This window comes from Neoaquamicrobium microcysteis (assembly GCF_008180155.1).
Taxonomy (GTDB): domain Bacteria; phylum Pseudomonadota; class Alphaproteobacteria; order Rhizobiales; family Rhizobiaceae; genus Aerobium; species Aerobium microcysteis.
Genome location: NZ_VSZS01000052.1, coordinates 1 through 57671, shown reverse-complemented (window position 1 = coordinate 57671; position 57671 = coordinate 1). Strand labels below are relative to the sequence as shown.

The following is a 57671-nucleotide window of genomic DNA, read 5'->3' as shown; positions in this document are numbered from 1 at the left end:
TTTCAAGCTGGAGGCAAAGTGCATCGACCAGCTTGCCCGTGTAGCGAGCAATAGTCTCGGCTGCGCCGATCGGTTCGCCAAAGACACGCCTGACTTCGACAAGTTCGGGCGACCGGATTGGTTCGACGGGTTCGGCGACCAGCCCCACGGCCTGCTCGAGCCGCCTGCCGATCTCGGGGCCGAACCGCAAGACGAGGGGTGCGCGCGGCTGATCCATCAGATCCCCGACCGTCTCGAAGCCGAGGCTGCGAAGGCCGGTCACAATCTCGCCGTCCAAGCGCAGGGCCGCTAGCGGCATGGGTCGCAGCATGGCCGTTCCCCGTCCTGCCGGAACGACAGTCGTCTGCCGGCGCACAAAACGTGCCGCGGCATGGGCAGCACCCCAGGTATCGGCGACCGCCGCCCTTGCTTCAACGCCGGAAGCGGCAAGGCGCTGCACGATCGCCGTGAGCATCATTTCCTCGCCGCCATGGAGGTGATCGGTTCCGGTCGTGTCGATCACGAGGCCATCAGGCGGATCGGCCGCCACCACAGGCGAGATGCGCTGCAGCGCCCACAAGGCCAGCCTTTCGAGCCCTTGCCGATCGGCGGGAGGATCGGCGTCCATCACGACGAGACCGGGGACGAGTGCCTGCGCCTTGGCTACGGCCATGCCTCTCGTGAGACCAAGCGCCTGGGCATTGGTATCGAGGGCGGCAATGGTTCTGCGGCGGCCTGTGCGGCCGATCAGGACAAGTGGCGCCTCATGCGGAGGCGATGCGTCTCCCGACTTCCTTCTGAGGCGGTCTGTCGGCCACCTTGGAAGGAAAAGCGATACGACCCTGGGCATCGCAAGCCTCCACTTCAAAATCTGCACTTTCGCCGGCCCTGCATCGGATCAGCTCGACCAGCCAGCGGGCGCGGCCGATGCCGGCGACGGGCAAGCCCACTGAAGGCAACACCGAGACCCGCCAGCGAGAGACGCTGGCAGTTGGTTGCCCGAAATCTCCCGCTTCGGTCTGTCGCCGCCAACGACGAACTGCCAAGCCGATCGTGTTCGACCCTTCCGCCGCCAATTGCAGCCGGCGCGATGCAGTCATCGAAAGATGAGCGGTTTCGGCGACGGCTGCTCCCAGGCCGCCGTGGCGAAGTCCTTCCTCGAAACACGCAAGCAGCGCCTTTTCATCTCCGGCCTCAACATGGATGACCCGGTCGGGCTGAAGGCCCGCCTGGGCGATCGCCGGCGCAAACAGGTCAGGGCGCGTGACGATCCAGAGCACCTTGCCCTTGGTCCGCGCCGCGATCCCTGCGGCAAACATCGCTGCGGCCGCACCATCTACGGCGCCATTGCCGCCCCCGGCGATCTCATGCAGGCATCCAACGCCCAGCCCGCCTCCTGGAAGCCGCCTGTCGATTTCGGCCAGACCGAAGGGCAGGACCTGACGCAGGCGGCCAGTCCCGCCGCCGAGGTGCGCGATGCGCTCCTGAAGCTGGGCAATGACTGGGTTTGCCGGGCGATCGGCCATGAAAGTCCAGGTCTCCTGAAAGGCTTCGTAACGCTTGGTGCACCGATATGTTCGTTATTTGTTCTCTTTCACAAAGTGAGTCAATCGGGCTCGTCACCTCGACGTTTAGGTGGGGTGGGGTATGCTGTCGCAAGTAAGGGTTCGCCCAGGTACAATTGTCTTTGAATCTTAGGGCGAGGACCTCGTGCCTCGCTCCCACTACGGTGTGGAGGGAAGGCTGCCCTGGGTCGATTGCGGTCTTGGGTTGTCGGAAGAGGAAACCAAAGAAAGTTGGGGGACGACCGCCGGGTGAACATTGGCGGTTTCGTCCCCGCTCATACGGGTGGCGCTGTCCATCAAATCGCGATTTCTGCGCAAGTTACTGCATTGAAGGAAATGCGATCGTTGCGCACAAGGGATAATTTAGGTTCTGTGTGACAGTGTGCGGGCGTGTTCCATCGCGTTTAGTGCCTGCCCATGTTTCCGAGCCTCGACCATCCCGATCCCCGGCGGTTCATCTTGCGGACCGTCATCCCCTTTTTCGTTCTGGCTGTTCTCCTTAACGCGTTCGCCGGAGGGCTTCTTTACTGGTCGACCGCCGAAGCGGATCGCCTGACTATCCAGCGTCAAGAGGCACTGGCCGCGCTGGTGGTCTCGCAGCTACAGGCAAATGTCGCTCTCCAGCAGGAAAGCGTGACGGTCTGGGATGACGCTGTAAACGGTGTAAGTGCACGAGATTTGGATTGGGTGGACGTCAATCTTGGAAGCTGGATGAACAGCTATTTTGGGCATGACGCGGCCTATATCATCGGCGGGGACGACAGCCCCATATACGCGTCCGTTGGTGGAACGGTCGCCTCTCCCCAACGGCTGGCAGATATCTGGGAGCAGGCCGCTCCTCTTGCCGCCGGTCTCAGAAGCCGACTGCGCGCTGGCGATGAGACCGGCGTGTCAGACAGGGTTATGACAATTGGGGCTTCCGACCTTGTGGAGATAAATGGCAGGCCTGCAATTCTCAGCGTCAAGCCGATCGTGTCAGACAGCGGCGATATCGAGCAGGTTCCAGGTCAAGAGCACCTTCATCTGGCGATGCGCTATCTCGATGACAGCCTCGTTGAGGAATTGCAGCACAACTATCTGCTGGACGGTCTACGCTTTGATTGGTCTGCCGAGACGGGGCCCGACGAAGTCTCAAGCCCCCTTCGCACCGCTGGGCGGACGGTCTTGGGGTACTTTGTGTGGACGCCGTTCCGGCCCGGCTCGATTGTCTATGCTCATGTTTGGCCTGTCCTGATAAGCTTGTTTCTCGCAGGCATGACCGCGTTGGCAGGCCTGATCCTTGTTTTGCGACGCCGGTCGCTGGCACTGACGCGCACGCAGGCAGAAATTCAGCACCTTGCCTCACATGACGTGCTGACGGGGCTACCGAACCGGCGACAGTTCGAGCACCGCATGGCGCAAGCCCTGGAAACGGTCTCCGCTGGAGGGAGTACACTTGCCCTGCTCTATCTGGATCTTGATCGGTTCAAGGAAGTCAACGACACGCTGGGCCACGCGGCAGGGGATACTTTGCTGCGCGAGTTTTCGGAGCGACTGTTGGCCTGCGCTCGACCGACAGACATGGTGGCCAGACTTGGCGGTGATGAGTTCGTTATTGTCGTGGAGGGGCTCGAAGACCAACAGGAAATCGATCAGCTCTGCCTCAGAGTTGTAGAAAGCGCCCGCCATCCCTTCGAATTGGCTGGCACGCAAGTCTTTGTCGGTGTCAGCATCGGCGTGGCACTATGTCCTCGCGATGGGGTCAGCGCCAATGATCTGTCCCGCAAGGCCGATATCGCGCTTTACGCGGCGAAGGCCAATGGGCGCAGCGGGTATGCCATCTTTAAAGACGACATGGAGGCGCTAATCGTCGAACGCCGTGCATTGGAACGTGACCTTCGCAGCGCGCTGGACCAGCCGGGCCAGTTCGAAGTCCACTACCAGCCATTGTTCGAAGCGAAGGGTCGGACTCTGGTCGGGGTTGAATCCCTGTTGCGCTGGAACCATCCTACCCGGGGACGCGTAGGGCCGGATGCCTTTATTCCCTTGGCCGAAGAGTCGGGTCTGATAGAGGCTCTGGGGGAGTTCGTGCTTCGCCAAGCCTGCTCTACCGCCAAGGAGTGGCCGATACGCACGCTTGCGGTGAACGTGTCGGCAGCCGAATTGAAAAGTCCCGCTTACGCGATGCGTGTGGCCAACATCCTGATGTCCACGGGGTTCAGCCCTGGCCGACTTGAGCTGGAGGTAACCGAGACAGCAATGTCGGATACGGACGGACACTGTCAGGCGAACATTGCTGCATTGCGAGAGATGGGCGTCCATTTCGCTCTCGATGACTTTGGCACCGGCTTTTCTTCCCTGGGTCGGCTTCAGCAACTCGATGTCGACCGGATCAAGATCGATCGCAGCTTCATTCATGGTTTTGGAACCGACAACGGCGATGAAGCGATCGTTCGAGCCATCATCCACCTGGCGAAAGCAACGGGGCTCAAGACAACCGCCGAAGGTGTCGAGACCGAGGAGCAAAGCCGCATACTCGGGAAGATAGGATGCGATGAACTGCAGGGTTTCCTGCTGGGCAAGCCTTGCGAAGCGGCTGCGCTAGAGGAACGTTTTTTTGGCGCTGACCGGACCCCAACGTCGGCAAAAGTTGGAGGAATGCCAACCTAGGCGGCAGGTCGCTCTGGTAGTCGCCCGCTGTGCCTAGGCGTCGAGGTGAGTGCTCTTGGCGTCAGGAGAGGGGAAACGTGACGGTAATCTTGGTACCGCTGTCGGCTTCCACACGCACGTCCCCGTCGAGCTGACTTGCAAGGCCTCGGATCAGCCTGCTTCCCATCCCCTTGCGGGCATTGGCATCAAAGCCCGGACCGTTGTCCGCGACGATCAACTGCCCAACCGAACCCTCCTTCTTCAGCATGACGCTCAATTTGCCATCTTGTCTATGCGCGAAGGCATATTTGAAGGCGTTGGTAATCGCCTCGTTGAGTATCAGCCCTAGAGAAAGTGCCTGGTCCGGTTCAACGAGCAGCGCTTCGGCTTGGACCTTGATTGCGACAGTGTCGTCGAAGCCTGCCGCGACATCGCTGACCAGGCGCTCCGCGTAAGGCGCCATATTCAGCCGATCAAATTGATCGGCCTCATAAATCTGCTCATGGACAGCCACCATTGCCGAGATACGCCTGGCCATATCCTCCTTACTCTCCTTGGAAAGGGGCTGCATGCTCACAAGAGCGGCTACGGCCTGCAGGTTGTTCTTCACTCTGTGATGGATTTCCCTGAGTAGAAAACTGTTACGGTTGAGGGCCTGCTCAAGAGCCAGACGTCGTTCCGAATCGGCCCGAAGCAGGCTGAAGATCCAGATTGCTCCAGCCAGGAGAAGACCGATCAACGGAACTCCGATGGTCAGCCCTGCCCGCAGGCTCGTCCAGAAGGCTGCCAACGCCTCTCCGCGCTCTACGCCTGCGGTCGCGACAAGAGGCCACGACTGGACCACACGGAAGCCGACGATGCGCGAAATACCGTCCGCTGGTGACGCGGAACTGGAGTAGACACCGCTTGTCGCATCGCCCAGATGAACTTGGAACAGCTGACTCTGGCTCAGATCCATGGTGTGTTCGAGTTGAGGGTGGCGCGCCACCACCCACCCGTCATTGCGGACTATCGAGACGGTGGACAAAGGACCCAATTCCAGAAGGGCCCAAAATTCGTCCATGGCTTTGGTCGGGATGGCGATGCTGGCGGCACCTAGAAACGTGTCACCTCTGGCGATCCGTCGTGCCACGACGAAGACTTGCTCGCCGCTGAGCCGCTCCTCGAGTTGAGGGGAAATGACCAATGTCTCGCCGTTTGCCAGCCTCTTGAAATACTCGCGGTCCGAAACCTCGACCCCCACTGCCTCGGGTATGCTGGAAAACCGCAATCTTCCCGTTTCGTCGTAAACCGAATACTGAAAACCAGCCGGGAGGTTTCCGACAGCTTGGCGAATGTCTGCTATGGCCCCGGCAGACTGCACCACCGGACCCGCACCAACTGCTTCCTCAATGCGTTGCAAAGCTTGGTCGCTGGCTTCCATCATCCATTCGATATGCGCGGCCACAACCTGGGCTGCCGACATAGCGCGGGCCTCGCCCGCTTCGACAACCCCCCTGTAGTTCTGGATAACAAGGAGGGCCGCCACGACGACCAGCGCCAAAAGCGTGATGAGCGCAAGCCAAAGCGCAGCGAATGCTGCCGACAGGCTCCCTCTCATTCGCAGCCGTAAACCAGACCAGATAGACACCGCTGCCCTTTCGTCCTGGATGCCTCGCGGCGGTGACAATCGGACTGAAGGCGCAAGTGCGAAGTCCGACATCATCTTTTGAGCCCAAGAACTTGGAACTTCAAGTTCGGTGGCGAAGAAGGGGCAATCACCCACGCTTTTCCATTGGATGGCGGTGTTTCCGCCGAGACTTCGGATCCGTCGAGGGGGAGAACGCGCGTTGACCAAGCCCGACCGCGGCATGGGGGCACCCCCTGGGCTGAACGCCGCGATGGCACAAATCGACGAGCCGATTGTTTCTTGTTCCTCCCATTGCCGCTGCGTCACCCTGCACCATATGGCGGCGTGCAGTGCGTTGTTCTCCCATTCAGCGCCTGTTCCCCTCACGAAGGCTTTGCCTTCAAACTCTGACCAGGCGCATCTGTGCCTGGCCTTTTTTGGCTGGTAGCCGATCCCCTGTGATTGCACACCACGTCAACCTCAGAATCTGGCGCTGTGCCGTTTCCTTGGCCGCAGCTCATCTCGCCGAATTGGCTGCCAGAACCGTGTGAAACGTGCTAGCGCAGAGGTGGGACATCGCACGGGAGCCAAAATGGCCAAGCGTAAGACTTCTAAGCCGATCTCAACGGGGATCACTGGACTGGACGACATCCTCCGTGGCGGTCTGCCGCCCTCCAATCTATACATGCTGCAGGGAGCTCCCGGCGCGGGCAAGACGACTGCGGCACTGCAGTTTCTGCGTGCCGGCGTCGAGGCGGGTGAGCGTTGCATCTACGTAAGTCTGTCCCAGACCGCGGCAGAACTTGAATCGATTGCCATATCGCACGGATGGACAATGGAAGGGATCCGGGTTGAGGAACTGTCGGCCTCCGACGCCGTGAGCGGCGGTGCGGACCAGACGATTTTCCAGACGGCTGAGTTGCGTCTCGACGAGACCCGCCAAGCGATCGAGCGCGCTATCGATGAACATAAACCCAGCCGCCTGGTCTACGACTCTCTTCTGGAGATCCGGCTAATAACCGGTGACACCCCGCGCTTTCGTCGCGAACTGATCGGATTCAAGGCGTTTTTGGCCAAGCGCAACGTTGTCGCTCTTTTGCTGGATACGCAGGACCGCGAAGGAAACAACGGCGAGGAGGTTGAGGGTATCGCCCATGGAGTGATCCGGTTCGACAAGTCGCTTGAGGACTATGGCGCCGTGCGTCGGCGCATCGAGGTTTCCAAAATGCGTGGGGTGCCTATCGCGGATGGTTATCATGACATGGCGATACGTGAAGGGGAAGGTGTCGTCGTATTCCCGCGCATCGTAGCCGGCTCGGCTTCAGAAGATAACAGGCCGGAATTGATCAAGTCCGGCGTCGATACACTCGACGAGATGTTCGGCGGCGGTCAGGAATCAGGGACAATCACGCTCGTTATCGGTCAGTCCGGAACCGGCAAATCGACCATGGCGTCACTCTACTCTACTGCGGCGCTCGAACGTGGAGAATGCGTGGCGTTATTCTTGTTCGAGGAGAGGCTGGAGACCTTTTTCAGGCGGTCCGAGGGGCTGGGCATGAACCTGCGCCCGTTTTACGACTCCGGCCAACTCATCATCCGGGATTTCAATCCTAATGAAATTTCGCCTGGGGAGTTCGCGCAGATCGTCCAGACTATCGTCACCGAAGACAACACACGAGTTGTGGTGATTGACAGCTTCACGGGCTATCTCAATTCCCTGCCCCATCGAGACAAGGCTGTTCGCGACATCCAGTCACTTCTTAAGTATCTTGCGCGCGCCGGAGTTCTTACGATGTTGATTGTTGCCCAACATGGACTTTTGGGGCAAAACGTTGGGATAGATGTTGACGTCAGCTTCCTTGGTGACACTGTTCTACTTCTCAGGTTGACCGAGCATGATGGCCGGCTTCGCCGCAACATTACGGTCGTCAAGAAGCGGCACGGCCCCCATGATCTCGATGTCCACGAACTGTTCATCCAGAGCTCGGGCATTACCGTCGTGCCTTATAACCCCCTGCCGGAAGCGTGAGTCCCGCAGACGAAAATAGCCCTTCGGCGTTAGATCATGTGCTGATCCTGGCGCCATATCGCAAAGACGCCGATTACCTTGCCCGGCTTCTTGGCGATCATCAGGTCAACGTGGAAATCGGGCTTGCTGGCAACAATCTCGCCGAATTGCTTGCGGCATCGCCAGGGGTGCTGATTGGAACTCACGAGGCGTTGACGCCAGCAGCAATTGAAGCCGTCGCAGACCATTTGAACCGCCAGCCTTCGTGGGCCGAGATGCCCGTTGTGGTCCTTCTAGACCGCGCGTCACGTCCCGATCAGGTGCGCGCCGAACTGAGCCGTGTCTGGCCCCGGGCAAGGCTACTCTTCTACCAGCGTCCTGTGACCGCGGTTGAGCTTGTGAGCGGCGTCCAATCCGCCTTGCTCGTCAGACTGCGTCAGCGCGAAGTGCGTGACCACATCGCACGCGAGATCGAGCTACGCCGCGAACTCAATCATCGCGTGAAGAACATTCTCGCCAGTGTCACATCGATCTTCGAGATGACGCGGCGCGGCGCTACGTCAGTTGAAGTGCTGGCGAGAGATTTCCGTGGTCGGCTCGGAGCGTTGGATAAGGTTCACTCCGCAGTTTTTCATGCGGAAGACGACGCCGTATCGATAGCTGAAATAGCAGCACTGACTTTCGAACCCTACATGGTCGGCGACGACGAGAGGATAGTCGCGCAGGGTCCACCGGTAACACTGCATCGTGAAGCCGGCACCACCATGGCGCTTTGCCTTCACGAACTGACGACCAATGCAATCAAGTACGGTGCCATGTCTCGGCCTGAGGGTCGCGTCCGCTTTACGTGGGAGGTATCAAAAACCCAGGCGCCGGAGCTTGGGATTCGTTGGAAGGAATATGGGGGCCCGACGGTGGAGGAGCCAATGCGGATCGGCTACGGAACACGCTATGTGAGATCCGCGCTTACGAGTATGTTTGGTCGACCGCCTCAAATCTCTTTCGAGAGGGATGGCCTGCGATGCGAGGCACGGGGACTGTTTTCCCCATTATCGGCAACCTCTGACAGTCACGGGAGTTGAGGGAAACTCTTCCACTCAGGCCCGGGGGCAGCCGATGCGCATTTTCTATCTTGAGGACAACCCTCTGATCGCGATGCATGTTGAACAGTTAGTCGAGGATGGGGGCCACGTATTTGCCGGAACAGCAAGCAGCTTTGAGGAGCTGCGCGAACGGTTTGATACGCTGGTGATGGATTGTGCACTCGTCGATATCGATCTCGCCGACGGACACACGGGACCGCAGGCGGTGGTCTGGCTCAAAGAACGAGGTGTCCCGTCCATTTTCGTGACCGGGCAGAGCCAAGTAGCCGAGGAATATCGTGATGTAGCGGTGGGCGTCGTCCCCAAGCCAATCTCCGAAAGCCTGCTTTCGGAGAAACTCCGCCTGCTTGCCAGCGTGGTGAACAACAGCGATTAAGCCGCTCACTCCCGCTGCTTAGCCAAACGCACGCAAACCGGTCAAAAAGCTTTCCCGCTCCGGCTCGCGACGACAACACGGGCCGGCGTACTGTTCAGTTGCGCAAACTGACGACGGCGCTTGCCGCCCTCGATTGGTTGGCCGGCCGCGCGCCGGTACAGCGCAGCCGACTTCGCGACAATGTTCCGATGCCCGGCGGACGGAACATGCCCTCCTCAATGTCTTCTACAAATCGCTTGATTTAGAATGGCAGCAGGACAGGCACGAGCAGGATCGTGACGGCCAGGGCGACCAGCGTAAAGGGAACGCCGATCATGACGAAATCAAAGAAGCGGTAGTTGCCGGGGCCCACCACCAACGTATTCACGGGCGAGGACACCGGCGTCATAAAGGCTGCGGACGCAGCAAGCGCAACCGTCATGGCGAGCGGGTAAGGCGAGACATTGAGCGCACCGGCGAGTGCTAGTGCGACTGGCGCCATCAACACTGCTGTAGCGGTGTTCGATATGAACAGGCCAAGCACCGCCGTCAGGGCAAACAGGGTAGCCAGCACCACGCGTGGTGAGGAGCCCCCCAGTATGGCCAGCAGCCAATCGGCAACAATATCGATGCCGCCCGTCCGCTGGAGCGCAATCGAGAAAGGAAGCATCCCGACGATCAAGATGAGCGTCTGCCAGTGGATCGAGCGATAGGCTGCATTCATGTCGATGCAGCCAAAAAAGCCGAACATAAGGCATCCAAGCAAGGCGGCGATGACGTTTGGAACCACCCCGGAAGCCATCAGGGCAACGGTCACGAGCAAAATGAGAGCCGCATGGGGTGCGCGGTGCGAGGCCGGCGCCACATCCTCGATTTCCACGGGCGTGTTGAGCAGGATCAGTCTCTCTGGCCCCTGCGGCACACGCGTGATTGCCCGCCAGGGACCGATCACCAGTATCGGGTCCCCGGCGTGAAAGACAACCTCGGTCAACGGCCCACCGATGGCTTCGCGTCCACGCCGAATGCCGATTGCGACAAGATCAGTGGCGCTGCGCAGGCGTGCGTCGACAACTGTCTTTCCAACGAGGCGCGAGTCCGGCGACACGAGCAGTTCCGCAAGCCCAATCTCCTGGGAGCGGTCGCCGAAATAGATATTTCCGAGCGCAAGCCGGTCGAGGCCGTACCGTGCAGCCACCTCGTCCATATCCAGCTCTGGTGACTTTGCATCGATCAGCATCACGTCACCAGCTTCGATCCGGCTCTCAGCTCTTGGCCGCAAGAGTTGTCTCCCGAAGCGGGTGGCGCGTTCGATCGCTATGATATTGATGCCTACACTGCCGCGCAGGTCGAACGCGCTCAGGCTATTGCCGACGAGCGGCGAACCTGGACGTACGGAGAACCTGTGTTCCCTCCCGTCCAACCCATAAGCGGTTACGAAATGACCGAGCGTGGGGCGCTCCAGCACATCGGATGGCGCTGCGGACCGTCCCAGGAACTTCTTCGCTACCAGCATGTAAAGGATCGCAAGTGCCAGCAGCGGCAGGCCGAACGGCGTAAAGGCGAAGAAGCCGAATCCTTCCAAGCCGTTGCGCATGAGTTCGCCGTGGACCACGAGGTTCGGAGCGGTGGCGACGAGTGTCATCATGCCGCTCAGCAGCGCGGCCACCGACAAGGGCATCATCAGACGACCTGCGGGAATGGATGCATTGCGCGCGATCCGCAACACGATCGGAATGAAGATCGCCACCACGCCCGTCGAGCTCATGAACGAACCGATGCCGGCGACCACGACCATCAGAAGCACGATCAGGCGAGCCTCGCTTCGTCCCGCCTTGCGCACCAGCCAGTCACCCAGGCGCTGCGCGATCCCAGTTCGTACGAGTGCCTCTCCCACCACGAATAAGGCACCGATCAGAACAATGTTAGGGTCGGCGAAACCAGCCAGCGCATCCCCGACATCGATCACACCTGTGAGCGGCAGGGCGACAATCATGACAAGCGCAACGGCGTCCATCCGTGGACGCCCGAGAGCAAACATAACAATGGCGGAGACGAGCAGAAGAAGAACAATCGCAAGGTCAGACATGAACAAGGCCTATCGCAACCGTCTCAAAATCCCAAGGCGGTCCGATCTGGGCGCGAGTTCCCAGAGCACGATGACAGTGACGGAGGAGCCCCACCGCAAAAGGGCGTTCGCCCTATCGTGCGATGGTAACGGAGCAGGGAGCGCGTGCAACGATCGCCTCGGATACCGATCCCATCAGCAGGCGGCCAATGAAGGGTGGATTTCCGGTGCCGACGACGATGTGCAGCACCTTTTGCTCATGCGCGTACTCTAGGATGGCGGTGGAAATGCCCGCCGCCTCGATCTTTTTCGCATATGCCTTCCGGAGGCCCTTCGCGCGGGCATATGTCAGGCACGTATCCAGGATATGCCTAGCCTCCTCATCGCTCCAGGAACGGATGTCGGAATGACCGCTCGCTGGCCTCGTTTGGTTGACCAGGGCAAAAGTCAGCTCCAAGCCTAAAACGGGAGCAAGAAGGCAGGACAATTCGACAGCGCGCGCGGAGTGACTGCTCCCGTTGACGCAACATACCAACCTGCCCTTCTCGTCCATGGGTGGTGTTCTCCGCGGCTCGAATTGCGGTTGCTTATGCGGTGAAGCGAAGGATCGCTGCCAGCTCGCCTCCATCAGGCAGGTCGGAGGCGCGCACGCCCAGTACCTTCGCGCCATTGGCGATGGCCCGACCTGCAATTTCGTCGACGACCCCATAGCTGGTCGCATCAGCCGCATCGGCAAGCCTCAAGGCGCCGGTGGTCTCGTCGATCGACCCATGGACTACGGTATCGATATTGACCAGAAGCGTGTCGATGGCGCCGAAGGTGGCGGCACGCGCCGCGTGCGAAAGATCCGTTGTCGCCCGTCCCTCACCTGACCTGACCTCAAACAGACTTCTCGCCTTTTCCAGCTCTGCTGCATAGGCCTGATCCAGCAAGGGCCGGGACGCGGCGGCAAGGTCGGCATCACTGATGCGGTCGGGGCTGTCGTCAATGCCGCCTGCAAGCAGGTTCGGATATGTGTTCGCTGAGCGGTAAACTGATGCAAGGCGTCCGGTTGCGGCGAGGATCAAGGGCGTGTCTAGACCCGCCAGAACCGGACGCAGAGCGGCATCCACCTTGCGGGCATATTGCTGGAAGCGAACGTTCTGCCCTTCCGAGCCGTGCATTCTTCCGCTGGCCGATCGATCGTTCAAGGTCGATTTGCCAACCGCACTTGCGGCATCTTTGGGCAAGCCGCTGACCTTGACGGTCTGGGCGGGCAGGTCTGCGTGGATTTCGACGAGCCGTACCGCGTTTTCCGAGAGCGCTAGGACAAAAGCGGAATGCGGGAACGTAATGGCTCTCAAAAGCGGCTTGAGATGAAACCTGTCGGAAACTTGCACAGTCTCAGTCAGATCGTTGGCAAGTCGGAAGGTCTGCAGGCTGGTTGGGGTTGCAAGGATCGCAAGGCTGTTGGCTTGCAGGGTCCAGAAATCATCATCCTCGCGCAGCTCTTCGATCTGCTCCACGAGCGCTGCCAGTTGGCGTTTGTCGAGCCCGGCGGCTTCAAGCTGCTCCCTTGCCTGCCGGGCGAGATTCCCAAGCTCGATGCGGGAAGCGTCCGAGTGCTGGGTCAAAGGCGTGGTCTTGAGATAGATCGAGACGCAGGCTGGCGCGCGGACCTTGTTCAGGGCAATGATCTGGGAGCGGGTCGGGATATCGACATGGAGCATCAGGCGCTTTTCCTTTTTCGGTCAGTTTGCGTGAGATCGTTTCCTCCGACTTGAGTTGGGTATCAGATCAGCCATTGCAGGATGGCACAAGGTCGCAACCACCTTCGGTCGACTTGCGCCCGGCGTCACAACGAAAGGGGGTCAGGTTCGCCCTCAGCACCGCAGGCCAGCTATGCGAACAGGCGAAGGCGTTCTTGAGCTGGAATTTCGGCGTCGCACCGCGGCGCGAATTTCTTGTTTTTCGTACCGCCTGCCTCGGCAGCTTGCCGGAACACACTGCCGATGCCAATCAGAACCGCCTGGCCGTAACGAAGCTCCGCAGCAGCGTCGGGTAGTCCACCAAGTGTTGTGTGGGTCACCGACTGCGTCGCGCGTCCAATGTTGGCCGCGATAACGACCGGGGTTTGCGCGAGCATGCCGAGCGACCTAAGCCTTGAGGAGATTTCGCACGCGGTGCGACCACCCATGTAGAAGATGGTCGTGGCCGAGGTATCGGCGATGCTGATCCAGTCAATGTCTTCCGGTAGCCCACCATGGCGAGAGTGCCCGGTAACGAAGCGTACGGATTTCGCGTGGTCTCGATGGGTCAAAGATACCCCCAGGGCCGCGGACAAAGCGATGCCCGCCGTGATGCCTGGAACGACGTCATATGCAAGGCCGGCCCTATCCAGTTCCTCGATCTCCTCGCCCGCCCGACCAAAGATCATCGGATCGCCGGACTTGAGGCGAACGACGTTGCGACCGGCACGCGCGAGAGACACCATCATCTCGTTGATCTCGTGCTGCTTGCAGTTCGCTCGCCCGGCGCGCTTACCTACCAGGATGCGTTTGGCCTCGCGCCTGGCGAGTTCCAGCACCTCGTCTGACACAAGGTCGTCGAACAGGATGACATCTGCGGATTGCAGGGCACGGACGGCCTTGATGGTTAGCAGTTCAGCATCCCCCGGCCCGGCACCCACAAACGTGACTTTCCCCCTGGCACCGGACTGAGATCGAGCCTCGATGGAGGCTATGACCGCCGCCGCCTCCTGGCTGCCCGGGGCCGGTCCGAAGGCCCGGTCCACGAAGCCTTCCCAGAAGCGGCGACGCTGAGCACCGGGACTCAGCCGACGGACCACATGTTCGCGCACTCGCCGGGCAAAGTCGGCCCAGGCCGCAAGAGAAGGCGGCAGCAAGGTTTCGATGCGCCGCCGCACTGCCTGTCCCAGTATCGGCGCTGCGCCCGACGTCGAGACACCGATGACGACCGGCGATCGGTTCACGATCGAGCCGAACTGAAAATGGCAATAGGCGGGTCGGTCTATGACGTTGCACGGCACGCCGGCCGCACGTGCCGCGCCTTCGAAAGCAGCGGCTTCATCGTCGTCCTTCGCGTCAGCCAGCGCGATGGCGGCCCCCGGCAGGCAGCTATGGTCCCAGCCGCGCGAATGATGCGTGATTGCGGTACCGTGGGCGAGCAGCCGGCTCATCTCATCGGACAACTCGGTTGCATAGAGGTCGACGCAGGCACCGGCGGCCGCCAACAGCTCGGCCTTCCATGCCGCCGCCTCGCTGCCGCCTGCGACGACAACCCGCTTGACCGAAAGATCGAAGAAGACCGGCAGCACGCTGAGTGCGCCGATACGTGCCGGGCCGGTTTCACTCGGCTGCCTGGAGACTATTTTCATGGAGAAGCTTCCTGATTTCGGAGCGACAGGAGCCGCAGTTGGTGCCAGCCTGCAAGAGCTTGCCGATCTGGTCGAGGGTGGTCGAACCGGCCATAACTGCTTCGGCGAGCTGGTTTTCGCCGACATTGAAACAGGCGCACACGATGCGGCCTGCCTGCAGCGCCGGCTTCGGGGACTGTCCGGAGAGCACCGCCATGCGTTCCTGAAGCGAAAGCGGCGCGCGGGCAGCCAAGAGCGCAAGCAACCATGAGTAAGGTGGCAACTGCTGCGAACGCGCGACGAACAGTGCCTCCATCAGGGCACCGTTCTGGTCTGTGACTGCCGCGCGATAAGCTTGCCCACGGCGGTCGTCATATTCGACCCTTTGCGCGCGCCCGGCTGGATCGAGCAGCCCTTTCGCAAGAAGTACGCCTTGGTCGGGCCGTTCCGTTCCACACAGTTCGTAGACCCAGCCGCCCTCGACCTTGTGCCGGCTCCAATGAACGAAGCCGGTCGGCCGGAGATCCCGGCGGCTGATCAGCACGCCCTCCCACGCCTTCACTTCGCGCCGGAGGCGCAAAGGCACATGCTTCAATTCCGGTTGGCCGGAGAACGGGTCTGTGACAGGCGACGCCAGTGGCCCGGTACCGGCGTTGACGGCATACTGGCCGCTCCAGTGGATCGGCAGGAAGACCTGGCCCGGTTTTTGTCCATCGTTGATGCGCACCTTGGCGCGGGCAAATCCATAGGGTGTGGCCAGATAAGCGAGGTCGCCCTCGTCCATCTCATTTTCGGCGGCATCGCGGGAATGAAGCTCCACCACGGGTGAAGGCGCGTTCGCCATCAAGCGCGGCACCAGTCCGGTACGCGTCATTGTATGCCACTGATCGCGCAGGCGACCGGTGTTGAGCGCGAGCGGGAAGGCGGAATTTGCTGGCTGGGCCACGCCCTCCTGCCTGACCGGGATGAAACGGGCGCGACCGTCCGGCGTCTGAAAGCGTCCACCCGCCAGGAGGCGTGCGTCGTCGGGGCGTTCGTTCGGTTGCGGCCAATGACGGGGGCCGAAGGTCTCATAATCACCGTTGGAAATGGCAGCGAGAGCGCCGAGGTTGAACAACCGTGCGCCATTGTTCTCGAAGGCCGACAGCGACGCGTGCTCGCGGAAGATGGCTGCAGGATCCGCATATTCGAACGCATCGGCAAAACCCATGCGTGAAGCCACATCGCAGATGATGCGCCAGTCGGCCCTGACCTCAGCTGGCGTGGGCACGAACGGTCTCTGGCGGGAAAGGCGACGCTCGGAGTTCGTGACCGTTCCGTCCTTTTCGCCCCACGCGGCCGCAGGCAGCAAGACGTCGGCAAAGCGCGTCGTGTCGGTTCGCACGACATCCGACACAACCACGAAATCGCAACGCTTCAGGGCAGCACGCACGCGGCTCGAATCCGGCATCGACACCGCCGGATTGGTACCCATGATCCAGATCGCCCTGACGCGGCCGTCACCGACAGCGCGAAACATGTCGACCGCTTTCAGCCCACTCGTGCGCGCCATATTCCGGGCACGCCAGAAGCGTGCCACGCGGTCCACGTCTTCCCCGTTTTCAAAACCCATGTGAGCGGCCAGCTGGTTTGCCAGTCCGCCCACCTCGCGGCCGCCCATCGCGTTGGGCTGACCCGTGACCGAAAACGGCCCGGCTCCCGGTTTGCCGATACTCCCTGTCGCCAGATGGCAATTGATGATTGCATTGACCTTGTCGGTACCGTGGGCCGACTGGTTGACGCCCTGGCTGTAGACCGTCACGGCGCGCTCGGTCGCGGCAAAGAGATCGTAAAACAGGCGCACGTCGGCCACCGGCAGGCCGCAACCCAGTGCGACGGCTTCGCTGGAGGGGGCATCGGCAAGTGCGAGCGAAATCGCGGCCTCAAAGCCCGACGTATGCTTGGCGACATAACTTTCGTTCATCGCGCCGACACGCGCCAGATGTGCCAGCAGACCGTTGAACAATAGCACATCGGTACCTGGGTCGAGCGGCAGGTGCAGGTCACTTTCGTCGGCGGTGGCCGTCCGGCGGGGGTCGATGACGATGATCTTTGTTCCGCGGACCCGGCGGGCCGTCAGCATGCGCTGGTAAAGGATCGGATGACACCATGCAGCGTTCGAACCCGTGAGGACGATCAAGTCGGCTTCGTCGAAATCGTCGTAGAGGCCCGGTACGATGTCTTCGCCAAATGCCCTGCGATGACCTGCGACCGACGAAGCCATGCACAGCCGCGAATTTGTATCGATGTTGCCTGAACCGATGAAGCCCTTCATCAGCTTGTTGGCGACATAGTAGTCTTCTGTTAGCAGCTGGCCCGAGATGTAGAATGCCACCGCATCCGGCCCGTGCTGGGCGATGGTGTCGGCAAAATTGCGTGCAACCAGATCAAGCGCGGTGTTCCATTCGACCCGTTCTCCCGCGATCTCAGGATGCAGGACGCGCCCATCGCGCGCCATCGTCTCGCTCAGCGCCAACCCTTTTGAGCACAGTTTACCGAAATTCGCCGGGTGTTCGGGGTCGCCGCGGACACAAATTGCTCCATCGGCAGCGACTTTGGCCAGCACCCCGCACCCGACCCCGCAATAGGGGCAGGTTGTCTCTACCTCATCAGATTGGCGTGTCTGCATGATCTATTCCGCAGCCGCCAGCAGTTCCCCGAGGCCAACAAGGATCCGCCCCTCCTCGACGCGCACAGGGATCGTCCTCACGGCTCCGTCGTCCGGGCCGAGCGCCTTTCCGGTCTCCAGCGAGATCACCCAATTGTGCAACGGGCATGTTACGGCTGCCCCGTGAACGATCCCTTGGCTGAGTGGGCCACCCTTGTGCGGACAGTGGTCCTCGATGGCATAGATGCGGTCTTCATGCGTGCGAAAGACCGCGATCTTGCCTTGACGCGTCTTCAGGCAACGCGCACCGCGCAGTGGAATATCGTTGATTTCGCCGATATCGAACCAGTTCATCACTCTGCAGCCTCGTTGAAACTGATAGGCGCTATGGGGCTGAATTCGTGTTTGTCCTTGCCGGAAACGCGTTGCGACCACGGGTCAACCTGTGCAAATTTCTGGCTAAAGACGAAGCGGTCGAAATACGCTTTGCGCTTCTGCGGGTCGTCGATGATCTGGCGCTGGATCTCGTCACGCCCGATACGTCTGGCCCATTTGTAGATGCGCTCCAGATAGCGGCCCTGCTCTCGGTACATTTGGGTGAGTGCAACGATCACCTCCAGTGCCTCTTCTTCGGTCCTGACCTGTCCGAGAACTTCGGTACCCTTAATGTCGAGGCCGGCTGCGCCTGCAAAGTGGATCTCGTACCCCGAATCCACACAGATCACGCCGACATCCTTGCATGTCGCTTCCGCGCAGTTGCGCGGGCAGCCGGAGACGGCCATCTTGACCTTGGCCGGCGTCCAGGAGCCCCACATGAATTTCTCGATGCGAACGCCGAGCCCGGTCGAATCCTGGGTGCCGAAACGGCACCAATCGGTGCCGACGCAGGTTTTTACGGTACGCAGGCCCTTGGCATAGGCATGGCCCGACACGAAGCCGGCCTTGCCGAGATCGGCCCAGACTGCAGGGAGGTCCTCCTTGCGGACGCCCAGCATATCGATGCGTTGACCACCGGTGACCTTCACCGCCGGAATGGCAAACTTGTCGACCACGTCTGCGATTGCACGCAGCTCGCCTGCCGAGGTCACGCCTCCCCACATGCGCGGAACGACCGAGTAAGTGCCATCCTTTTGAATGTTGGCGTGGACGCGCTCGTTTATGAAACGCGACTGGTAGTCATCTGCGTACTCGGCCGGCCAGTCGGCCACGAGGTAGTAGTTGAGGGCGGGCCGACATTTGGCACAGCCGCACGAAGTCTTCCACTCCAGCTCCTGCATGACCTGCGGGATGGTCTTCAGGCTCTTCGCCTTTATCAGCCGGCGAACGTCGTCGTGGCCAAGATCGGTGCAGCCACACATTGGTTGAACGACCGCTGGATTGTACCCGTCTCCCAGAGTCAGGGTCATGATCTTTTCGACCAGCCCGGTGCACGTACCGCACGAGGCGGAGGCCTTCGTGTGCGCCCGCACGTCTTCCAGCGACGTCAGTCCCTTTTCCGCGATAACTGACGTGATCGTGCTCTTGCAAACGCCGTTGCAGCCGCAGACTTCCGCATCATCCGCCAGGGCCGCAATGGCCGCCAAAGGGTCCGTGGACACGCCCCCCTGGAACGCCTGCCCGAAAATCAGCGTGTCGCGTATGCCTGAGATGTCGACAGCCTTCTTCTTGAGCTCATTGAACCACGGGCCGTCCGCGGTCTCACCGAACAGCACTGTTCCGATGATCTTGTTGTCCTGCAGGATCACACGCTTGTAGATGCCAGCAGATGCGTCGCGCAGGATGATCTCCTCACGATCCTCACCGTCTGCAAAATCGCCGATCGAATAGAGATCGATGCCGGTGACCTTCAACTTGGTCGGCGTGTCGGCGTGGACAAAGCGTTTGGCTTCGGTGCCTGCGAGCTGCGCCGCCGCCACCTTGGCCATCTCGTAAAGCGGCGCGACGAGCCCGTAGACGCGTCCGTCGATCTCGGTGCATTCGCCGACGGAAAGAATGTCGGGATCGGACGTTACCATCCGGTTGTCGGTGACGATGCCACGCTTCACCTCCAATCCGGCCTCTGTGGCAAGGACGACGTTGGGCCGGATGCCGACCGCCATCACCACCAAGGTCGCTGGAATGATTTCACCGGTTTCGAGCTCGACGCCCTCAACCTTTCCGTTTCCAAGAATTGCTTTGGTGTTGGCCTTGGTGCGGACCTTGATGCCGCGCTCCTCGACGGCCTGTTGCAGCAAATAGCCGGCGGCAGGGTCGAGCTGCCGTTCCATCAGTGTGGGCATGACGTGAAGCACAGTCACGTCCATCCCGCGTTCGGCGAGACCGGCCGCCGCCTCAAGGCCGAGCAACCCGCCACCGATGACAACGGCCGTTTCGCGCGATTGCGCTGCCACAAGCATTGCGCTTACATCATCCAGGTCGCGATAGGAGAGCACCCCTGGGAGGTCCTTGCCGGGAACCGGAATGACAAACGGCACGGAGCCGGTGGCGATGACCAGCTTGTCGTACGTTTCGGTTACGCCCTGGTTTGAGGTGATGGTCTTCGCGTCACGGTCTATGGCGACGACTTTGTGGCCCTTGTAGAGCGTGATGCCATGCTTGATGTACCAGCCATCGCCGTGGATGACGATTTCCTCATACTGCTTTTCGCCCGACAGAACGGGAGAGAGCATGATGCGGTCGTAGTTCACGCGCGGTTCGGCGTTGAAGATGGTAATCTGGAAGCGATTCGGGGCGGCCTCAAGCAGATGCTCCAGCATCCGGCCAGGCGCCATCCCGTTGCCGACTATGACAAGTTTCTCGGTCATTGATCGTTGTCCCTATTCAGCCGGTGAGGTCAGAGCCTGTTCGGCCAGCGATTGCGCCTGGGCCATTCGCTGGATTGCCACATGCATCCAGACGAGACAGGCTGCCACGACGACGAAGAGCAGCATGAAACAGCTCGACCAGATGCCGCTCAGGTCATTGAGCGCGCCGAAAGCGATGGGTAATACGAAGCCGCCGAGCCCGCCGATCATGCCGACGAGGCCCCCCACTGCACCAACATTATGGGGGTAGTAGACTGGGATGTGCTTGTAGACGGCCGCCTTGCCAATCGCCATGAAGAAGCCGAGCACGAAGGTTACAATGATGAATGTCAGCCATCCGATCTCGAACTGGAATGCGATCGGTCCGTTGATGCCGCGAACCGTATAGTCGGTAGCAGGCAATGCGAGGACGGCGCAGCAGACCACGGACACGGCGAAAGTCCAGTAGAGCACGGCGCGCGCACCGATACGGTCGGACAGGACACCGCCGTAAGCACGGAAGATCGAAGCCGGAATTGAGTAGGCCGCGCCAATCATGCCGGCGGTGGCTAGTTCGAACCCATATACGCCGATCAGATAGCGTGGAAGCCACAGGGCCAGGGCGACGAAGCCCCCGAACACGAAGAAATAGTAAAGCGAGAAGCGCCAGACACGGATATCCTTCAGAGGTTCGAACTCTGCCAGGAAGCTGCGGGGCTGGCCGGCGGCTGTCATGCGACGCTGCTTAATCACCGGATCATCATCCGTCGCCAGCCAGAAGACCGCCGCCATGAACACCAGCGAGGCAGCCCAAATGAGGGCCACGCTCTGCCAGCCCCACGCCAGCAAGACGAAGGGAGCGACGAATTTCGTCACAGCGGCGCCGACGTTGCCGACACCGAAAATGCCAAGAGCCGTGCCTTGCTTTGCAGGCGGATAGAAGCGCGAGACATAGGCGACACCGACGGCAAACGACCCGCCGGCAAGTCCCACCCCGAGCGCCGCGATCAGCATCTGCGCGTAGGTCGTGGCAAAGGCGAGCAGGAAGGTAGCGACCGCCGCCGCGAGCATCGTCGCCGTATAAACCAGGCGACCGCCCAGGCGGTCTGTCCAAATGCCGAGCAACATGCGCACCAGCGAGCCAGTGAGGATCGGCATGCCGACCAAGAGGCCGAATTCCGTTTCCGAAAGGCCGAGCTCGGCTTTGATTCCCACGCCGATGATCGAAAAGATCGTCCAGACCGCAAAACACACCGTGAAGGCGATGGTGGAAAGCGACAGTGCCCTGCTGGCGCCTCGCTGTTGCAAAGAGTGGCTTTCGACCGGCTCGATCATGCTGCTGCTCCATCTGCGGCTTCAGGGACACCGCTGTGGCTGAAAACAAAAAAGCCGCCGGCCAGACTCGCGACGCCCGATATCTCGGGCGGGCTGAATCTGATCGGCGGCTTTGCCTAGTGCGCCCTTCTTTGGACGCTAATCATGTGGCCCGACGATGGGCCTCACGGACAGGGAAGCAGGAAGCGTGCCAGTCAGAGGTCGAGGGATTTTCCGTTGAGTTGCAACGACTACCGGCTGGCCAACTCGTCGCCGGGCTCAGGGACTGTCGAATAATCCGGCAATCTTTGGCGTTACGTGAGCAAATATTGTGCATCGCAAACACCTCACCCACAGTTCTCCCGGCGATGGGAGCTAGCGTTTTCGTTGACCGCTCAGATATGCGCTAACCTGGTCAGGATCGAAGACCGCCCCGTCGAAGAATCCGTCGGGACCGAGCGTGAGGCTGGGGCCTGAAGAACCAACCGGCGTCGGCTCGTTCAGCGCGCCCTCTACCTTGGCGTTGGCGCCAGGCAACGCCACATCGACATCACGCAATGCGGCGCGATAGAGATCAGGTCGGTAGGTGTTCCGCGCAATCCCTTCGTTGGCGATGTTGGCATCGACCTGTTCCCACCGCACCATCTGGCTGTAGAACCAGAGCGCATGACTTGTCCACGGGAAGGTCGCCGCCTTGGCGTGCGGAACAAAAAAGTCGGGCACCGCGACGACTTGACTTGGTCCCACCTCGACTGCGCCAATGAGCGCTGGCATCAACCACTCCTGCGGGCAGTCGATATAATGGGTGCTGGCGAGGATACGGGCCAGATCGCCGAGGTTTTCAGACGATCCGCACCATTCCGCAGCGCGATAGAGCGCCCGAAGCAGCGCGGTCAAAGCTTCTGGATTTCGGTCAGCCCAGGCCTTGGCGACCCCAAGCACCTTCTCCGGGCTCGACCGCCAGATCGCAGCTTTCACGGTGACGATGCGTCCGGCGCCCTTTGACACCGCCGCAGTGTTCCATGGCTCGCCGACGCAATATCCATCGATGCGGCCTGCAATCAAGGCGTCGGGCATCAAGGGTGGCGGCAGGATGACTATTTCGATCTCCCGCTCCGGGTCGACCCCACAGGCCGCCAGCCAATATCGCAGTTCGTAGTTATGGCCCGAGTGCGGGTGCACCACACCAAAACGCAAGAGCCGGCCACCGCCTCTCTTCCGTGCCGAGATCACTGACCCCAGCGCCTTACCGTTTCGCAGGGGGTCCAGGTCATCAAGCGCGCCGTTGTCCCGCATGGCGCTCCAAAGAGCGACCGACACGGTCACGGCATTGCCCCCGAGACCAAGCGCCATCGGTGCGATCATTTCCGTCGCCAGGGGCGTCAGGCCCAGATTGCAGGCAATCGGCATCGGCGCCAGCATGTGAGCGGCATCGAAATGACCGACTGCGAGCCGGTCCCGGATGCTGGCCCACGAGTTTTCCCGGACCAGCCGGAGCTCAATGCCTTCGGCCTCTGCAAAGCCCTGTTCGTGGGCGGCGGCCAGCAACGCGCTATCGAGCAAGGGCAGAAACCCGGCGGCGATCTGGTGTTTGCCGCTCATGCGTCGCCTCCAGGACCCAGCAAACCGGCCGCCGTAACGAGGCTCTGGGCGATCTCACTGATCTTTCGGTTTTCGTTCATCGCTGTCTTGCGCAAAAGCCCATACGCGTCGGCCTCGGAAAGTCCCCGCGACTTCATGAGAATGCCCTTGGCGCGCTCGACGACCTTTCGGCTTTCCAGTTCGCTACGCGCTTCCTCCAGCTCGCGCGCCATCCGCGAGAAGGCATTGAAGCGGATGATCGCCATATCGAGGATCGGCTTGACACGCTCCTTTTTCAAACCGTCGACCACATAGGCCGACACTCCGGCATCGATGGCCGCCTCGATCGACGCCATGTCGGAGCGGTCGACGAACATGGCGATCGGCCGTTTCACTGCGCGGGATAGTTGGAACATATTCTCAAGCATATCGCGGTTCGGGTTTTCCAGGTCGATGACGATAACGTCCGGCTGCAATTCCTCGATCCTTGCAGCGATGCCGGTCACATCATGGATGATTGTCACGGCCTCGTGGCCGGCTTCTCGGAGACCAGCGTCTATAATTGTGGCGCGAGGCCGGTTCTCATCAATGACCAGTATTTTTAATGGAGCACCGCGCATGCCACATCATGCCCCACTCCACGTTTTGTGCAATGCGGTAAAGTGATCGCCTCCCCGGAGCGAAATCCCAAGGGACTTTGGCAGAACGCCCAACTACCAGCCAATCAGTCTCAATCTGCGTCCAGGTGTCCACGATATTCCATCAATATAGGGGGATTGAGTGGCCTTGGTTCTGGGCGAGGTTGAAGCAGGTTCGAGCAGTCAGAAATGTCTCGAACCTCGTGAATCGCTGCGGAACCGCACCCACTCATATTATCATTGGCCAACGAAGCCGCCAAAACAGTCCAGAGCGAAGCGCGGCTCACAACCGGTCCAGCGACGCAAGAACGGTCGTTGCCATGACGACCTAGGCTGCGGCGAAAATCTCGATTTCTACGAGCAGGTCCTTCCGGCCAAGTTCCACGATACCCACCAAAACGCCCGGCGGCCGCACCCCATGTCGCGCCAATCGCTCCGACATGGGTTGGGCGGCATGCTCGAGAAACGCCTCCATGTCCGTGACATAGGTATTCATGCGTACGATGTTGCTCAGGGACAGGCCCGCTTCACCTAAGACGATCTCCACATTGTTGAGGGCCGCATGAACTTGGGCTGCCATGTCGCCGGCGTGAAGAGAGCCGCCGTCCTCGCCAACCGCGCATTGCCCCGATACGAATACCAGCCGATTGAAGTCGGATATCATGAGCCCTTGATCCATGCCTTCGGGATAGGTCCACGGGTTGAGTTTGCGAAGCTGCATCGTCCAATTCCTTTTGTTGAAAGAACGCGGTTGTAAAAGTTGAAGTTAACTTGAGGTCAATTCCTGCCGCAGGTATTGTTTGGGCATGGAACCGACACTCACGATGCAGCAGATGGTAAGGCGCAGCGGCGTAGAGGCGTCCGCTTTGCGCTATTATGAGGGTCTTGGCCTGATTGCTGCTGAACGGAGCTCGAGCGGTCAACGTCGCTTTCCCCGCTCCACGCTGCGCCGCGTCGCCTTCATCGTTTTCGCCCAGCGAGTGGGCCTCACCCTTAAGGAGATCGGACGCGAGCTTGCCAGATTGTCAACTGGGCGCGTACCGAAAGGGGAGGACTGGTCCAAGCTTTCGGTGTCTTGGGTGAGCCGGATCGATGAGCGGATCGCCGAGCTTGAAAGGCTAAAGGCCGGTCTCGCTGACTGCATCAGTTGCGGCTGTTTATCCTTGGATCAATGCGCCCTGTCAAATCCGGATGACCGAGCGGGACGATTGGGGCCGGGGCCGCGATATTGGCTGGGGAAGCAAACGATGGGTGGTCTGCGCAGGGAGTGACTTAGCGCGATCAACCGCAATCCGAAGTGCAGTTCGATCCGCATGGCTGCAACAGGCGACGGCGGCACCGCTGACCTTCCACCCGACAATGGGTGAGGTGCCCAGTATCTCGAAAAGCGGCCATCCACGGGAGCTTCAATTCTGTATCCTATCTCCCCTCCTTGCCGCGCGGCACTTGGATTGGATATCGCCAGCCAGCATTTTCTCCTTTGGCAGCAACCGGGCGTCCTGAGGCGCGTCGAATATGGCAGGTCGCGGTATGTGCGGGCCCCGAACTCAAACAGGAGTTCTCCGGTCCTCACACAGGTGTGGCAGGCTCGGGGTTCGGGCTGCGAGGCCCTGAGCCGATAGACTTTGCGGCTCCTAGATGGCCGATCAGATCGCGCGGAACACTACCTAGGGGTAAGGGCCAAACCCGAAAAGCAGATGGACAGAAGACGCGCCATTCTGTCATGGTGCCCGCAGTGACACCACAACGAGCAATGCCTTTAATAAGGGACATTAATATGGCCAAAAGCTTCGATCTCGTCATTCGCAACGGCAGGGTCGTCGATCCGGAAACCGGTCATGATGCAATTGCCGATGTAGCCGTATCCGGCGACCAGATCGTTGCTGTCGGTCCATCGCTTGGTGCCGGAAAGAACGAGATCGACGCGACCGGGCTCGTTGTCTCACCGGGCTTCATCGACCTCCATGCCCACGGGCAATCCATTCCCGCCGACCGGATGCAGGTCTTCGACGGCGTCACCACCGCGCTGGAGCTGGAAGTAGGTTCGCTTCCCGTCGCGCGCTGGTATCAACAGCAGCAGGCCGGGGGCCGGGTGCTCAACTACGGGACCGCCGCTGCATGGATCTTCGCGCGCAAGGCGGTGATGATCGGCATGGAGCTCGATGGCGGTCTTGCGCCCATCGAGATGATGGGTGCCGGCTCCGACGACATGCGCTGGTCGGTGGACGCCGCGACTGCGCCGCAGACCGATGAGATTGTCCGGCTGACGCGTCAGGCTCTCGAAGAGGGCGCACTCGGCATCGGCATACCTCACGGCTATGCCGCCGGCGCTGGCGTCAAGGAAATGACGCGAATCTGCGAACTGGCTGCAGAATTCGACCGGCCGACCTATACCCACATTCCCTATATGTCCAACATCGATCCCAGAAGCTCGGTCGAGGCCTATGTGCAACTGATCGGCCTGGCCGGCGCGACCGGCGCGCACATGCACATCTGCCACCTCAACAGCACCAGCCTGCGGGACGTCGAGGACGCCGCGAGGCTGATCGCCAAAGCACAGGCACAGGGTCTTCTAATCACCACCGAGGCCTATCCCTACGGCACGGGATCGACCGTGATGAGCGCCCGCTTCTTCATTGACTCCGATTTTGCCGAACGAACCGGAACGGGCTACGGCGCGATCCAGGTGGTTTCGACCGGTAAGCGGTTCGGGGACCGGGACGAGCTCGTCGCCGCCCGCGCGCAAACGCCGGAAGCACTGGTGCTATGGCACTATCTCGACACCGACAACCCCCACGACCAGCGGCTGCTCGACGTCTCGGTGATGTATCCGGGCGGCGCAATCGCGTCCGACGCGGTGCCGTGGAGCAACCCCGACGGCACGCTGTACACCGGCGAGGAATGGCCGCTCCCGGCCGACAAGACGTCCCATCCGCGCTCGGCCGGCACCTACACCCGCTTCCTCGCCCAATGGGTGCGCGAACGCGAGGCGGTGCCACTGGTTGAAGCCATCGCCAAATGCGCGCTCATCCCCGCGCAGATCGTCGAGCGCTGCAGCGACGTGTTCCGCCGCAAGGGCCGGCTTCAGCCCGGATGCGACGCCGACATCGTGGTTTTCGACCTTGAAACCGTGCAGGACAGGTCAACGTTCGAGGACATGCACCTCGCCGCTGACGGCATGGTCCATGTGCTGGTCAACGGTGAGGCTGTGGTAGCCAACGGCCAACTCGTGCGTGACGCGCGTCCCGGCCGTCCCATCCGGAGCACGCCGCGATGAGCACACCGGTCGTTGTCGTCACGGGGTATCTCGGCGCTGGCAAGACCACGCTCATCAACGCCTTGCTTGCCGACGCGGACGGGCGCCACATCGCCGCCATCGTCAACGACTTCGGCGCGATCAATATCGATGAGGAGCTGATCCGCACCTCCACCGACAGTGTGATCGGCCTTGCCAATGGCTGCGTGTGCTGCACGCTTCAGGGCGACCTGCTGCGCACCCTGAAACTGCTGCTGGCGCGGACCCCGCCGCCCGACCACATCGTCATCGAGGCGAGCGGCATAGCCGATCCTTCCGGTATAGCGCACGCCCTCGCCGATCCTGTGCTGTGGAAGACCGCGCGGCTCGATGCCGTTGTGTGCGTCGTCGATGCCGAGGACGTCACCCAAACCTCGGAGCGGCGCGCCGACACGCTCTGGCGCGCCCAGCTTGCCGGCGCGAGCTTCGTCGTCTTGTCCAAGACATCCGGGCTGGAGGCCGCCGCCGTGGCGCAGCTCACCTCCGCCCTTTCGCCGAATGGCAAGCCGCCCGTCATCGATGCAGACAGCGAGCGCCTTCCCATCGATCTTCTGCTCGATGCGCCCGCGCCGCCCGGCCGCTTCACGGCTACCGAAACCGTTGCGCCGCACAGGCAGGACCGCTTCACCAAGCTCGAATGGCGAAGCGACGGCGCGATTGTCCTTTCCGCGCTCCAGGGTGTGATTGCGGAGTTCGCCGCGTCCGTGGTGCGGGCGAAAGGTATCCTGCATCTGGCGGAACGGCCGGACCGCGCGCATTTGCTGCAACTCGTCGGCCAAAGGGTGACGCTGGAGCCGATGGCTGGACGACATGAGCCCGGCTGCCGGCTGGTGTTGATCGGCGAAGCGGCGCGTCTGGACACGACTAAACTCGCCGAAAGGCTCGATGCGGCGGCAGAGGCGGGCCACACGGCCACGGCGTCGCTTGCGCGATCGCATCCATCGGCTTAGGTCTCTGGAAAACGGGGAGAACACTTGTGCAGCGAGCCAAGGGCACCGACAGAATTCTCGACATTCTGGAGCATCTGGAAAACGAGCAGAGGCCCGTCAGCCGCAACGCTCTCGCAAAAGCGCTGGACTGCCCGCGTTCGACCATTTACTCGCTTGTCGACCAGCTCGTTGTGCGCGGCTGGCTGACGCTGGACGACGATGGCGGCATCAGCCTCGGGCACCGCGCGGGCCTGCTGGGGCTGGCCTATTCGCGTAGCGCGCGCTTCGAGCAGGTAGCGCGGGAGGTCGTGCAGCGCGTGGCGGTCGAGACCGGCGTCGTCACCGAAATCAACGTCGCGGACAACTGGCAGCAGCTCGTGCTCATCACCGCCACTGGGCGCAGCCGCAACTATCTGCGCACGGTCGAAGGCTCGCGCTATCCATTCCCCATCACCGGCTCGGCACGGCTGCAACTCGTCGACGTCCCGCACGACCTCATCCGCCGCAACATCCCCGAAGAGGATTTTCGGCTCGGGTCCGGAGAGCTTATGCCGTTCGACCAGTTCTGTGACGAGATCGATCAAGCCGCGCGCGATGGCTACTTTATCGCGCGCGGCCTGATCGAGCGCTATGTGGGCACCGCTGGAACACCGATATCGAACCGCAACGGCCAGTGCGTGGCGACCTTGAGCATCATCCTGCCGCAGGCAGACCTCGACGCGCGCGAGGACGAGCTGATCGATATTCTTCGGCGCGGGGCCGAAGAGCTGTCGGGCTACCTGCGCGCCGCTGTCTGGCCCATGGGCGACCGCGCTCACAGCCATCTCTTCCGCGACCGGGACGCGTAGGCGTCAGGCCGCCAGCGCCAACTCGTCGGGCAGCTTTTCGTTACCCGCCATTTCACCGGCCAGCATCCGGCCAGTGGTCGGCCCCAGGGTGAACCCCTGATGGCCATGGCCGAAATTGAGCCAAAGCCCTTTGTGGCGCGGCGCGCGGCCGACGACCGGCAGCATCCCCGGCATACAGGGCCGGTTGCCGAACCATGCGGTGTCCTCGACAGGATCGCCAAGATCGAAAAGCTCATCGGCGGCGCGCGTGGCCGCACGTATCTGATAGGGCGTCGACGGCGACTCCAGCCAGGCGATTTCAGCGCCGGTGAGAACGCGCACGCCGCGGTTCATCGGCGAGATCACGACGCCACGGTCGGCATCCATCAGCGGCAACGCCGGGCCGGCGCCCGTGAAGTGCTGGTGATAACCCCGCTTGAAGAACATCGGAACCCGGTAGCCCAGTTGTCGCAGCAGGTTGCCACTCCAGGGGCCGAGAGCGACGACCGCGTTCTCGGCCATGATGGCGCCATCGGGTCCAAGGATCTGCCAGCCCGATCCGGCTGGACGCAGGGTCGTCGCATCCGCGACCGCCAGCGTGCCCCCACGCTGTGCGAAAAGGCGGGCATAGGCCGCGACCAGTTCGCCGGGATCGGCACAGCTCAACGGTTCCGTCCACAGCACCGCACCGGCAAGCGTGGTCTTCAAACCTGCCTCTTTGGTGGCCAGTTCAGCCGCTGTCTCCACTTTGGAGCCGACGCCGTATTCGCGGCCCAACCGCTCCGCGTCACGGGCAGCCCCATCAAAGGTACGGGCGCTGCGATGAACCTGCCTGAACCCGTCGCTGCGGATCAGGTTGCCCGCGCCTGCAGCGTCGATCAAAGGCGCATGATCGTCGCCTGCGCGGCGGATCATCTGGCTGTAGACAGCAGAAATCCGGCGATGATTGCTGGCGGAAGAGTTGACGAAGTAACGCATCAGAGGCAACGCCCAGCGATGCAGCGAACCCGCCTGCCAGCGCACGCTCGGGTTGAGGCCGATGGCGGCGGAGACGATGTCGCCGAAGCCGCGCGGAAACGCATAGGGCTCGACCGCCTCGACCTGAATGACGCCGGCATTGCCGTAGCTGGTTTCCTCGCCGGGTGCGCGCCGGTCGACGAGCGTTACGTCGACGCCCATCCGCTGGAGCGCGAGCGCGGTACCGACACCAACCATGCCGGCCCCGAGAACGATGCAGTCTGTCATGGATGATATTCCCCGATTCAGGCGTTCGTCTCTTCGCGCGCGATCTCGCGGCCGGCGGCAAAGTCCCAGCCGCGCCCCGGTGCCGCCTCGATGAGCGCCCGCGTATAGGCGTGGCGTGGCGACACCAGCACGTCGCCGGCCGTGCCGTGCTCGACCACCTTGCCGTGCTGCATCACGATGACGTCGTCGCATATCTGCGCCGCGACCCTCAAATCGTGCGTGATGAACAGGATGGCTATTCCAAGATCGCGCTGCAGATCTTCCAGCAGGTGCAGCACCTGGTCCTGCACCGATACGTCCAACGCCGACACGGCCTCGTCGGCGACGATCACATCCGGCTCCATCGCGACGGCGCGGGCGATGGCGATGCGCTGCCGCTGGCCACCGGAGAACTGGTGCGGGTAACAGTCGAGCGCATCGGCCGGCAAGCCCACCGTTTCGAGCAGCGTTCTGGCACGTTCGATTGCCTGGTTACGCGGCAGGCCGAAATTTATCGGTCCCTCGATCAGGCTGCTGACGATCTTGCGGCGCGGATTGAGCGAGCGATAGGGATCCTGGAAAACGATCTGGATCTTCGCGCGCCGGCTGCGCAACTGGCCGGGAGAAAGGCGCGTGATGTCGGCATCCCCGAGGCGGATCGTGCCGTCGGTCGGATCGATCAGCCGCATGACGCACCGCGCCACCGTCGACTTGCCGGAGCCGCTTTCGCCGACGATGCCGAGCGTACGGCCGGGACGAAGCTGGAACGTGACGTCCTCCGCGGCGCGTTTGGCCACATGCTTCTTGAGAAAGCCGCCGCTTTCGTAGGTCTTGCCCAAAGATTCAACGTCGAGCACCGGCGGCCGCGTCTCTTGCGGTCGCGGCTGTCGAGGATGCAGGCTCGGGACAGCGTCGAGGAGGGCTTTGGTGTAGTCGTGCTGCGGCGTGCGGAAAAGCCGCTCCGCTGGCGCGCTTTCGACGATGCGCCCCTGCCGCATGACGTGCACAGTGTCTGCGATCTCCGATACCACCCCCATGTCGTGGGTGATGAACAGCACCGCTGTCCCATGGACGCGCTGAAGCTCAGAGATCAGCCCCAGGATTTGCTGCTGGGTGGTGACGTCCAGAGCGGTCGTCGGCTCGTCGGCGATAAGGAGAGCCGGCTCAAGAATGAGCGCCATTGCGATCATGATGCGTTGACGCTGGCCGCCCGAAAGCTGGTGCGGATAGGAACGGTAGACACGCTCGACATCGGGGAGGTGCACCTGCGCCATGATGTCGAGTACCCGGCGACGCCTTTCTGAGGTCGAGCCAATGCCGTGCGCCTCCAGCACCTCCGCGATTTGGTGGCCGACGCGCATCACGGGGTTGAGCGCGGTCATCGGCTCCTGGAAGATCATCGACATGCGGCTGCCGCGCATGGCGCGGATTTCACGCGCGCTGCGGGTGAGAAGGTCGGTGTCGCCGAGCCGGATCGAGCCGGACGTGACCCGGATCGCGTTTGCGGGGAGAAGTCCCATGACAGCAAGCGACGTCAGCGACTTGCCCGACCCGCTTTCGCCGACCAGACAGGCGGTCTCGCCGAGCCGGATCGTCAGGCTGACCTCGTCGAGCACACGGCGTCCGCCCTCAGCGGTGCCGAGCTCGACGCAGAGCCGATCGATGGCGATCACCTCGTCAGCAGGGTCGAAGTCCTGCGTCTTGAACCGCGTCGCCATGATCACGCCTCCCGCTTGCGCATACGCGGATCGAGCATGTCGCGCGCGGTGTCGCCGAGGATGTTGATCGACAGCACGCACAGCGACAGGACTAGGCCCGGCCAGAAGATCAGCGACGGCTTCAGCATGAAGTAGGTGCGGCCGTCGGCCATGATGTTGCCCCAGCTCGGCGTTTCGGTGCCAATGCCGAGACCGAGAAACGACAGGATCGCCTCGATGAGGATCGCCGAGGCGCAGATGTAGGTGGCCTGCACAATCAGCGGTGCGAGCGTGTTCGGCATCAGGTGCCGCCACAGGATCACGGGCATCCGCGTGCCGAGCGAGATCGCGGCCTCGACATAGGGCTCTTCGCGCGCGGACAGGACGATGGAGCGCACCAGCCGCACCACGCGCGGGATTTCGGAAAAGGTGATGGCGAGGATCACGGACGAGACGCTCGCCCCGTGGATGGCGACCAGCGCGACCGCCAGAAGCACGGGCGGGATCGCCATGAACGCATCCATGACCCGCATGATAAGGGCATCGGCGAGCCGGAAGAAACCGGCGACCAGCCCGATCGCCAGCCCCGCGACCACCGCGATAGCCGCCGTGGCCACGCCGATCAGCAGCGACACCTGCCCGCCGTACAGCACGCGCGACAGCACATCGCGGCCATAGGCGTCGGTCCCCAGCGGGAACTCGGCGCTCGACGGCTTCAGCCGGTTGAGCGGCGACAGCGCAATCGGATCGTGCGGCGAAAACAGCGGCGCAAACACGGTGACCAGCACGATGAAAAGCAGCATCGCCAGCGCGATCCAGGGCACCACGCCGATGCGCGTGCCGGGCGGAAGGCCGAGAAGGCGGGCGATCCCACCACCGGGGGTCGTCGCACGGGAGACATCGGCCATCAGTAGCGGATCCTCGGGTCGAAAACGGTGTAGGCGATGTCGATCAGCAGGTTGACCAGCACATAGATGCCGCTGGTGAGAAGGATCATGCCCTGGATGACGGGGTAGTCGCGCGCCATCACGGCGTCGATGGTAAGGCGTCCGATGCCGGGGATGTTGAAAACGCTCTCGACCACGACCACGCCCGACAACAACATCGCGAAGCCTGTGCCCACCACGGTCAGGATCGGCACCGCGGCGTTTCGCAGGCCATGGCGCAGCAGCACCGTGACGTCCTTGACGCCCTTGGCATGGGCGGTGCGGATGTAGTCCTCGCCCAGCACGTTGAGCAGGCTTGCCCGCGTCATCCGGGCGGTGAGCGCGACATAGGCGGCGGTCAGGGTCATCGCCGGAAGGATCGCATGGCGCAGGAATTCGCCCATGCCCTGCGACGGTGCGCGGTAGCCCTGGACGGGCAGCCAGCGAAGATCGGCCGCGAAGACCTTGATCAGCACATAGCCGACGACGAAGGCGGGAACAGAAAAGCCGGCGACGGAGATCGCCATCACGACATGGTCGCCGAACCTGCCGTGCCGCCATGCCGCAAGCGTGCCGAGCGGCACGGCGATCGCGACCGACATGACGATGCTGAGGAGCGCGATGTTGAGCGTCGGCCAGATGCGGTCGGCGATAAGCGCGTTGACCGAGGTGCCGGACAGGAGCGAGGTGCCCAGGTCGCCGTGCAGCAACTGCCCTATCCACTGGAAGAACTGGACGTAGATCGGCTCGTTGAGACCCATGCTCTCGCGCAGGCTGGCGATCTGGTCCGGCGTCGCCGTGTCGCCGGCAATGATGGCGGCCGGATCGCCGGGCGTCAGCCGCAGGATCAGGAAGACGATCAGGGCGACGATCGCCATGACCGGAATGACGGCCAGGATGCGCTTGACGATGTAACCCAGCATGTCGCCCTGTCTCCTGAGGGATGGTGCGGCCCGGCCTGCCGTGTCGTAGACCGGGCCGGACGGCGTCAGTCGGCGATGTTCACGTTCCAGAACACCGGAACCGCTGTCGGCAGCATGTCCGTCAGCTTGTTGCTGCGCGCCTGCACGAAAGCGTAGTTGCCGAGCGGAACGAAGATCACGTTGTCGAGCACCCGCGCCTGGATGTCGTGCGCAATTTGCTTCTGCTCTTCAAGGCCCTCGGCTTTTAGATAGGCAGCGCGCATCTCTTCAAGCTCCGGATCTGTCGCCCAGCCGAACCAGCCGGTGTCGCCGGTCGACGGCAGGATCGGATGCACGAGAGGCGTATTCGCCTCGACGCCGCTGGCAAAGCTGGTGAAGATGTTCCAGCCACCTTCCGACGGCGGATTCATGCTGGCGCGGCGCGACACCAGCGTTTGCCAGTCCATTGACTGGAGATCGACGTTGAAGCCGGCTTCGCGAAGGTCCGACGCGATCACGACCGGGATGGTGCCCATGGCGCCGATGTCTGTCGCCTGCATGATGACGACCGGCGTATTGTCGTAACCGGCTTCCTCGAGCATCTTCCTTGCTGCGGCCTTGTCGCCGCCCGCCTTCAGGCTTTCGGCACCGGCCTCGTCGCCCAGCGGGGTGCCGCAGCCGAAGATCGCGCCGCACAGCCAGTAATAATCTGGATTGCCGATCATCGTGGCCATGGCCTGCTCCTGGCCGAGCGCCATCATGGCGGCCTTGCGCATACGCACGTCATCGAAGGGCGGATGCTTGAAGTTCATCCGGGCAAAGCCCTGATAGCCGAGCGGGTCGCGAATCTCGACGGTGACGTCCGGGCTGGTCTCGAGGATCGGCAGAAGGTCGATCTGCGAGTTCTCGATCAGGTCGATCTCCCCATTCATCAGGGCGCTCATCGCGGTCTGGCTGTCGGGCATCGTCACCCATTCCACGCGGTCGACATTGACGACCTTGCCGCCGGCAAGTCCCGACGCGGGCTCCTCACGCGGGGCGTAGTCGTCGAAGCGTTCGTAGACGATCTTGACGCCGGGCTGGAATTCTCCCTCGACGAAGACGAACGGACCTGAGCCGACATATTCGGTGATCGTTTCGTCCGGAGATGTTGCGGCTACGCGCTCCGGCATGATGAAGGCGGGCACAGATGACTGCTTCGCGAGCACGTCCAGCAGCAGCGGGAAAGGTTCGGTGAGCGTCCAGACGACGGTCTTGGCGTCGACCGCCTCGATGCTGCCGGTCGCTTCCATCAGGAACGCCGCCGCACCGTCGCGCGCGCCCCAGCGCTGGAGCGAGGCGACGACATCGGCGGCCGTCACATCCGCGCCGTCATGGAAGGAGAGCCCATCACGCAAGGTAAACGTATAGATGAGCCTGTCATCAGACACCTGCCAGCTGGCCATCTGCGGCTGTACAGCGCCCTCGGCATCCATCGCCACGAGCACATCATAGACCATATAGCCATGATTGCGGGTGATGTGAGCCGTGCTGACGATCGGGTCGAGCATGCGCAGGCCCGAGTGCATCACAGCGGTCACAGTCTTTTCCTGCGCGTGGGCCGTGGTGGCAGCAAGGGCGAACACGCCCGCAGCAAGAACGCGTCCCGCACCCCGTGCGGCGGCACGGGCGTTCGGGAAGCCCGGTATGCGCGAACGATTGAAAGACAACATTGACAGTTCCCTCCTTGATGACGCCGACGACGCGGCGGGATGTGACGAACGAAGCGACGAAACCGGCTCAGCGACCTGCCGAGATCGGCCATTTCGGCGACGCGATGCGGGTGTAAGGCAGGCTCGAAAGGTCGGGCGTGACGGTCCCGCGCGCGGCGGCATAGAGCACCTTCTTCGCCACCTTCGAATAGGAAGCGTAGAAGTGCTGCGTCGACTTGACGACGACGATGCGGCGCGTTGCGAGGTCACATCCGAGCTGGGTGAACAGGTCGGTGTCCATTGCCTGGAAGCGGATCGTAGTCAGCACCACGTCGATCCCCGCGACCTCGATCAGCGCGCAGTCGCCGAGCGACACCGTGATGCCGCCGAGCCCGCCCATCTTCATGTCGCGCCGCAATGCCTTGACCGTGCATTCGACATCAAGCGGGTCGCCCGACGACGGCCCCACCTTTCCGCCGATCCGCAGCGGCATGACGGCGCCCTCGCCCGCATCGAATACGAGCTGTACGGACACCGGGTCCCAGATCGGGCCAAGCGCGGCGCTGTCGATGCCGCGCTCCAGCATCCGGCGCAGCATGAAGGTCGAGTCGCTCGCCGCGCCACCGCCGGCATTGTCCGCGCCATCGGCGATGACGACCGGACCGGTCGGCTCCGCCAGCGCAACGTCCAGCACTTCGTCGATACCCGGCTTGGGCACGTCGATATCTTCACGCATGGCATAAAGGTCGGTGGCGAATTCGCGCGCCAGCCTGTCGGCGAGTGCCTGATCTCCATTGGTATAGACGAGCACCCGCGTGCCCATGTCGGGCACGTCGGCCCAGGGAAATCCCTGAACGATGGAAACCGAGAGCACCCCGTCGAGACGCTCCATCTCCTTCATCCGCTCGACCAGCGAAATGCCCGGCTCGCTCGTGGTGAAAATCAGCGTCGCCATACCGGTATCTGCGAGCGCGGCGACGGGGCGGATGCGCTTTTCCACCGCTGCCATGCAGAGGTCGACGAGTTCGACGCCGCGTTCGTAGAGATCGGTGTGCGGGTATTCCTTGAACGCGACCATCACGTCCGCATTGTCCATCATCACCTGTGTCAGATGGCAGTGCGGATCGAGTTCCGCGCCGATGACCACGTCGGGGCCGACGATCTCGCGCACGGCGCGCAGGATGTCTCCCTCGCAGTCGTCGCACCCGTCGGCGATCATCGCGCCATGCAGGCCGAGCAGCACCATGTCGACCTTCCCGGCTGCCCGCAGGTCGTCCAGCAGTTCGCTCCGCAGCGCATCGTAGGCGATGCGCGTGGTCTTGCCGCCCGGCTGGGCGAAGGCCACCATGCCCTCCACCACGCTCCATCCCTTGTCGCGCGCCCTCTCGCGCGCCACCCACAGCGGCGCGCCGAACAGGGTCATCCGATCAGGATGCTGGCCGGCAGGGTAGTATTCGCCCTGCGACTTGAAAGCGCCGAGCCCTGTCGGGATCGGCGAAAAGGTATTGGTTTCCGTCGCAAGAACTGCGGTGAACACACGCATAGCCAACCGTCCCCATTATTGTTCTACGGCTTGTGCACGCTGCATGTACTTTATAGTGGACATGCATACTTTTCAGTGTCTACGTTATTTTATTGGGGATGGATGTCAACGGAAGAATCCGTGGAACGTCTGGAAACATGTTCCGTCTGTTGCCGGCACTCGCTCTTGGATCGGATATTCGACTTGAGTGTTAAGAAGGGAGACTGCTTGGCGGCGTCCTGCGACCTTGCTGCTGGTGAGAAGCTCCCGGCGCGCATGGAAGCTGAGCAATCTGGAGACCAGCCTTGATGGTCGACACCAACTTGAACTCGAGGAAATCAACCGCGAGCCAGACCTCTCCTACATGCCGGTGCCGGAGGACTTCAGATGACGGTTTGCGGCCAATATCACGCAGAGCCTGGAGCCTGTCACAAACGACGTCGTGATGTACGCGGCGGGTGACGAAATTCTGCCGGGCCTGACAACGATCTCTGCTGCCGGACACTCGCCGGCATGGCAACCTTCCTTGTCCCCTCCGGCGGCGACCAACTCCTTCTTGCCGCAGATCTCGCCTTCCATCCTGCCGCCAACATTAGCCAGCCATGGCGACCGGGTCGCGATCGGGACCGGGAGACAGCTGCAGCTTCTCGTCGACTCATCGTCAACCGAGCGGCCAGCGAGCGGATGCTGGTCGCAGGGTTCCACTATCCGTTTCCTTGTCTCCGCGCCGGGGACATGGTGCGAAATTGGATTTAGAGTTTCAAAGGGGCTGGCTTCTTTCGATTTTGGAAAGCTGCCTTCTTCAAAAGCGATCAATGCGCCTGATCGACGCGTGACCTATCAACTCGACGACCGGCTCCGGTGGTAACATGCTCTATTGCGCGAGGTCTTCGTAGAGCGGCACGGTTGGGGCGTGGGCGTCGATGGCCTGCACCACGTTGGCTGCGAGGGGCAGGTTCTTCTTCTCGGCCGCCCACGCCTGTCGAAATCGCTGGACGGTTTCGGCGGCGGTGTCGATGACGAGTTTTTCGGGCAGAAGCGCCTTTGCCGCCAGATGGCGAAGCTCATCGGCATCGAACTCGGCCATCTTCTTGGTTCGAGAGAAATTGAGCGCGGCCGTGTCCTCGCCTTCGATGTAGGGGATGGTCGACACCAGGTCGTAGGCAGGCGATAGCAAAGGAGCGCGCCGGTCGGGATAGATCAGCGACCAATTCTTGAGATGCATGTCACCATTGCCGATCAGCGCGCTGAACACGAGCCGGCGAATGAACTCGGCCGCGCCGGCATCTCCAGCTTCAGTACCGATAACGCGCGCGATGTTCGCGTAGCTCGCGCGCTTGTATTTGTCGTCGGGAAACACTCCAAATACCTGCGCGAAATCCTCTGTGTGGACAGGACCGTCGGTGGTTCGGTCGAAGCGGCTGACGGCAAGCGCCCTTCCCTTCAGCTCGCCAATGCCTTCAGGAATGCCGGCAATCGTATCGAGATCGATAAGGGCGATGACCGGCACATCCATGCCGATCATCCCGGCAATCGTCATCATCGAGAACTCATTCTCCGGAACGCCCGTGAACTGCTGGGACGGGAGCTTCACGATCCACGAGCCGCCGACACCCTCGGCGGGGATGGTCAGGCCCCCGCCCTTCCCCGCATTCTCGAACGCGGAAAATTTCAACTGTACGCCAGCGAGCGAAAAACGCAGCGCATTGGGTTTGGCGTATTCCGGCAGTTCCTCGCCGGCATCAGGCAGAAGAGCGCCGGCTGCCGCTGGATGAATCGACAGGGCTCCGGGCAGGTCGAGACCCAGCACCCAAAGCAGGGAGAATTCGCGCTGCTGGTTTACCCCGGCCCGCTCGGCGAGATAGCGGCGGAGGCCCCCCTCCGGTAAAAGGTTCGAAAAGAATGGCGGAACAACCCGCTGCGTCGGGCGGATCTTGGTGATGAGGCCACCCAGATCGTCCTTGAACGACAGGCTGAGTGTCGGTCGGTCCGGATTCTCGACATAGTCTTCGTTGAAGGCAAAGATCGTCCGATCGCCCTGCAAATGGGTCAGGGTGCCGATCGGCTCGTCGTAGAGCCGCACGTCGAGAACCGAGACGTCAGGCATTGACGTCTCCATCGTCCAGCGAATAGGCGGGCCGGGGCTCGGACGGAGCAGCATGGGCGGTCGAGTTGCGTAGGCGCTGCAGGTTCTGCGCAATGTCACGGAAGATGGGTGCTGCCTGCGCGCTCGCCTTATAACGCTCGAGGCGCGCGATGAGCTCGCGAACCAGCTGCATCTCCTGATCGCTGAGATTGACCCGGCGCAGAAATCGAAGCGTCTCTTCGATGCGATCGAGGTCGGCCGAGCTCCCATAGAGCTGCTTCATTTTCTTTACCAGGCGCTCTGCACGGGCAAAGCGCTTGTCGTTGGGCTGACCGGCGTGGATATGCATGTCGGGTGTTGCCTGGGCCTTAACCAGGCCCAATACCGCGGGCACGAGTTTCTTGGGCACGAGCATGAGCTCGAGATCGAGCGCGCGGGTCATGTCGATGAAGCTCGATAGGCCAGGCTCCATCTTGCCGCTTTCGATTTGAGAGATATGGCTCTGTGTAAGCCCAGCCCGCTCGCTAAGCGCGCGCTGACTAACGGCGGAGGCCTCGCGAATCTCGCGTGCTTGAGAGATCAGGCTCTCGCTTTGGTAAGCCATGATACATCATCCTGGATCAGATGAGCGATTTGGATCAGTATTATGTATCTACCTCTTGAGCCCGCGGACGTCAATCGCTTGCGATTTAGAATAGTGATCGTTATCCTATTCAGATATAAGATCGTGTATCATATCGAGCCGGCCTCTCCGAAACCTTCGGACGCATCACTTGGCCCGGGTCCTCCCTCCGCGAAGAGAAACTCGCCACCACGGAATTCCCCAAGCACGGTACCGCCCTCTGCCAGATGGTTGGCCTGTTTGGCTGCACCGACATGACTGCCGCTACTGCTCTGTTCACTGGCAAACGCTTATCCTCTGACGAGCACTGCCAGCTCGACGACCCACAGGGCCGTCTTGCGATTAATCAGCGTCTGCAATTGATCCCCGGTCACTGTGACCCGACCTGCAATCTCTACGACTGGTATGTCGGCATTCGCGACGGCAAGGTCGAGACGCTTTGGCCGGTCACCGCACGCGGCAAGGTGTTTTAACCTGATGCCTTAGGCTCATTGGTTGGAGCGTCGCAGGTATCAACCGAAAGACATGCGTGTGTCGCGGTTGGACATCATTGGCAATTGGCAGCTTTCTCCGCATAGCCGCTCAAGACCTGCCAGTCCGTTCTCCACCTCAATGCCGAGGTCCGTAGACAGCCGCACTACCAACCGAGCGGAAATCGAGTCGCGTCGGATTTTGGGGCGGCGGACAGTCCGGTTTCGGTTTCCACCAACGGTAGGCTGCCGTCAGCATCTGACTTCAAGTATGCCAGTCTGCAGCGCGCGCCCCGCGATCATCGGGCAAGAGCGCGACGGTCTTTCGACGTCCTTGCCGAACGAAGACGCTACAGAATCCTCGATAACTCTGCAGTGATCTGTTTTGCCGTTTGACGTACCAGCCGGGCGCAAAGTTCATGGCGTCGCGCGTCGTGGCGGTATACCGGCATACTGACGCTTATCGCTCCAACCGGTTCGCGCAGACGATTGAAGATCGGGCTGCCGAGACAACGAATATCCGGCTCGTTCTCCTCGTCATCAAATGCAAACTCCTGCTCGCGCGTCCTCTTCAGCTCGTCGAGCAGCGCCTCGGGCGTCGTTAGCGTCTTGGCGGTGTGGCGCCTTAACTCAAGCCCCTTGATGACTTCCAGCAACCGCTCGTCCGGCAGGCCAGACAGCCACGCCTTGCCGACGGATGTCGAGTGAAGCTCAACCTGGCCGCCAATGCTCGTCTTCATCTGAACCGTGCTGGAGCCAACCAATTTGTCTATGTAGACCATCAGATTGTTGCTGGGCACCGCAAGGTGCACGGCCTCATCCGTTGCGTCGCGGAGCGATACCAGGAAGCCCCTAGCGATCGTGCGCAGGTCGGAATCCTCCCAGGTCTTGGCGGCGAGTTGGAGAAGGCGCGGCCCGAGGCGAAATGTTGCGCTCTCCCCGGACTGCGTGATGAGTCCCTCGGCAATGAGCGCCGACACGAGCCGATACACCGTGCCTCGCGGGAAACGCGCACGCTTTGTCAGTTGGGCAATGTCCAGCGTCCCGGGGGAATCCGCGATGATCTGGAGCACTGTCATGAACTTCGAGAACGAAGCCGCTCCCTGCACGGGATTGGCAGCCCTCACATCTGCTTCGTCCTGTGGGTTCCTCAGGCTCATGGCACAACTCCTCGCAAGCTTGACAACCGGACACGGCGGCACTACACGTTTGTGGACAAACTGTCCATATTGTAGTCAGCGTTCCGGAGTTCGGTTTTAGTCGTATGATCAGGGAGGATCAACGGCAAGCGCGCTCGCACCGAAATTGAACGGAGCGGGCGGTCCGACGTTCGACGAGCGGGTGTGGAATTGCCAGTGGGAGGAGAAGCATGGCAAAAAAAGGTTACCTGGTTGCAATGGTCGATATTGCAGACCATGAAGGCTACAAAGAATATATTGCGTTGAACAAAGCCGCTTTCGACAAGTACGGCGCCACTTTTGTCGTACGCGCCGGAAGACACCAGGTCATGGAAGGGCCGGACGCGAACCGCGTGGCTGTGATCGAGTTCAAAGACTACGAAACGGCTCTCGCCTGCTACAACTCCCCAGAATATCAGAAGGCCGTCGAGACACGCGTCAAGTACGCCAAAGCGCATCTGACCATCGTGGAAGGCGTCTGACATTGAAGCGGGGCTTGAAACGCCCACTCTTGGTGGCTGAAGGGAACATTGCCTTTGCCTCTGCGCGCCCTTCGACCGGATGAGCAGCACGGCACTTCATCACGCGACAGGCGTTTCTTGCGCGACCGGCCTGCTAGCTCGCCTTCCCCGCAGCCTCAGCAAGCGACGGCGAGGGCGTCGCGCTAGCGCACAACATTCTGGGAGCAAATATGCCCGAACCGTTGCGGTGGCTTTTCAAGGTCTTTGACATCCTCGTCGTAGTCGGCATGGCCGTCATCAGTCTCTTGATCTTTACAAATGTCGTGCTGCGCTACGGTTTCAGCTCCGGCATCCCGTTTGCCGTAGAAGTCTCCCGTGTGATCCTCGTCTGGGTCATATTCCTGGGAGCCGTGGTTGGCTTGGCCAAGGGGGCGCATCTCAGCGTCGACGCGTTGGTTGCGCGGCTGCCTCAAAAGGCGCGCTTCGCGTGCTTTCTTGTTTCATACAGCCTGATGTTATGGTGCTGCTGGTTGCTGGGCCGGGGTAGCTGGGCACTCACCCGCATCGAATGGGGCAATATCACGCCACTGACGGGACTCCCCGTCGGCCTTACCTACGCTGCCGGGCTCGTAGCTGCCATCATGATGGCTCTTATTCTTCTGCTTGAGCTGTGGCGCTCGCTACGGGGCACCCTACCCAGAACGTGGGCGGGAGCAAAGTCCGATCAGCCTCCATTGACCGTGAGCCCCGCGTCCAGTCAGGAGAGAATTCAGTGAGCGGCTTGGTGTTCCTCGGCTCCCTCCTTGGCGCGATTGGCATCGGGATCCCCATCAGTTTCGCTCTGATGCTGTCGGCAGTCGCGCTAATGCTGTTGATAGGCAATCTGGATGCCCAGATCCTGGCACAACGTCTGGTCAACGGGGCGGACAGCTATCCGCTGATGGCGATCCCGTTCTTTCTCATTGCCGGTGAACTCATGAATGCAGGTGGGCTCTCCCGCCGCATCGTGACGATGGCCCTGGCGCTCGTCGGCCACCTGCGTGGGGGCCTCGGGTACGTCGTCATCGGCACTGGCCTCGTGATGGCAAGCCTTTCTGGATCGGCAATCGCGGATACGGCGACGCTGGCGGTTATGTTGATCCCGCTTCTGCGGAATGCGGGCTACAACATGGATCGAGCCACGGGCCTGATCGCATCGACAGGCATCATTGCTCCCGTGATCCCACCCTCTGTTGGGTTCATCATACTGGGCGTCACCGCAAACATCTCGATCGTCGGCCTTTTCATGGCCGGAATCGTGCCGGGCATCATGATGGCGCTAAGCCTCGTTGTGGCTTGGTGGTTCGTCGCCAAGAAGGAAACGGCAGCGGTCCAGCCAAAACTGCCGCGTAGGGACATACCCAAAGCCATCATGACGGCCGGTTGGGCGTTGATGCTGCCGGTGATCATCCTGGCAGGACTACGCTTCGGCCTGTTTACGCCCACCGAGGCCGGCGTCGTTGCCGCCGCCTATGCCCTGTTCGTGGGTCTGGTCGTCTATCGGGAGCTGACGCCGCGGTTGCTCTACCAGGCGCTGCTCGACGCCGGTCGCATGACAGCAGTCATCATGCTGCTGGTGGCAGCCTCCATGGTCACCGCATTCATGATGACGATTACCAATCTGCCCGGCCAGCTCATCAGTCTTCTCTCTCCATTCATCAACATGCCGATCCTTCTGATGGGCATGATCGTGCTGGCGATCTTCATCATCGGCATGGTGCTGGATTTCGCACCCTCGATTACAATCCTGGTGCCGATCCTCATGCCGCTCGTCGTCGCGGCCGGCATCGACCCGGTCTATTTCGGAGTGATGTTCATCATGACCGCCGCCATCGGCATGATCACGCCCCCCGTAGGAACCGTCCTCAATACGGTGTGCGGGATCAGCCGAGTTTCGATGGGGTCGGCTCTGAAGGGGGTTTGGCCCTTCCTTTTGGCCCAGCTGACGCTCATTGTGCTGCTGGTTCTGTTCCCGGCACTGGTAACCGTACCGGCGTCGTGGTTCCATTGACGCTCAAACCGGTTCTATCTGGGCGGTGATCTCCGTGCGGCGACGCCAACCAAACCGCGTTGTGGTCTGGGCACTAAGATCTAAAACCGCGACCGCCGCTTGATTGAAAGCAGGTCAGTCTTGCGAATGAGGGACGCAACAAGCCGCAGCAGGCGGCAAGGTTAACCCGCCAAGCCTGTTCGGAATATTCTGCCGCGAGATATCAAAGCCCTCCGGCCACTGTGATCAGCGTGCCAGTCATGAACCCGGAGCCAGGAGACGCAAGCATCAGGGCCGCGCGCGCTATGTCTTCAGGCTCTGCAATCCGCCCCATAGGGGTTGCCGCCGCAATCCTTGCCGGCCGCTCGGGGTTTCCGCCTTGCGTGTGTATCCGCGTATTGGTGGTACCGACGCGTATGGCGTTCACGCGGATACCCTCTGGGGCCAACTCCTTGCCTGCACCGAAGGTGATGGATTCCACCGCCCCCTTGCTTGCGGCATAGTGGACATACTCGTTGGGGCTGCCGAGGAAAGCGGCCAGCGACGACATGTTTACGATCGTCCCGCCCTGACCACCCCTACGGGTGGACATGCGTTTCGCGGCCTCCTGGATACAATAGATAACGCCGAAGACGTTGATCCTGAATGTGGCTTCCAGCACAGCAGGCTGCAACTCCTCGATCCTGCCAGCTTTCCCGATGATCCCTGCATTGTTGACAAGACAGGTCACCCGCCCAAGTTCGTCGTCGCAGGCGCTGAACAGAGCCTGGATGTCCTCGCTCTTGCCCACATCTCCCTGCACCGCAATGGCGCGGGCGCCTGCGGCCGCGCAGTCGTTGACGACTCGCGACGCAGCGTCGCTGTCCGAGAGGTAGTTGATGCAGACATCGTAGCCTTCGGCAGCGAACAGCCTAGCCGTCGCGGCGCCGATGCCGTGGCTTGCGCCCGTCACCATTACAATCGGTCTCAACGACTTGTCTCCCGCTTACTCTCTGAGGGCGTCCCCTGCCTAGAAGACGGACTCAAGGATTGAGGCGTAGTCTTCCTTGGTCAACGGGCGTGGATTGGTGGGATGGCTGTGATCTGCGAGGGCCCGCTCACACACCCAATCGATAACATGCCGTGGCACACCCAATTCGGACAATCGCGGCGTGATGCCCAGACTGCGGTTCAACTCGTCCAGCGCGTCTGCGAGCGTTGTCTCTTCAAGTCCTGCCATGCTCTCGAGGTAACGGACCTTTTCGGCCACGGCTTCGACCGTCACGTTCCACCGGACGACTGTCGGCAGGAGGATGGCGTTGAGCGTCCCATGATGAAGCTGCGCCTCTTTCATACCGCCCAGGGCGTGGCTGAGCGCATGGACGGCTCCAAGACCTTTCTGGAACGTCATGCCCCCTTCAAGAGCACCCATCATGAGTTCGGTCCGCGCCTGCGCGTTCGAGCCATCCTCGTAGGCGACGGGCAAAGCCTTCCAGATGCGTTTGAAGCCGTCGACGGCAATTGCCTCGGCAGGCGGATTGTAGCGGGGAGACAGGTACGTCTCGATGCAATGGGACAGCGCGTCGAGTCCTGTCGAAGCCGTCAATGCCGGAGGGAGACCCATCGTCAACTCCGGGTCACAGATCGCCCTGCGCGGGATCAGATGGGGGCTTATGAACCCCAACTTCCGCCCATCATCCAGCGTAATCAGCGCCGCGCGCCCGACCTCGGATCCCGTGCCCGCGGTTGTCGGAACCGCTACCAGCGGCGCCACCGCGCTGGTGATGCGTGCCAAGCCCCCCAGGATTGCTGCGTAACGCTCAAGTTCGCCATCGTGCGTGGCGAGCAGCGCAACACCCTTGGCAAGGTCGATCGGCGAGCCACCGCCGATCGCCACGACGCCATCGCAACCGCCTTGCCTGTACAGTTCAAGACCAGCGGCAACCGCGCTTTCCGTCGGGTTGGTAGGAACATCCAGGAAGATCGGCACCGACTTCAGGAACGCAAATCCCGGGCGATCAAGAAGGCCAGCGGATCTGATGCCGTGATCGCTGATAACGAGAGGGCGAGACACGCCAATTTCACGCAGTATTTCTGCGAGGGAATTGGAGGCCCCAAGGCCGAAACTGACACTCGTAAGGTAAGTTATAGTATGCACGCCGCTCTCCTCGATGTGCCCACCCCCAAATGCACCGCCGCTCCCGCTGGTAGGCCGACGCGGTTCGGAGAGCCGCGCCGAACGTCACGTCCTGGCCACTTGGTCCATATTGTGGACATCTTGCCCAAGAATTAATCGGTCCTCTGCAAATGTCAAGAGTGACGTGTCGCAGCCATGTCCGACGGCAATTGACAACCGGCATTATGGCCTTAGCATAACTGTGGGCACAATGCCTATATTATGGACAATTGTCGGCAGCGATGGTGTTGCACTGCTCCGCTCGCGGAGCTTCGCAGCTTCTGTGACAGACCGAGCGGAGGAAAGCCGTTGTCAAATCCCGCTGTCACCGTGCTGGTACCGGGCTGGATGCACGACCATGCACGGCACATGCTGGGCGCTCAGTTCAACCTTGTCGAGACCCCTGACTGCGACATTCACTCCCGTCTATCCCAAGAAATAAGGGATTCAATTCGTGGGGTGGCCTGCCGTACCAGAATCGACAGTCGGTTCATCGACGCCCTTCCCAACCTGGAGATCATTGCCAGCTATGGCGTCGGTTACGATGGCGTGGACGCTATCCATGCACGTAGCAAGAACATCATCGTAACCAATACTCCTGACGTGTTGAACGAGGAGGTCGCCGATCTGACATTGGGGCTCCTCCTCAGCGTCGTGCGAGAGATACCAAAGGCGCACGCGTTTGTCCGCGAAGGCCGCTGGACGACGTCGGAGTACCCGCTCAGCCGGCTCACGCTCCGAAACCGTAGGGTTGGCATCTACGGAATGGGCCGGATCGGACGTTGCGTCGCCCGCCGAATCGAAGCATTCGGGATTCCGGTCGCCTACCACAGCCGGCGCCCGGCTGACGGGGTAGCCTACGACTATTTTTCCTCGCTGCTCGAACTTGCGCATGCCGTCAACGTACTCATCGCCATCGTCCCCGGGCACGATTCAACTGCAAAGACTGTGAATGCCGAAGTGCTTTCTGCTCTTGGCCCGGAAGGCGTATTCATCAATGTCGGCCGCGGAACCGTGGTGGATGAACAGGCATTGATCGGCGCCCTGCGCACAGGGACGATTGCGGCGGCCGGTCTCGACGTCATCGCGAATGAACCCGTGGTCTCGCGAGACATGCTGGCGCTCGAGAATCTTACGATCCTTCCGCACATCGCATCCGCATCGGTCGCGACGCGCACCGCGATGGCCGATCTCCTCGCGCGAAACTTGATAGCTTGGTTCCAAAGCGGAGCCGCGATTACCCCCGTGCCCTAGCGCCCGGTCGACAGGGATGGCCGCGCGCGCTCAGCCGGTGCGGCGGTAGGACATTTGCCCGATGCCCGCCCCTGCGTCGCCGTGCGCTGGAGCGCATCGAAGGTGCGTTGACAATCGGCGAGTAGTCTGACCATCATATATATTGGACAGTATGCCCATATCGTGGTCAATTACTGCCAACTCAAAGTTTTGGAGGCGCAATACACCGAATACCGGACTTGTTCGCGTTTGAGGACAATCCGCACATCCTGGTTCCGTGAACCATCCTTGGGAGGAGAATTCAATGAAACTGTTACTTGTCACTGCGGCAATTGTCGGAGGCCTTTTGGCTGCCGCTCCGGCCATGGCCCAGAGTGCCCGCCTGGGTTACGTACCCACGGAAGATCACCCGGTGGGGCAGGCTTCGCGCTACTTCGCGGAGCTCGTTGAAGAAAAGACCGGCGGTCGCATCACCATCGAAACCTTCGGCAACGGGGTGCTCGGCAGTGAGCCGGAAATGCAGGCTTCGGTTCAGGCCGGCTTCATCGATATCATGGTCGGGCCGACGCCCAACCTGGTCGGCGTAGTTCCCGAATTCATGATCTACGACCTGCCGTTTTTCTACAAGGACTTCGCGGCGGTCGATGCCGTGATGGACGGCGAAGTGGGTGCGAAGCTGTTTTCGCAGCTGAACGAAAAGACCGGTATGGTAGGACTGGCGTGGTGGGACAACGGCTTCCGCCACATGACCAACAAAATCCGTCCCATCAACACGGTCGAGGATATGGCAGGGATCAATATCCGGGTCATTCCCAACCCGTTGTTCATTGCAACATGGACAGCTCTCGGAACCAATCCGACGCCGCTGCCCTGGCCTGAGCTGTACAGCGCACTGGAAAATGGCGCCGTCGATGCCCAAGAGACCCCGTACGCTTTGATTTACACCGCAAGGTTCTATGAGGTGCAAAGCCATCTGGCCAAGACGGGTCATGTCTATACACCGTTTGTCCTCCTTGCCAGCCAGAAGTGGTTTGGAAGCCTCTCGGATCAGGACAAGGCGCTCGTCATGGAAGCGGCTGAGGAGTCTGCAACCTTCCAGCGGGAAATTTCTCGCAAGTCGGCGGAGGATCTGGAGCAGGAACTCGTGGCGAAGGGCTTCCAGATTACCCAACCCACGCCCGAAGCCCTCGCCGCGATGATCGACCGCGTCGCACCGGTGGTGGAGGAATACAGCGAGAAGATCGGCGCGGATGTAGTCGAGCAGGCACGAGCGGCTATGGCCGCAGTTGCTGGTCAGTGAAGAACTAGTCTGCTTCGGCGATGCGGTGGAACCCCGCATCGCCGATTTTATCAATTTGATCGGATCATGGGGCTTGTCCGTCGGCGGCGCCGTATCTCGACGGTAAAGGGAGCGCACGTCGTGCCTCGTGTCCGCCAACGAGCTTGCTGTAGCCGATCATCGGAAAGGTGAATGGCGCCTCTTGCGGCTGTGGAACTTCGCGCCAACCAAGGGCGTTCGAACTTCAGCCGCCGCTTCGCGAGCCAGCCGCTCCTGAATCGCGGTGAGGCCAGGGTCTTCCGCGAGCTGGACTTTATGGTGCTTGCAGTCAATTCGTCTTAGCAGGTCGTGGCTCAGGTATCGCTGGTGACGTGTTGAGGAAGAAAAACAAGCAGGCCTACGTCAGCATAAACTCAAACCGCGTGGATTTTCTGCTCGTTGACGAGCATTGCGGGCCGCGTCATGGGGTCGAATATCAGGGCGCCGGCCATCACCAAGGGTCTGCTGCCGCTCGCGACGCCCTTAAGAATGAAGTGTTGAGAAGGGCAGGGATCGGACATTAGGAAACGACCGCGGGTCGCAGAACGCCGTCCGAACTGCGACGTCTCGTTGATAGCTTGGTCGACACGCAACCTCGCCCTGCCGTTGAGGCTGAGGCCGTCGGCGTATCGCGCTTGCTGGCTTCTCACCGGATTCGGTTCGCGAAGCGCAGGCTGCTCAGAGTGGGTAGCTTTCATTGGCTGTCGGCGGCAGATGCAGTTGCCCTAATCGCTGGAGCGCGGGGCGGATAGCCGTCGTATTCAGCACCGCAAAGTGAGGCTGAAGAATGATTTCCTGCCGACGCCTTTTGAGGCCGTCACCGGACTGTCCAGTTTTGCCGCGAGACTCAGAAAGCCGACGTTCGGCCTGGGTCTCATCACAGCCGTTGCTATCTCCTCGAAGCCGGTTCGAAGGCGCAAGAGTAGCCTCACATAAAGGCGCGCGTCTGCTTCGGCGGCCGAGGCGATAAACGCATTGTGACCAAGCGGTTCGGTAACGCCCGCTCCACTGCAAAGTTCTGAGCAGTGGCTGATGCGACGCCGGTGTCATGCTGGAGCAGTCGGTCCGCGTTATCGGAAGGTCATTTGTTTCTTTTGTGCCGCCAAGCGAGGGAGCTACCGCGTGCTCCTGACTCGACTACCGCTACTCGTCCAATCGAGTTGGACGCCAAGCACATCCCGCACTTGCGCTCGAAATTGTGCAGTGCAGCAACCATATGAGGGTCAAGTCGTTGCACATGCTCACGTCCTGTTCGGACGCAGATAAAGGAAGTTCCGATTGCGGAAAATCTCCGACATGATCGCGCGGCTCGCCGCACTCCACGCCCGCACCACGCGTGGGCCACCTTGGTATAGCTCTCGCGCCGCAGCCCACCGCTGTTCCTCGGGCAAGAAACCGGCACCCGAACCCTCTGGTGCACAGAAGTCCATCGAGGATGCGCTTCGAGCTGCCGGCCTGATGCGATAGTTGCGGATGATCCGGCAGAACTGCATGGAGCGCGACCAAACTAGGTATTCGTTCATCCAGCCACAGTGTAGCGCCAGCATGTGCAACTCAAGGGGGCGGCGATGATTAGAGCACAGCAGCATCCGCCTGCCGAAGGAAGCGCTCAGGTCAGGAATGAAACTGTCCATCCATCACACGACGAGATACCTTTATGCGCGCCCGGTAATCCTCCAGCCGCACCGACTGACGCTGCGCCCGCGCAGCAGCCATGACATGGCGGTGCTGGCAAGTTCGATCGACTGCTCGCCAGTTGCGCAGATGGACTGGACGCAAGACGTGTTTGGCAACCTGGTCGCCACGGCGGCATTCACCGAGGCCACGGATCAGCTCGTCATTGCGAGCCAGTTGCGCGTAGACCAGTCAGCCGCAGCCTGGCCGGTCTTCCGAACCGATTCAGCGGTGCATTCCTTCCCGTTCACCTATTCGCCTGACGACGCGGCTGCTCTGGGCGCGCTGTGCATCCCCGACTATCCTGATCCGCAGGGCGAACTAGAGAACTGGGCGCGCGCCTTTGTGCGAGGCGAGCAAACCGACACGCTTTCACTGCTCAAGGGCCTGAACGCGGGAGTGCTCGGAGCGATTTCCTATCGCGTGCGCGAAGAGGAGGGGACACAGGCGCCTCGCGAGACGCTGGCACTGGGAAGCGGCTCCTGCCGCGACATCGCCGCGCTGTTCATTGATGCTGTGCGCCGTCTTGGCTTCGGTGCCCGTGCGGTTTCCGGCTATCTATTCGATCCGCAAGCCCTTGCCGGTGATCCAGGCTCGACCCATGCCTGGGCGGAGATTTATCTCCCTGGTGCCGGCTGGATAGCTTTTGACCCTACCCACCGGCGCGTCGGCGGGGACAACCTGATCCCCGTCGCCGTCGCCCGCAGCAATCGCCAGATCATGCCTGTGATTGGCGGCTACCTGGGCGCTCCGGACGATTTCTCCGGCATGGATGTCAGCGTGGAAATTCTGGTGGAGGAATAGGTGATCGAAGCCAGCCATGCGTGGCGTCAGCGTTCCCTGCACCTCTGAACGCTGGAGACTCTCCGCCGCACCTCGCGACAGGCGCGCGGAAGCCAAATCCGCAGTTGCCGCGGCGCTAACGCCGAGCCGCTTCAGACCAGCTTCTCGTCCCGCCTGAACTTGGCAAGAAGCGTGCGCCACTTCCGCTTTGCGGCGCCATCTCGCAATTTCAGGATGCGGGGCGCCATGAAATGCACGACCGCCATCCCGCTGCTGCGAAGCTCTGCTTCGGCAGCCGAAAGCTGCTCGTAGCGAGCATCGTCCATCGACACCGCATCCTCGCCTTCGAACACCCTGAGTTCGATCGTGCTGCGAATAAAACGCTGGACACAGGCATCGAACTCCACGCGAGCGTTGTCATCTAGCCGAAGCGTCTGCAACTCCTCGGAGGAAAGGCTGCCCAACGCGGATGGCCGCGGCTTCGATGCGCGAGGCTGGCGGTTCTTGCCTGTCGGCACAGCAGATTTTGTTTGGCGCAGGTCATCAGTCATTTTCGCTTACCGATTTGAGTTCATGGGAGCGAGCGCTCGCCTACCGAGAACGATGGGTAGCTCTGTGCCCCTTTTGCATCCGAGACCTCCATGGAGTGGACTCGTCGCCTGCTTGCGTGAGTGCCGGGAAACCAGCAGGACCGGGCGATCGCCTGGCCTTTCGATCAGCAGCCTTTCAGCGGAGCCAGTTCATGCATGTCGCCCCCGCGGGCTGCGGACACGTTCAGGCCGTGCCAAGCTGCTTCGCCACAATTTCTGCCCAGCTCGATGTCGCGCACAATCACGTAGCCTGCTCTATTGTCGATGCCTTCACTGCCGCCCGAAGCGATCGGGAGTAGGCATCATTGATTCAAATATCGCATCGTTTCGGATTCGCCACGCCTGGTCGGCAAGCCATTCATAGTCTTGATCCGGCATCAGCGGAACCTTCCTCATCTCTACTTCGGAAACGCGGAGGAAGAAGCTCTCACGCTCCTGATTTATCTGCAGGAAGCGCAGTGGGACGACGATGCTCTCCTTGCCGGGGATGAAGAACCCTCCCGATGCAACGATAACATAGTCCTGACGATCTCTCGTTCCGATTACCACGTTGCGCACCTCGCCGATGATCTTGTCGTCGGAGCTCCGTACCTCTGCGCCAAGTATCTCATCGACCCGTAGACCCGGGCCGAGCTCGTCAATGTCAATGAGCGGACTGGCGCCAGCTTTGTGGCGATTGCCGATAGCCCTTCCGCCGCTGTGAAGTGCAGGTTCGCCCGCAGCCAACTGCTGGTCGGCCTCGTCCTCGTCGTTGTTGCCCAACTCCCCGATAGAAGGGGAAGCCAGGAGTTCACGTATGTTTGCGAGAATCCGGTTGCAATCATCCTGGCGATCGTAGGACCAGAGGATCAGCGCTGCATCTCTCAGGGTTCTGAGGTCACTGACAATTTGCCGATTGTCCCGGTCGCGAAGCTCAGGCTTCACTAGGATAGCTTCTTCAAGCTTGGCATCCGAGATGTTGCACTGCGCGGCAGCCTCTGAGACGCTGTATGGGGCTGCGATGGTCACCAAGAGAAGTGCGACCTTCATCTTTTTCGCCACCCGCATCCGTGACGAAGCGGAATGATCGTCTTTCGCATCGCGCCGGAGGAGTGTGCATTTAAACACGCCGATAATCCTTGGCGGACTTGCTATGACCTTCGGCCGCTTTCCTGCGAATCTGTTCGAAGCGATTCTCTTGCAGCGAATCCTCGGTGGGCATCGCTTCGTGCCGCATGTCCACTTCATTGTCTGTGTTCGCGGCCGTCGAAGTCTTCTTCGAGAATATGATCATCGTGTTACTCCGTGATGGGACCGACAAGGTCACTGCCAGGCGGTGACCTCGTTGGATTGGCTAGGCAGAAAGAGCCGTGACGCACCCTTCCGCGACGCGTCGGTCAGGAGACGTCTGGCCGGGCATCGTCGCCCAGCCGCCGGCTTCAACGAACTGACGCTTCCTGAAGCTGTCAGGTATCGCCTTGAACTCGGCAAGTTTCGCTGCCGAATCTGGGGCCGCTATGAACCTTTCGACGCATATGGCCGATGCCAGCTCTCCGTGTGCCGTGTCGCCAGCCGCTTTCGCCATCGTTTGCGAGGTGCCGCCGGTAACCCAGCCGCCCCAGCTGAATCCGACGACGATCGTGGCGACGACCGCGCCGATGCACGACCATGCGAGCACCGACTTCGTAGGCTGGTAATCGTCCCAGCGCTGGGACATGGTTTTCTTGCTGCTGTTCTGCATGGCCATGGAGGTGCTCCTTGCTGATTGTTGTTGAAAGTCTGTTTGGCGACCGCGATGGCCGAAAGGTTGAGGCACCACTCAGTAGCCAATCCCGCCGCCGTTGCCGGACGCTGGCGCGAATTCCCTCGTGGGCGCATCGGCGATCATCGCCTCAGCGGTGATCAGCAGGGCCGCGATCGAACCGGCGTCCTGCAGGGCGGTTCTGACGACCTTGGCGGGATCGACGATGCCGGCCTTGATCATATCAACGTAAGTTTCGGTCTGGGCATCAAACCCCTGGTCCGGGTCCTTGCTGCCCGCGAGCTTGCCAACCACGATCGAGCCTTCGACGCCGGCGTTCTCGACAATCTGCCTGAGCGGCGCTTCGAGCGCCCGCCGCACGATTGCAATGCCTGCGGCTATATCGGGATTGTCAACTGTCAAAGGTTTAAGCACCGCTCTGGCGCGCAGCAGCGCCACACCTCCACCGGGAACGATGCCTTCCTCGACCGCTGCGCGTGTCGCGTTAAGTGCATCGTCGATGCGGTCCTTCTTTTCCTTGACCTCGGCTTCGGTCGCGCCGCCAACGCGGATCACCGCGACGCCACCGGCGATTTTGGCTAGCCGCTCCCGGAGCTTCTCTTTGTCATAGTCGGAGGTCGTTTCCTCGATCTGCGCCTTGATCTGGGCAATGCGGGCGGCGATGCCGACCTCGTCGCCGGCGCCATCAATCAGCGTGGTCGTGTCCTTGTCGATGACCACGCGCTTGGCTCGGCCGAGCATGTCGAGCGTGACGTTCTCAAGCTTGATGCCGAGGTCCTCCGAGATCATCTGGCCGGCGGTCAGCACGACGATGTCCTCGAGCATGGCCTTGCGGCGGTCGCCAAAGCCCGGAGCCTTGACAGCGGCGACCTTCAGGCCTCCGCGCAACTTGTTGACGACCAGTGTGGCGAGCGCCTCGCCCTCGACGTCCTCCGAGATGATCAGTAGTGGCTTGCCGCTTTGGACCACCACTTCGAGGATCGGCAGTATGGCCTGAAGATTGCCGAGCTTCTTCTCGTGGATGAGGATGTGGCAATCGTCAAACTCCACGCGCATCTTCTCGGGGTTGGTCACGAAATAGGGCGAGAGATAGCCGCGATCGAACTGCATGCCTTCAACCACATCGAGTTCGGTTACCGCCGACTTCGCTTCCTCGACGGTGATCACACCCTCATTGCCGACCTTGTCCATAGCCCTGGCGATCATCTCGCCGATCGATGCATCGCCATTGGCCGCAATCGTACCGACCTGCGCGATCTCAGCCGACGATTTGACTTTTCTGGCTTGTGCCTGAATTTCCTTAACGACGGCCGCCACGCCCAGATCGATACCGCGTTTCAGGTCCATCGGGTTCATCCCGGCAGCGACCAGCTTTGCCCCCTCGCGCAGGATCGAAGCTGCGAGCACGGTTGCGGTCGTGGTGCCATCGCCTGCAAGGTCGTTGGTCTTCGAGGCCACTTCGCGCACCATCTGCGCGCCCATGTTCTCGAACTTGTCGGAAAGCTCGATTTCCTTGGCGACAGTGACGCCGTCCTTGGTGATGCGCGGCGCGCCATAGGCCTTGTCGATGACGACGTTGCGCCCCTTCGGACCAAGCGTCACCTTCACGGCGTTGTTGAGTAATTCGACGCCGCGCAGCAAGCGGTCGCGCGCATCGGTGGAGAACTTGATTTCCTTGGCAGACATGACGTTCGTCCAGTTCGATCTTGAGAGGCGGGATCGGAGATCAGGCGGCCTTCCTGTCGGCCGTTGCGGTCCTCTCGACGATGCCCATGATGTCGCTCTGCTTCATGATCAGGAGGTCCTCGCCATCAATCTTCACCTCGGTCCCGGACCATTTGCCGAAGAGGATCGCGTCGCCCGCCTTGACGTCGAGAGGAATCAGCTTGCCGCTTTCGTCGCGCGAACCCGGGCCGACGGCGATGACCTCGCCTTCCTGCGGCTTTTCTTTCGCGGTCTCGGGAATGATGATCCCGCCTTTGGATTTGAGATCGCCTTCCGCACGTCGGATGACGACGCGGTCGTGGAGCGGACGGAACTTCATGAGAATTCTTTCTGAGGCCGGCGCATAGGGAGGCCACCCCAGATACATAGCGCCTTTGGCACTCGAATGACAGGAGTGCTAAATGTAATTTTATCAAAAGCCCGTTCGCAGGAAAATTTAAATCGTCGCTATCGACCCGATATTTGTTGTTTTCAATACGTATTTCCTGCTTTGAGGATGGGTTTTATTTTTAAGTAGGATCCATTAATCAGTTTCAAAAACTAATATTCGGCGTGGTCCTTGCCAAGGCGGCTGATAAGCCGCATATATAAACTTCGTTGATTTGGCCGACTTGGCTTCTTGCGGTGTCAGAGACCCCGCCATTTACCACCGGATTTTCGATAGCGAATGCATCACGCGCCAACCCGGCGCGCATATCGCTCCGTTCGAACCGTGGAATGAATCCGCCGCTGACCACGGATGTACTGGCAGCACGGAAGTTCGTTCCGGTTCGAATGGGAATGATGCAGGAGGCGCACTCGCGTGCTTCTGTGGAGGTATGGAAACATGACAACGCGCACCACGCAGACGATCGTTCGCTTCTGCGCACCCTTCATGCTGCCGGGCTTCGACTTCGCGCAGCCTGCTGGCGACTATCGCGTGGACCAGGATGAGGAGCTTCTCGAGGTATCTTCCCGCCTTGCCTGGAGACGTGTGGGCGCCTTCATCCACCTGCCAGCCATCGGCATTGATGGCCAGACATATCAGATGGCGCCGATCGATCCTGCTGATCTCGCCGCCGCTCTCGAAAAGGATCAACAACAATCATGATGTCGACCAACCCAATCCTACGCACGATTCGTCCCGCCAGGCCCGATGTTCCTGCTCATCTCTTCGCGATCGGACAGGCTGTCCGGCTCAAGGGCGGTTTCGTGAGGCCAGTTGTGCCCGCGGAAATCTACCGCATCACCGGGACGCTGCCGGCACGGGGAGATTCGCTGCAATATCGCATCCGCAACGACGACGAACGTCATGAGCGTGTGACGACCCAGGACAACCTCGAGCTGGTCGACATGTCGCAGTCCAGCAGTGGCGCAACTCTCATCAAAAGGACGTTCGGACATGGCTAAAGGCCAGAAACGAAGCAATCGCGAAATCAGAAAGCCGAAGCAGGAGAATGCACCACCGAAGCCTGAAAGCACCTTCGGCAACCAGATCAAGGTCGCTGCAAATGCCAACGTATCACACGGCAAAGGCAAGCATTGAGGCAGTGCTGCTGCGGCTGAAAGAGCAATGGGTGCCATGAAAGTTGTCATCCAGTTTTACCGCACGCGGGAGATGGACGACGCCCATGCCGTCGTCGGCCGCGAGGCGGTTGAAGCCGTCGATCTCGCTAATGCCATTGAGATCGCGCACCTGCTGTCTCAGAAGCTCGACATGCCTCAACGGCCCGACGCCATCGCGATCACCGACCTATCCGGCAACGCGCTGTTCTCCGGCATCATTGATGTCGACGTAACCAAGAAAGGCCACGATCATGACCCGTTCCGTAGTTGAAACCGAACGGGAGCGGCACGACCGCGCGATCGGCGTCTGGGACATTGAAGAGAGTGGTTCTGTCCGCACAGCAGGCGACGAACAGTATGGGCGCCGCATCGAAGCCGACCGGTCCTGGACCATCTACCATGTCTTCACCGGCGTTCCAGCCGCCCGGGAAGGGATGGAAATGATCGGCCTCAGCCGCTCGGTCGCAACCGACGGCATGCTTTCCATGAATCGTCGGAATGGCGGATATATCAAGGATCGGGGCAGCCTAACGGCGCGCGGGCGTCGCGATCCACACAGGACGAAGGTTGGCCGACAGTGACTTTGGAGTTTCCCAACCCGAGCCGCAGCTTTGACGAGGTTCGAAACGCCGTCCGCTTTATCGGCCATGACGGCATGTTCGAGGTGCCGTTCTTTGTCGAAGCGACTGCATTGGTTCGGCCGGGCGGTACGGAACTGTGTCGTGCGGATATCCTCACGGCTTTCGACGGAGCACGCGGTTCGATCCACGACGTCGCACGTAAGGCTTACTCCCATCGCCGGCAGCCCTCATATACGCTGACCGCCGCTGATTTCCGGTAGGAATTGTTTAGTCGGGGCCCGGCAGCACAACCTCGCTCCTACCGTGACCTGCGGGTGGTTTCGCGCTTGACCTAACGCGACCCGCCTTTCAGCGGGCATTGCATTGGCAACGTGTCCAGCGGCATGTTGAGAGTCCAGAGTGGGACCCGCACTCACGGTGTAGGCGCCAGTGTCAATGCCTCGGTCTCCGGGCGCGTCGTCAGCAGGCAGGTCACCTCGCCATCGGTCAGCGTGCTGGGCACCTCGTCGGTCCAGACCCTGAATGCCTTCAGATCATAGGAACCGAAGGATGTGATCATGGCGCCATCGGCGGCGTCGCGGCCGCGGACCATCAGAACGCGGCCGATCCTCGGCGTGTTGTAGCGCGCGTCAAAGGTGTACCAGCGCCCGCCGAGATAGGCCTCGAACCAAGCGCAGAAATCTCCTGGTCCCGAATAGGGAACGCCGACATCGCCCAGATAGCCACTTGGCCTGCCTCCTGAAAAGTGGTCCTCCCTGAAGTAGGCTATTTGGCCGATAGAGAGGACGTTGGAATGCCCCAGAAGAAGCACAAGCCCGAAGAGATCGTCGCGAAGCT

The 57671-nt window shown here is 61.2% G+C and carries 51 protein-coding genes and 5 pseudogenes (1 of these 56 running past the window's edge); 24 read left to right on the top strand and 32 right to left on the bottom strand.

What is annotated here, in order from left to right; translation table 11 throughout:
• Together FY036_RS02425 and FY036_RS02420 are read right to left on the bottom strand one after the other, a co-directional pair.
• On the bottom strand, nucleotides 1-829 hold the 5' portion of the coding sequence (locus tag FY036_RS02425; protein ID WP_148913109.1) for a Y-family DNA polymerase. Its footprint begins 695 nt before the window's first position; 829 of the gene's 1524 nt are visible here — the first part of the coding sequence; the start codon lies at nucleotides 827-829; the stop codon falls past the left edge of the window.
• Complete coding sequence (locus FY036_RS02420) at nucleotides 744-1505, bottom strand: ImuA family protein (protein WP_148913108.1); 762 nt, start codon at nucleotides 1503-1505, stop codon at nucleotides 744-746. Before FY036_RS02420 ends, FY036_RS02425 begins: the two co-directional genes overlap by 86 nt.
• 498 nt (nucleotides 1506-2003) lie before the next feature.
• Between FY036_RS02420 and FY036_RS02415 the strand changes: the two genes are divergently transcribed.
• Nucleotides 2004-4193 (top strand): putative bifunctional diguanylate cyclase/phosphodiesterase, encoded by a 2190-nt coding sequence (locus FY036_RS02415; protein ID WP_328593093.1) that lies wholly within the window; start codon nucleotides 2004-2006, stop codon nucleotides 4191-4193.
• A 61-nt stretch (nucleotides 4194-4254) separates the two neighbouring features.
• On the opposite strand, the gene FY036_RS02410 is transcribed toward FY036_RS02415, so the two are convergent.
• Nucleotides 4255-5772: a sensor histidine kinase gene (locus FY036_RS02410; protein WP_161601082.1), complete on the bottom strand. Its 1518-nt coding sequence runs from the start codon at nucleotides 5770-5772 to the stop codon at nucleotides 4255-4257.
• 229 nt (nucleotides 5773-6001) lie between these two features.
• On the opposite strand from FY036_RS02410, the gene FY036_RS23715 reads away from it, so the two are divergent.
• The 4 genes from FY036_RS23715 (at nucleotide 6002) to FY036_RS02395 (ending at nucleotide 9268) form a co-directional block, all read left to right on the top strand.
• On the top strand, nucleotides 6002-6229 hold the full coding sequence (locus tag FY036_RS23715; protein ID WP_161601081.1) for a hypothetical protein: 228 nt from the start codon (nucleotides 6002-6004) through the stop codon (nucleotides 6227-6229).
• 144 nt (nucleotides 6230-6373) lie between these two features.
• Nucleotides 6374-7810, top strand: a complete 1437-nt coding sequence (locus tag FY036_RS02405) for an ATPase domain-containing protein (protein ID WP_148913105.1) — start codon at nucleotides 6374-6376, stop codon at nucleotides 7808-7810.
• 38 nt (nucleotides 7811-7848) lie between these two features.
• Complete coding sequence (locus FY036_RS02400; protein WP_235897474.1) at nucleotides 7849-8871, top strand: sensor histidine kinase; 1023 nt, start codon at nucleotides 7849-7851, stop codon at nucleotides 8869-8871.
• A gap of 34 nt (nucleotides 8872-8905) precedes the next feature.
• Nucleotides 8906-9268 (top strand): response regulator, encoded by a 363-nt coding sequence (locus tag FY036_RS02395; protein ID WP_235897472.1) that lies wholly within the window; start codon nucleotides 8906-8908, stop codon nucleotides 9266-9268.
• Between the two features lie 241 nt (nucleotides 9269-9509).
• On the opposite strand, the gene FY036_RS02390 is transcribed toward FY036_RS02395, so the two are convergent.
• The 11 genes from FY036_RS02390 to FY036_RS02340 all read right to left on the bottom strand — a co-directional run bounded on the left by FY036_RS02390 (nucleotide 9510) and on the right by FY036_RS02340 (nucleotide 24351).
• Nucleotides 9510-11333: an SLC13 family permease gene (locus FY036_RS02390; RefSeq protein WP_148913103.1), complete on the bottom strand. Its 1824-nt coding sequence runs from the start codon at nucleotides 11331-11333 to the stop codon at nucleotides 9510-9512.
• Between the two features lie 112 nt (nucleotides 11334-11445).
• Nucleotides 11446-11865: a universal stress protein gene (locus FY036_RS02385; protein WP_161601080.1), complete on the bottom strand. Its 420-nt coding sequence runs from the start codon at nucleotides 11863-11865 to the stop codon at nucleotides 11446-11448.
• A gap of 34 nt (nucleotides 11866-11899) precedes the next feature.
• Nucleotides 11900-12817, bottom strand: coding sequence for a baeRF11 domain-containing protein (locus tag FY036_RS02380; protein ID WP_235897470.1), 918 nt, complete (start codon nucleotides 12815-12817; stop codon nucleotides 11900-11902).
• 374 nt (nucleotides 12818-13191) lie between these two features.
• Complete coding sequence (cysG, locus tag FY036_RS02375) at nucleotides 13192-14688, bottom strand: siroheme synthase CysG (protein ID WP_148913100.1); 1497 nt, start codon at nucleotides 14686-14688, stop codon at nucleotides 13192-13194.
• Entirely contained in the window at nucleotides 14660-17335 is a 2676-nt protein-coding gene (locus tag FY036_RS02370) for a nitrate reductase (protein WP_148913099.1), read from the bottom strand. The genes cysG and FY036_RS02370 overlap by 29 nt, the downstream gene beginning before the upstream one ends.
• A 3-nt stretch (nucleotides 17336-17338) precedes the next feature.
• Entirely contained in the window at nucleotides 17339-17668 is a 330-nt protein-coding gene (gene nirD, locus FY036_RS02365) for a nitrite reductase small subunit NirD (protein ID WP_148913098.1), read from the bottom strand.
• Nucleotides 17668-20118 carry a nitrite reductase large subunit NirB gene (gene nirB, locus FY036_RS02360; protein WP_148913097.1) on the bottom strand — a complete coding sequence of 817 codons (2451 nt, stop codon included), beginning with the start codon at nucleotides 20116-20118 and terminating at the stop codon, nucleotides 17668-17670. The genes nirD and nirB overlap by 1 nt, the downstream gene beginning before the upstream one ends.
• A gap of 12 nt (nucleotides 20119-20130) precedes the next feature.
• Nucleotides 20131-21432, bottom strand: a complete 1302-nt coding sequence (locus tag FY036_RS02355) for an MFS transporter (RefSeq protein ID WP_148913096.1) — start codon at nucleotides 21430-21432, stop codon at nucleotides 20131-20133.
• 354 nt (nucleotides 21433-21786) lie between these two features.
• A complete protein-coding gene (locus FY036_RS02350; RefSeq protein ID WP_148913095.1) occupies nucleotides 21787-23013 on the bottom strand; it encodes a CmpA/NrtA family ABC transporter substrate-binding protein in 1227 nt (408 codons plus the stop codon).
• A complete protein-coding gene (locus FY036_RS02345) occupies nucleotides 23010-23612 on the bottom strand; it encodes an ANTAR domain-containing response regulator (protein WP_148913094.1) in 603 nt (200 codons plus the stop codon). The genes FY036_RS02350 and FY036_RS02345 overlap by 4 nt, the downstream gene beginning before the upstream one ends.
• 346 nt (nucleotides 23613-23958) lie before the next feature.
• Entirely contained in the window at nucleotides 23959-24351 is a 393-nt protein-coding gene (locus FY036_RS02340; protein ID WP_148913093.1) for a RidA family protein, read from the bottom strand.
• 85 nt (nucleotides 24352-24436) lie between these two features.
• Between FY036_RS02340 and soxR the strand changes: the two genes are divergently transcribed.
• The 4 genes from soxR (at nucleotide 24437) to FY036_RS02320 (ending at nucleotide 28702) form a co-directional block, all read left to right on the top strand.
• A complete protein-coding gene (gene soxR / locus FY036_RS02335; protein ID WP_148913092.1) occupies nucleotides 24437-24901 on the top strand; it encodes a redox-sensitive transcriptional activator SoxR in 465 nt (154 codons plus the stop codon).
• Between the two features lie 482 nt (nucleotides 24902-25383).
• On the top strand, nucleotides 25384-26907 hold the full coding sequence (locus FY036_RS02330; protein WP_148913091.1) for an amidohydrolase family protein: 1524 nt from the start codon (nucleotides 25384-25386) through the stop codon (nucleotides 26905-26907).
• Nucleotides 26904-27875 (top strand): CobW family GTP-binding protein, encoded by a 972-nt coding sequence (locus FY036_RS02325; RefSeq protein ID WP_148913090.1) that lies wholly within the window; start codon nucleotides 26904-26906, stop codon nucleotides 27873-27875. The genes FY036_RS02330 and FY036_RS02325 overlap by 4 nt, the downstream gene beginning before the upstream one ends.
• Nucleotides 27876-27901: 26 nt before the next feature.
• Nucleotides 27902-28702, top strand: a complete 801-nt coding sequence (locus FY036_RS02320; RefSeq protein WP_148913089.1) for an IclR family transcriptional regulator — start codon at nucleotides 27902-27904, stop codon at nucleotides 28700-28702.
• A 3-nt stretch (nucleotides 28703-28705) separates the two neighbouring features.
• Here FY036_RS02320 and FY036_RS02315 read toward each other — a convergent pair whose 3' ends face one another.
• From FY036_RS02315 to FY036_RS02290, 6 genes are all read right to left on the bottom strand, one after another.
• Nucleotides 28706-29926, bottom strand: coding sequence for an NAD(P)/FAD-dependent oxidoreductase (locus FY036_RS02315; protein WP_148913088.1), 1221 nt, complete (start codon nucleotides 29924-29926; stop codon nucleotides 28706-28708).
• Nucleotides 29927-29943: 17 nt separating this feature from the next.
• Complete coding sequence (locus FY036_RS02310) at nucleotides 29944-31623, bottom strand: ABC transporter ATP-binding protein (protein WP_148913087.1); 1680 nt, start codon at nucleotides 31621-31623, stop codon at nucleotides 29944-29946.
• A 2-nt stretch (nucleotides 31624-31625) separates the two neighbouring features.
• On the bottom strand, nucleotides 31626-32510 hold the full coding sequence (locus FY036_RS02305) for an ABC transporter permease (RefSeq protein WP_148913086.1): 885 nt from the start codon (nucleotides 32508-32510) through the stop codon (nucleotides 31626-31628).
• The gene (locus tag FY036_RS02300; RefSeq protein ID WP_148913085.1) at nucleotides 32510-33451 is read right to left on the bottom strand and encodes an ABC transporter permease; all 942 of its coding nucleotides are present in this window, start codon (nucleotides 33449-33451) and stop codon (nucleotides 32510-32512) included. Before FY036_RS02300 ends, FY036_RS02305 begins: the two co-directional genes overlap by 1 nt.
• A gap of 65 nt (nucleotides 33452-33516) precedes the next feature.
• Nucleotides 33517-35142 (bottom strand): ABC transporter substrate-binding protein, encoded by a 1626-nt coding sequence (locus tag FY036_RS02295; RefSeq protein WP_148913084.1) that lies wholly within the window; start codon nucleotides 35140-35142, stop codon nucleotides 33517-33519.
• 67 nt (nucleotides 35143-35209) lie between these two features.
• Nucleotides 35210-36664: a M81 family metallopeptidase gene (locus FY036_RS02290; protein ID WP_148913083.1), complete on the bottom strand. Its 1455-nt coding sequence runs from the start codon at nucleotides 36662-36664 to the stop codon at nucleotides 35210-35212.
• A 316-nt stretch (nucleotides 36665-36980) separates the two neighbouring features.
• Between FY036_RS02290 and FY036_RS24100 the strand changes: the two are divergent.
• Nucleotides 36981-37399 (top strand): annotated as a pseudogene (locus FY036_RS24100) (MBL fold metallo-hydrolase); the annotation flags it as partial.
• A 118-nt stretch (nucleotides 37400-37517) separates the two neighbouring features.
• Here the strand turns inward: FY036_RS24100 and FY036_RS02280 are convergent.
• Both FY036_RS02280 and FY036_RS02275 read right to left on the bottom strand, forming a co-directional pair.
• Entirely contained in the window at nucleotides 37518-38750 is a 1233-nt protein-coding gene (locus tag FY036_RS02280; protein ID WP_148913082.1) for a type II toxin-antitoxin system HipA family toxin, read from the bottom strand.
• On the bottom strand, nucleotides 38743-39333 hold the full coding sequence (locus tag FY036_RS02275) for a helix-turn-helix domain-containing protein (RefSeq protein WP_148913081.1): 591 nt from the start codon (nucleotides 39331-39333) through the stop codon (nucleotides 38743-38745). Before FY036_RS02275 ends, FY036_RS02280 begins: the two co-directional genes overlap by 8 nt.
• 314 nt (nucleotides 39334-39647) lie before the next feature.
• Between FY036_RS02275 and FY036_RS02270 the strand changes: the two are divergent.
• Nucleotides 39648-39824 (top strand): annotated as a pseudogene (locus tag FY036_RS02270) (DSD1 family PLP-dependent enzyme); the annotation flags it as partial.
• Nucleotides 39825-40171: 347 nt separating this feature from the next.
• On the opposite strand, the gene FY036_RS02265 reads toward FY036_RS02270, so the two are convergent.
• Complete coding sequence (locus tag FY036_RS02265; RefSeq protein WP_148913079.1) at nucleotides 40172-40981, bottom strand: IclR family transcriptional regulator; 810 nt, start codon at nucleotides 40979-40981, stop codon at nucleotides 40172-40174.
• Nucleotides 40982-41190: 209 nt separating this feature from the next.
• Between FY036_RS02265 and FY036_RS02260 the strand changes: the two genes are divergently transcribed.
• The 3 genes from FY036_RS02260 (at nucleotide 41191) to FY036_RS02250 (ending at nucleotide 43510) form a co-directional block, all read left to right on the top strand.
• Nucleotides 41191-41481, top strand: a complete 291-nt coding sequence (locus tag FY036_RS02260; RefSeq protein ID WP_148913078.1) for a DUF1330 domain-containing protein — start codon at nucleotides 41191-41193, stop codon at nucleotides 41479-41481.
• A gap of 209 nt (nucleotides 41482-41690) precedes the next feature.
• Complete coding sequence (locus FY036_RS02255; protein WP_148913077.1) at nucleotides 41691-42236, top strand: TRAP transporter small permease; 546 nt, start codon at nucleotides 41691-41693, stop codon at nucleotides 42234-42236.
• Nucleotides 42233-43510, top strand: coding sequence for a TRAP transporter large permease (locus tag FY036_RS02250; RefSeq protein ID WP_148913076.1), 1278 nt, complete (start codon nucleotides 42233-42235; stop codon nucleotides 43508-43510). Before FY036_RS02255 ends, FY036_RS02250 begins: the two co-directional genes overlap by 4 nt.
• 202 nt (nucleotides 43511-43712) lie before the next feature.
• Here FY036_RS02250 and FY036_RS02245 read toward each other — a convergent pair whose 3' ends face one another.
• Together FY036_RS02245 and FY036_RS02240 are read right to left on the bottom strand one after the other, a co-directional pair.
• Nucleotides 43713-44459: an SDR family oxidoreductase gene (locus FY036_RS02245; RefSeq protein WP_235897467.1), complete on the bottom strand. Its 747-nt coding sequence runs from the start codon at nucleotides 44457-44459 to the stop codon at nucleotides 43713-43715.
• A 39-nt stretch (nucleotides 44460-44498) separates the two neighbouring features.
• Nucleotides 44499-45626 carry an iron-containing alcohol dehydrogenase gene (locus FY036_RS02240; RefSeq protein ID WP_148913075.1) on the bottom strand — a complete coding sequence of 376 codons (1128 nt, stop codon included), beginning with the start codon at nucleotides 45624-45626 and terminating at the stop codon, nucleotides 44499-44501.
• Between the two features lie 327 nt (nucleotides 45627-45953).
• On the opposite strand from FY036_RS02240, the gene FY036_RS02235 reads away from it, so the two are divergent.
• The 4 genes and pseudogenes from FY036_RS02235 to FY036_RS02220 all read left to right on the top strand — a co-directional run bounded on the left by FY036_RS02235 (nucleotide 45954) and on the right by FY036_RS02220 (nucleotide 50673).
• On the top strand, nucleotides 45954-46898 hold the full coding sequence (locus FY036_RS02235; protein WP_407941116.1) for a 2-hydroxyacid dehydrogenase: 945 nt from the start codon (nucleotides 45954-45956) through the stop codon (nucleotides 46896-46898).
• A 283-nt stretch (nucleotides 46899-47181) separates the two neighbouring features.
• Nucleotides 47182-48177: a TRAP transporter substrate-binding protein gene (locus tag FY036_RS02230; RefSeq protein WP_148913074.1), complete on the top strand. Its 996-nt coding sequence runs from the start codon at nucleotides 47182-47184 to the stop codon at nucleotides 48175-48177.
• A gap of 201 nt (nucleotides 48178-48378) precedes the next feature.
• A pseudogene (locus tag FY036_RS24095) lies at nucleotides 48379-48782 on the top strand (DUF2726 domain-containing protein); the annotation flags it as partial.
• A 1033-nt stretch (nucleotides 48783-49815) separates the two neighbouring features.
• Nucleotides 49816-50673, top strand: a complete 858-nt coding sequence (locus tag FY036_RS02220; RefSeq protein ID WP_148913073.1) for a transglutaminase family protein — start codon at nucleotides 49816-49818, stop codon at nucleotides 50671-50673.
• A gap of 131 nt (nucleotides 50674-50804) precedes the next feature.
• On the opposite strand, the gene FY036_RS02215 is transcribed toward FY036_RS02220, so the two are convergent.
• From FY036_RS02215 to FY036_RS02195, 6 genes are all read right to left on the bottom strand, one after another.
• On the bottom strand, nucleotides 50805-51203 hold the full coding sequence (locus tag FY036_RS02215; protein WP_148913072.1) for a hypothetical protein: 399 nt from the start codon (nucleotides 51201-51203) through the stop codon (nucleotides 50805-50807).
• A gap of 309 nt (nucleotides 51204-51512) precedes the next feature.
• Nucleotides 51513-52271, bottom strand: a complete 759-nt coding sequence (locus tag FY036_RS02210; protein ID WP_235897465.1) for a PRC-barrel domain-containing protein — start codon at nucleotides 52269-52271, stop codon at nucleotides 51513-51515.
• A 70-nt stretch (nucleotides 52272-52341) separates the two neighbouring features.
• A complete protein-coding gene (locus FY036_RS23705) occupies nucleotides 52342-52515 on the bottom strand; it encodes a hypothetical protein (RefSeq protein ID WP_161601078.1) in 174 nt (57 codons plus the stop codon).
• 60 nt (nucleotides 52516-52575) lie between these two features.
• Complete coding sequence (locus tag FY036_RS02205) at nucleotides 52576-52968, bottom strand: hypothetical protein (RefSeq protein ID WP_148913071.1); 393 nt, start codon at nucleotides 52966-52968, stop codon at nucleotides 52576-52578.
• Nucleotides 52969-53040: 72 nt separating this feature from the next.
• Entirely contained in the window at nucleotides 53041-54669 is a 1629-nt protein-coding gene (gene groL, locus FY036_RS02200; protein WP_148913070.1) for a chaperonin GroEL, read from the bottom strand.
• 40 nt (nucleotides 54670-54709) lie between these two features.
• Nucleotides 54710-55027 (bottom strand): co-chaperone GroES, encoded by a 318-nt coding sequence (locus FY036_RS02195; RefSeq protein ID WP_148913069.1) that lies wholly within the window; start codon nucleotides 55025-55027, stop codon nucleotides 54710-54712.
• A gap of 507 nt (nucleotides 55028-55534) precedes the next feature.
• Here FY036_RS02195 and FY036_RS02190 point away from each other — a divergent pair.
• The 6 genes and pseudogenes from FY036_RS02190 (at nucleotide 55535) to FY036_RS02170 (ending at nucleotide 57094) form a co-directional block, all read left to right on the top strand.
• Entirely contained in the window at nucleotides 55535-55798 is a 264-nt protein-coding gene (locus FY036_RS02190) for a hypothetical protein (RefSeq protein WP_148913068.1), read from the top strand.
• A pseudogene (locus FY036_RS02185) lies at nucleotides 55795-56094 on the top strand (hypothetical protein); the annotation flags it as partial. The gene FY036_RS02190 and the pseudogene FY036_RS02185, both read left to right, overlap by 4 nt.
• Nucleotides 56090-56233: a hypothetical protein gene (locus FY036_RS23875; protein ID WP_201744684.1), complete on the top strand. Its 144-nt coding sequence runs from the start codon at nucleotides 56090-56092 to the stop codon at nucleotides 56231-56233. The pseudogene FY036_RS02185 and the gene FY036_RS23875, both read left to right, overlap by 5 nt.
• 36 nt (nucleotides 56234-56269) lie before the next feature.
• A complete protein-coding gene (locus tag FY036_RS02180) occupies nucleotides 56270-56524 on the top strand; it encodes a hypothetical protein (protein WP_148913066.1) in 255 nt (84 codons plus the stop codon).
• Nucleotides 56505-56834, top strand: a complete 330-nt coding sequence (locus FY036_RS02175; RefSeq protein WP_235897463.1) for a hypothetical protein — start codon at nucleotides 56505-56507, stop codon at nucleotides 56832-56834. The genes FY036_RS02180 and FY036_RS02175 overlap by 20 nt, the downstream gene beginning before the upstream one ends.
• Nucleotides 56831-57094 carry a DUF1488 family protein gene (locus tag FY036_RS02170; RefSeq protein WP_148913065.1) on the top strand — a complete coding sequence of 88 codons (264 nt, stop codon included), beginning with the start codon at nucleotides 56831-56833 and terminating at the stop codon, nucleotides 57092-57094. Before FY036_RS02175 ends, FY036_RS02170 begins: the two co-directional genes overlap by 4 nt.
• Before the next feature lie 152 nt (nucleotides 57095-57246).
• Here the strand turns inward: FY036_RS02170 and FY036_RS24090 are convergent.
• Nucleotides 57247-57671 (bottom strand): annotated as a pseudogene (locus FY036_RS24090) (hypothetical protein); the annotation flags it as partial.

Bases quoted from the DNA above. Each gene is read 5' to 3' on its own strand.
- cysG (WP_148913100.1), bottom strand. From the start codon at position 14,688: ATGAAAATAGTCTCCAGGCAGCCGAGTGAAACCGGCCCGGCACGTATC.
- FY036_RS02420 (WP_148913108.1), bottom strand. From the start codon at position 1,505: ATGGCCGATCGCCCGGCAAACCCAGTCATTGCCCAGCTTCAGGAGCGC.
- FY036_RS02405 (WP_148913105.1), top strand. From the start codon at position 6,374: ATGGCCAAGCGTAAGACTTCTAAGCCGATCTCAACGGGGATCACTGGA.
- FY036_RS02255 (WP_148913077.1), top strand. From the start codon at position 41,691: ATGCCCGAACCGTTGCGGTGGCTTTTCAAGGTCTTTGACATCCTCGTC.
- FY036_RS02355 (WP_148913096.1), bottom strand. From the start codon at position 21,432: ATGATCGAGCCGGTCGAAAGCCACTCTTTGCAACAGCGAGGCGCCAGC.
- FY036_RS02280 (WP_148913082.1), bottom strand. From the start codon at position 38,750: ATGCCTGACGTCTCGGTTCTCGACGTGCGGCTCTACGACGAGCCGATC.
- FY036_RS02340 (WP_148913093.1), bottom strand. From the start codon at position 24,351: ATGCAGCTTCGCAAACTCAACCCGTGGACCTATCCCGAAGGCATGGAT.
- FY036_RS02410 (WP_161601082.1), bottom strand. From the start codon at position 5,772: ATGAGAGGGAGCCTGTCGGCAGCATTCGCTGCGCTTTGGCTTGCGCTC.
- FY036_RS02175 (WP_235897463.1), top strand. From the start codon at position 56,505: ATGACCCGTTCCGTAGTTGAAACCGAACGGGAGCGGCACGACCGCGCG.
- FY036_RS02210 (WP_235897465.1), bottom strand. From the start codon at position 52,271: ATGAAGGTCGCACTTCTCTTGGTGACCATCGCAGCCCCATACAGCGTC.
- groL (WP_148913070.1), bottom strand. From the start codon at position 54,669: ATGTCTGCCAAGGAAATCAAGTTCTCCACCGATGCGCGCGACCGCTTG.
- FY036_RS02370 (WP_148913099.1), bottom strand. From the start codon at position 17,335: ATGCAGACACGCCAATCTGATGAGGTAGAGACAACCTGCCCCTATTGC.
- FY036_RS02260 (WP_148913078.1), top strand. From the start codon at position 41,191: ATGGCAAAAAAAGGTTACCTGGTTGCAATGGTCGATATTGCAGACCAT.
- FY036_RS02180 (WP_148913066.1), top strand. From the start codon at position 56,270: ATGAAAGTTGTCATCCAGTTTTACCGCACGCGGGAGATGGACGACGCC.
- FY036_RS02325 (WP_148913090.1), top strand. From the start codon at position 26,904: ATGAGCACACCGGTCGTTGTCGTCACGGGGTATCTCGGCGCTGGCAAG.
- FY036_RS02395 (WP_235897472.1), top strand. From the start codon at position 8,906: ATGCGCATTTTCTATCTTGAGGACAACCCTCTGATCGCGATGCATGTT.
- FY036_RS02345 (WP_148913094.1), bottom strand. From the start codon at position 23,612: ATGCGCGGTGCTCCATTAAAAATACTGGTCATTGATGAGAACCGGCCT.
- nirD (WP_148913098.1), bottom strand. From the start codon at position 17,668: ATGAACTGGTTCGATATCGGCGAAATCAACGATATTCCACTGCGCGGT.
- FY036_RS02265 (WP_148913079.1), bottom strand. From the start codon at position 40,981: ATGAGCCTGAGGAACCCACAGGACGAAGCAGATGTGAGGGCTGCCAAT.
- FY036_RS02390 (WP_148913103.1), bottom strand. From the start codon at position 11,333: ATGTCTGACCTTGCGATTGTTCTTCTTCTGCTCGTCTCCGCCATTGTT.
- soxR (WP_148913092.1), top strand. From the start codon at position 24,437: ATGGAACCGACACTCACGATGCAGCAGATGGTAAGGCGCAGCGGCGTA.
- nirB (WP_148913097.1), bottom strand. From the start codon at position 20,118: ATGACCGAGAAACTTGTCATAGTCGGCAACGGGATGGCGCCTGGCCGG.
- FY036_RS02290 (WP_148913083.1), bottom strand. From the start codon at position 36,664: ATGCGTGTGTTCACCGCAGTTCTTGCGACGGAAACCAATACCTTTTCG.
- FY036_RS02230 (WP_148913074.1), top strand. From the start codon at position 47,182: ATGAAACTGTTACTTGTCACTGCGGCAATTGTCGGAGGCCTTTTGGCT.
- FY036_RS02195 (WP_148913069.1), bottom strand. From the start codon at position 55,027: ATGAAGTTCCGTCCGCTCCACGACCGCGTCGTCATCCGACGTGCGGAA.
- FY036_RS02215 (WP_148913072.1), bottom strand. From the start codon at position 51,203: ATGACTGATGACCTGCGCCAAACAAAATCTGCTGTGCCGACAGGCAAG.
- FY036_RS02310 (WP_148913087.1), bottom strand. From the start codon at position 31,623: ATGGCGACGCGGTTCAAGACGCAGGACTTCGACCCTGCTGACGAGGTG.
- FY036_RS02205 (WP_148913071.1), bottom strand. From the start codon at position 52,968: ATGGCCATGCAGAACAGCAGCAAGAAAACCATGTCCCAGCGCTGGGAC.
- FY036_RS02315 (WP_148913088.1), bottom strand. From the start codon at position 29,926: ATGACAGACTGCATCGTTCTCGGGGCCGGCATGGTTGGTGTCGGTACC.
- FY036_RS02330 (WP_148913091.1), top strand. From the start codon at position 25,384: ATGCCTTTAATAAGGGACATTAATATGGCCAAAAGCTTCGATCTCGTC.
- FY036_RS23705 (WP_161601078.1), bottom strand. From the start codon at position 52,515: ATGATCATATTCTCGAAGAAGACTTCGACGGCCGCGAACACAGACAAT.
- FY036_RS02220 (WP_148913073.1), top strand. From the start codon at position 49,816: ATGAAACTGTCCATCCATCACACGACGAGATACCTTTATGCGCGCCCG.
- FY036_RS02305 (WP_148913086.1), bottom strand. From the start codon at position 32,510: ATGGCCGATGTCTCCCGTGCGACGACCCCCGGTGGTGGGATCGCCCGC.
- FY036_RS02300 (WP_148913085.1), bottom strand. From the start codon at position 33,451: ATGCTGGGTTACATCGTCAAGCGCATCCTGGCCGTCATTCCGGTCATG.
- FY036_RS23875 (WP_201744684.1), top strand. From the start codon at position 56,090: ATGGCTAAAGGCCAGAAACGAAGCAATCGCGAAATCAGAAAGCCGAAG.
- FY036_RS02190 (WP_148913068.1), top strand. From the start codon at position 55,535: ATGACAACGCGCACCACGCAGACGATCGTTCGCTTCTGCGCACCCTTC.
- FY036_RS02275 (WP_148913081.1), bottom strand. From the start codon at position 39,333: ATGGCTTACCAAAGCGAGAGCCTGATCTCTCAAGCACGCGAGATTCGC.
- FY036_RS02385 (WP_161601080.1), bottom strand. From the start codon at position 11,865: ATGGACGAGAAGGGCAGGTTGGTATGTTGCGTCAACGGGAGCAGTCAC.
- FY036_RS02350 (WP_148913095.1), bottom strand. From the start codon at position 23,013: ATGAGCGGCAAACACCAGATCGCCGCCGGGTTTCTGCCCTTGCTCGAT.
- FY036_RS02295 (WP_148913084.1), bottom strand. From the start codon at position 35,142: ATGTTGTCTTTCAATCGTTCGCGCATACCGGGCTTCCCGAACGCCCGT.